We start from the raw sequence: 52899 nt of genomic DNA on the forward strand, positions 1-52899 counted from the left end.
GTTCTGCGAAAACGAAAACACCGTCTCGCGGATCGCATCCGCGGTCTCGCCGAGGTCGAAGTTGAGCAGCAGAGCCCGGTTCGAGGCCATCATTCCCTCCGCAATGTTCTTCTGGAATTAAACGATCATACGTTTTTTTACTATCCCTGCAAGTGGGACCGCAGAAAGGCTACGGCAGGCACCCAGACTATTGAATTTACTGCTGTTTCGTGCCAGAATTATACGATCACCCGCTCGTTTCACGACGGCGGCCGCCTTCCCTTTCCAGAGGCCCAATGGCGCGGACGATCGGCTCACACGGCCCCAAGACGATGGAGGCGATCCGCAAAGCCGGGCTGCGCCTGATCTTCGAACACGGCTACGCCGCCATGAGCCTGCGCCAGCTCGCGGCCGAGGTCGGAATCCAGTCGGGCTCGCTCTACAATCATATCAGCACCAAGCAGGAATTGCTGTTCGATCTGGTGCGCGACCACATCAACGAACTGCTGCGCCAGCTCGACCGTGCGCTCCAGGGCAAGCAGCGGCCGGCCGACAAGCTCCGCGCCTTCGTCGCCTTCCACGTCACCTACCACATGACCAAGAAGCGCGAGGTATTCATCGCCAATTCCGAGCTGCGCAGCCTGGAGCCGAAGAACTACGAGGAGATCGTGGCGCTGCGCGGTGCCTACGAGCAGCGGCTCGCCGCCATCCTCACCGAGGGCGTGGCGGAAGGCGAATTCGAGGTAGTCGACGTCCAGGTGGCGACCTTTGCGATCCTGGCCCTGTTGACTGGCCTCACCACCTGGTACCGCCCCGGCGGGCGGCTCACCAAGGAGGCGATCGTCGCCGCCCACGAGAAGCTGGTGCTGTCGAGCGTCGCCCCGACTGGAACGGCGGATCGGGCAAGCCAATGCGCCCCCTCCCCGCGTAGCGGGCTGGCGCGCCGCTGATGCCCATGACGGAACATCACGCCCTCGACGAAATCGACCTCAGGATACTGGCCGAGTTGCAAAAGGACGGGCGCATCCGCAACAATGAGCTGGCCGAGAGGGTCGGCCTTTCCGAGCCGCCATGCCGGCGACGGGTTCGCTCCTTGCGCGAGCGCGGCTACGTCAGTGCCATCAGAGCTACGCTCGACGAAAAACTGCTGGGATACGAGGTCATTTCCTACGTCCTGATCCAGTTGCAGAGCCAGGCGCAGGCAACGTTGCAGGCGTTCGAAAAATCGATCGCGGCACTACCGCTGGTGCAGCAGAGCTGGCGCATTTCGGGCGATGCCGACTATCTGCTCAAATGCGTGGCGCGGAACGTCGAGGGCATGCACCAACAGCTTCTGCAATTTTCCGCCATGCCCGAGGTCCGCCACATCAGGACCTTCCCGGTGCTCGGCGTCGCCAAGGATGCGCCGCTGCCATTGCCCCGCGCGCCCTCAGCATTTGGCCCGGCGCAATAGCCGTCGGCACCGAGCCTACTCGAAAGCGCCCGTCAGCCCTCTAGTGGGTCCAGGGCTCGACGCGCTTGAAGGCGAAATTATCGGCGTAGGCGGCCGCCCGGCGCACGGAATCCTTGGGCTCGATCACCTGGTAGGCAATGCCCTTGCGCTCGCAATAGGCGATCGCGTCTTCCTTGGTGTCGAAGTGCAAGGTGAGCTGCTGCTTCATGTCCACCGAAGAGGTCCACCCCATCAGGGGCTCGATCGCACGCGGCTGCTCGGGCTCGTAGTCGAGCTGCCATTCCCGGGTCTTGGCCCTGCCCGATTGCATCGCGTTCTTGGCAGGCTTGAAAATGCGTGCGGTCATGGATGGTTGAGTCCTCAGGCGATATGCGACACGGTAGCGGTTGGAGGAAACACCCGGGATAGTATAGAGACACCTTTCAGGAAACTTGTTCGGTGATTCCAGAACTCCGGATGTACCATTTCCGCACCGGTATAGTCATTATACCGTACTGTGACAATCTGGGGCCATCCGGCACCCGGGACCCCGTCTTGCGGCGCGATCTTCCCGAAAGCAGCAGTTCGAAACGGCACCCATGAAAATCAACGCCACCCTGCCAGAAAAAGGACGCGACCTCCGGCTCGACCTGTTTCGCGGGGTCGCAAACTGGGCGATCTTTCTGGACCACATTCCAGACAATGTCGTGAACTGGATCACCACCCGCAATTACGGGTTTAGCGACGCCGCCGACCTCTTCGTTTTCATTTCCGGCTACACCGCTTCCTTCGTCTATGCCCGGATGATGATCGAGCGCGGCTTCATCGTCGGCGCCACGCGGCTGACCAAGCGGGTCTGGCAGCTCTACGTCGCCCACATCATCCTGTTCGTGATCTATATCGCCTCGATCAGCTATCTGGCGCTGCGCTTCGGCGATTCCCAATTGGTCAACGACTTCAACGTCGCCGGCCTGATCGACAATGCCACCGAAACGCTGCGGCAGGGGCTGTTCCTGAAGTTCAAGCCGGTCAATCTCGACGTGCTGCCGCTCTATATCGTGCTGATGGGGCTGTTCCCGCCGGTGTTGTGGATCATGCTGCGCCAGCCGAACTGGACCATGCTGGCCGCGCTCGTGCTGTGGCTGGTGTCGCGGCAGACCGGCTGGAACCTGCCCGCCTACCCGGTCGGCACCTGGTACTTCAACCCCTTCGCCTGGCAGGTGCTGTTCGTGTTCGGCGCCTGGTGTGCGCTCGGCGGTGCCCGCAACAATATGGCCATCATCAACTCGCCGATCACGCTGTATCTGTGCATCGCCTACATGATCTGGGCGCTCATCATGACCATGGCCGGCCGCTTCCCGGCTTTTGGCGAGATGTTCCCGCACTGGCTCTATTCGATGTTCAACCCGAACGACAAGACCAACCTCGCGCCCTACCGCTTCCTGCACTTCGTGGTGATCGTGATCCTGACAATCCGCTTCGTGCCAAAGGATTGGCCGGGCCTGGAGTGGAAGATCTTCGATCCGCTGGTGGTTTGCGGCCAGCAGTCGCTCGCGGTGTTTTGCGTCGGCGTGTTCCTGTCCTTTGTTGGGCATTTCCAGTTGTCGCTGAGCTCGGGATCGCTGCTCGTGCAGATCCTCGTCAGCGTGACCGGCATCGCAATCATGACCGTCGTCGCCTACTACATTTCCTGGTCGAAGCGGCAGGACAAGCCGCTCAAGCCGCCGGCGCCGAAAGCCACCCCGGCGGCTTCCGGCTAAAGCGAGGCAGCCGGCGTCAGGCCGGCTGCGCCGTCGACGCCACCAGCGTGCGCACATCGGCGTAGACATTGAGTACCGGCGCCACCACCTTGTGCATCTTGTTCTTCGACACGATGGTGTCGTGGATCACGAGGTGATCGACACCGGTGGTCAGGAAGCAGTTCACGGCATCCTGCGGCGTTTCCACGATCGGCTCGCCCTTGATGTTGAATGAGGTGTTGATCAGCACGGGAACGCCGGTCAGCGCCTCGAACTCCTTCAGCAGACGGTAGAGCATCGGATTGGTTTGTTCACGCACGGTCTGGACGCGCGCGGTGCCGTCGACATGCACGATCGCCGGGATCCTGTCGCGCCACTCCGGGCGCACCGGCTTGGCTATCAGCATGAACGGCGAATCCTCGTCGCCCTCGAAGACTTCCTTCATGCGCTCGGCCAGCACGATCGGCGCGAACGGCCGGAACGCCTGCCGGTGCTTGACGCGGCTGTTGAGGATGTCCTTCATCTCTCCTTTGCGCGGATCGGCCAGCAGGCTGCGGTTGCCGAGCGCGCGCGGCCCGAATTCCGAGCGATCCTGAAACCAGCCGATCACCTTCTGGTCGGCCAGCAGCTTGGCGGTGTCGCGACAGACATTGTCACTGCGCACGGCGTCGGCCTGGATGCGCACCAGAAACTTCTGCAATTCCTTGGCGGCGTCCTGGTCGCTGTAGCGCCGGCCGACATAGGAATGATCCATCACGAAATCGCGGCGCTGCTTGAGGATTTCGAGCCAGCCGTAATAGGCGCAGCCGATCGCGATACCGTCGTCGCCGGCCGCGGGCTGGATCCAGACGTTCTCGAATCCGGCCTCGCGGGCCACCCGGCCGTTCGCCACGCAATTCAGTGCGACGCCGCCGGCCATGCAGAGGTTCTTGGCGCCGGTGGTTTCGCGCAGCCAGCGGGCGCGGGCCAGCAGCACGTTTTCGGTGTCGTCCTGCGTGCGCCAGGCCAGATCTTCCCAGTGCCGCATCGCGGGGTTCTTTTCCCAATTGCTGCCGGGTTCGAATACGTAAGGCTGCTTGAAGTCGACGGTCCAGTGCGGCACCTGCAGCTTGTCGCCGTTCATTTCGAGCAGATGCTTGACCTGCTCGCGGCGGCCATAGGGCGCCAGACCCATCAGCTCGCCGCATTTATTCCAGTCGCCAAAGATATAGGTCGAGGCGCGGCTGTAGAGCGCGCCGAGGCCGGGCATGTTGTAGAATTCATCGCTGAGGAAGCCGCGGTCCGGCTCCATCCAGACCTTCTTCAGGCATTCCAGCGTCTTGCCGCTGAACTTGTAGTAGCTCTCGGACTCCCGTGCCAATGGCGTTGCCACATCAGCGGGCGGATAGGATTCCATGACGTCGGACTGGTAGCTGCCGACGCCGTCGACGATCATCACCACGCCATCTTCGAACGGCGACACCGCAAACGCGCTGTAGGCGTGCGCCAGATGGTGGGAGATCGTGACCACCTTCTCCGAATGCTTCAGATAAAGCGGATGCTTGGCCGCATCGCCGCGCTCGAAGTCCGGCAGGAAGCCCGGTGCGTCGAAATAGACCAGCCGCTCCTCCATTTCCGGCACCGGCAGGATGTAGCAATTGCGCACCACGAGATCGACGTCGTCGAGCGTGATGCCTTCAGCCTCTAGGCAATAGTCGATCACTTCTTTGTAGAAGCCGGACGCGTGCTTGGCGCGGGNTGATCCGCTCCTTGGCGATCGCAAACGCAATGGCGCCGTCACGCAATAGGCANGGCGCTGACATCATGGTCATAAGTGTTCAGGCCGAGGACGTAAGTGTGTTTTTTGGGCATGGGTACTCGTCAGGAGAGGATCATCTTGCGCTGAAAAATGGAGATCGTGTCGACATCAAGTTGTTAGCGTGACCTTGCGGGATTTTTTCCAATTCCAGGTTCTGCGGTGCACAATCCCAAGTGTTCATCCAGTATTCAGATAGATGAACGGCGCAAGAAAGCCACGATAGATCGGCCATAACTTGACCTTATCTGCCCTTCTTAATAAAGTCCCAAAAACCCGAAAGAACCTTAGTGAAAAAGATTGTCTAGCGCATCTGAACCGACGGCTTTCTCAAGCGTCTAAGTGAGACAGTACCGAAGTCCAGATGTTCGGAAGTGACCGGGAGATTCCTAGTATGGCTAAACGCTATAATATCCTGACCCGCTGCCTTGCAGCGCTGGCCCTGTTGTTCGTCTATGTGGCCAGTACCTCTGCCATTCTGGTGGGTGGGACAACGACGTCCGCGCAGGCTCGTGGCGGCCGAGGCGGCGGCTTCCGTGGTGGTGGCTTTCGCGGCGGTGGCCGTGGCTTCTATCGCGGTGGCAGAGGCTTTTATGGCGGCCGGGGCTACTACGGCCGAGGTTACGGCTACTATGGCGGTGGTCCCCGCTGCTGGTGGAATGTCTACGGCGTCCGCGTTTGCAGGTGGTGACATAGATCGATCGCCGTCGGATCAGACGCGATCATGATGAGAACCAGGCGTGCCGACCGGCACGCCTTTTTCTTTTGGGTGATCTTCTTTTGCGTAATCGCTTCGGTGAGCGCCGGCCGTACCCGACCTAACTTGCCAGCCGCGGGATTAGCCTGAGCGCATTGCCGCGTTCGATCTCAGCGATCTGTTCGTCCGTGAACACGCCCGCCTCGCGCAGTCCCTTCACATGATCGATTCCGGTCCGGTACGGGAAATCCGTCCCGAACACGATCTGCGACGGCGGGATGATGGCCGCGAGCGCCGACATCGAACTACGATTGGACGTCTGGGCGGTGTCATAAAAGAAGCGCTTGAGCTCTGCGAGCGTGCCGTCGGGCACCGTATCCTTGGCCTTCGGCGCCAGCAGCGGATGACGGACGAAGCGCTCGATCAGGAACGGCATGGTCCCGCCCGCATGCGAGAAGATCCAGCGGATATCGGGAAACCGCCGGGCGTTGCCGGAGAAGACGATGTCGGCGATGGTCCGCGTCGTGTCGGTGCCGAACTCGATCATCACCGGCGGCTGCGTCGACACCAGGTTCACGCAGCAGTTCGCCGCCGTCGGATGGGTGTAGACCAGCGTCTTGCGCCGATTGAGCTCGTCCATGACCGGCAGGAACAGCGGATCGCCAAGCCATTTATCGCCATAGCTCGTCATCAAGGCGATGCCGTCGGCCTTGAGCGTATCGAGCGCATACGCCAGTTCGCGCAGGCTGCCTTCAGCATCGGTGAGCGGCAGCATGGCGAAATTGCCGAAGCGTCCGGGATAATCAGCAACCAGTTTCGCGGCATATTCGTTCGACTCGCGGCAGAGCTTTCGCGCGGCGTCACCCTTGGTGAAATTGACGGCGGGCGTGGTGACAGAGAGCATCGACGTAGCGATGCCGGCCTTGTCCATGTCAGCAAGCGACTTCTCTATCGTCCAGTTCTTCATCAGCGGATCGCCAAAGCCCGCATCGTTCGAGGCGGTCACGTAAGTCGGCGGCGACAGATGATGATGGACGTCAATCCGGAACGCCTTTGTGTCGGCGGTTTGTGCTGTTGCGCCGTCACTACCGATGGCGGCAGTCAGCGCCAGCGCGCCGGCGCCGAGCATGAAGCCGCGCCGGCTTTGCGCAGAGCGTGACGGACTCGATGGGCCACAGCAGAAGCAGCCCCGCAACGGGGGCGCGCGCAAATCCGTCATTCGTTCTCTCCCCAAGTTTTGTTTGTTGTCGCGTAGCGCTTCAGCCGTCGAGAATGGCGACTGCCCGGGTCCAGCCGGCCGAGGCGCGCTCGATCTTCACCGGGAAGCACGACACCATGAACCCCGTGGACGGCAGTTGCTCGAGATTGTGCAGCTTTTCGATGTGGCAATAGCCGATGTGGCGGCCGGCCTTGTGGCCTTCCCAGATCAGACTGGCATCCTTTGTCTCCGCATATTTCTTCGCGGTGTAAATGAACGGCGCATCCCAGCTCCAGCCGTCGATGCCGGTCAGCCGCACGCCGCGCTCCAATAGATACATCGTCGCCTCATAGCCCATGCCGCAGCCGGAGATGACGTAATCCTGCTGGCCATATTTGACGCCGGCGCTGGTGTTGACCACGACGATTTCGAGCGGCGACAGCGTATGTCCGATGCGCTTCAATTCCGCTTCCACATCCTTGGCGGTCACGACATAGCCGTCCGGAAAATGCCGAAAGTCGAGCTTCACGCCCGGCTGAAAGCACCATTCCAGCGGCACCTCGTCGATGGTCCATGCGCGCTCGCCGCGGTTCATGGTGGGATGGAAATGCCAGGGTGCATCGAGATGCGTGCCGTTGTGGGTGGAAAGCGATACCATCTCCACCGCCCAGCCCTGCCCGTCAGGCAGATCTTCGGCCTTCAGCCCGTCGAAGAACTGCAGCATGCGCGGCAGGCCCTGCTGATGATCGATGTACTGGATGGTCGGGTGATTGCCGGGCGGATCGGCCGGCACGTCGTTTTGCAGGGGGACGGAGATATCGATCAGCTTGCGCGCCATGGCGTTTCCTTCAGCCTGATGTTCTTTTGGGTAACGTTGCCGGAAGAGACTATTGCCGCTCGACCCGGTTCTTCAAAATACCGATCTTTTCGACCTCGAGCTCGATCGTATCGCCGTGTTCGAGATACCAGCCGAGTTCGAGGCCGCAGCCATTGCCGACGGTACCGGATCCGATGAATTCGCCGGGCATCAGGGTTTCGTCTTTGCTAACATGGGCGATGATCTCCTCGAACGAGAATAGCATGCCCTCGGTGACCCCTTGCGAGCGCATCTCGCCGTTGACGCGCGCTTCCATCTTCAATTTGTAGGGATCGCCGATCTCGTCCGGCGTGACGATCCACGGCCCCATCACGTTGCCGCCGTCGAAACTCTTGCCCTTCGCTGGCCCGAGCCGCCCCTCCATTTCGATGCGCTGGGCGTCGCGCGCGGAAAAGTCGTTGAAGATGGTATAGCCGAAGATGTGATCCTTGGCCTTGGCGGCGGAGATATTGGCGCCCTTGTTCCGGGTGATGATGCCGAATTCGAGCTCGTAATCCATCACCTGGCTGTAGCGCGGCCATTTCACGGTCGTGTTGGTGCCGCGCACGCTAAAGCGGTTGGTGATGTAGTAGATCGGCTGCTTGCGATAGACCTCCGGTAGCTCGCCCAGCGGCTCGGCCTCGATCCGCGCCAGCTCCGCCATGTCGCCCTTGGCGCGCGCGGCAAGTTTGAGCTGCCCGCGCGGAGCCTGCAGGATGTGCAGCGGGAACGACATGCCGTCGCGCATCTGCCGCGGCTCGGGGACCGGTGCGAGGATTTCCGCCGTCGCCACCGGTATCGAAAGGCTCTCGTCCTTGCCGTGCTTCTCGAACGCCGTTGCTGCCGCTTCGAGCGCGGCATCTCCGGTGTCGATCAATGCCAGCATCGAGGCGAACGCTGGATTGGCGCCGCCGTTACGGCTGGCGGCGGCCGCAAGATCAAAGATCTGCTTATCGCCCCCATGCACGATTCCGATCTTTTCCTGGCCGCCGGATTTGAATGTCGTGAGTTTCACTGGATCCACCCTTGTTTTCTCTCGAAATATATGATCAAAAAAAATATCGATAAACAAGACAGAAAAATGTGTCATGGGGAGAACGTTGTGAAGAAGGTCCTTGCCGCCCTTGCGGTCAGCCTGGCGCTGACCGGCACCGCCTTTGCGCAAGCCAAGATCCAGGTCGGCTGCACGGCAACCTCGGACTGCGCCTCCGCCATGGTGGCGATCGACGAGGGCATCTTCAAAAAGCACGGGCTCGAGGTCGAGATGACGCCGATCGGCATCAACTCGAACATCCCGGCGGCGATCCTGTCGAACTCGATTCAGATTGGCGGGCCGACCTCGACGGTATTCCTGCAGGCCGTCGACGGTGGGCTCGACCTCGTCGCCATCGCCGGCGCCACCGTCATGAGCCCGGTCTCGAACGGCAACATCACCGCCTTCGTGCGCAACGGCATCACCATCAAGGAGCCGAAGGACTTCGTCGGCAAGAAAGTCGGCGCGCCCGGTCTCAACGCCTTCCTGCACGTGCTGTTCGTGAAATGGCTGGTGGAGAAAGGCGTCGATCCCAAGGGGGTGAATTTCGTCGAGGTCACCTTCCCGACCATGGCCGACATCATCAAGTCGGGCGGCGTCGATGCCGTGCTCACGGCCGAACCGTTTGTGACCCGCATGACCAATGCCGGGTTGGGCTCGGTCGGCGCGCGCTATGCGGTCGAACTGGCGCGGACTGACCCGATCATCTTCTATGCGGCGTCGCGCGAATGGGCGGACAAGAACGCGATGGCGATCAAGAAATTCCGCGATGCGCTGGCCGAATCCGCCGTCATCGTCAATGACGATCGCGAAACGGCGTCGAACTCGATTGCAAAATTCACCAAGCAGCCGATCGAGCTGGTCAAGGCGACGCCGCCCAACCGCTCCGAACCGGCGCTCAAGCCCGAACAGCTCGCCTGGTGGATCGAGGTGATGTCGACGCAGAAGATGCTGCAGTCGAAACTCGACACCTCGAAGCTGGTGCTGAAATAACGGATTGCGAATGCCAGCCTCCGAGCGCCAAACGACCCGACCGGCAAGCGAGGCCACCACGCTGAGCGAGCGCGCGGCGCTGCTGGTCGAGCAGGACATCCTCGCCGGTCATCTGGCGCCGGGATCGCGGCTCGGCATCGTCGACCTCGTGCAGCGCTACGAGATTGGCGCAACGCCGCTTCGCGAAGGCCTGTCGCGGCTGATGTCGCGCGGACTGATCGTCGGCATCGGACAGCGCGGCTTTCGCGTCGCCGATATCAGCCGCGAGGATCTGGTCGACATCACCTGCATGCGCACGGCGGTCGAGGTCGAGGCCATCAGGCTCGCCATCGTCCATGGCGACGACGCCTGGGAGGCCGGCATCGTCAGCGCGCTGCACCAGATGCGTCGCCACATCGAGCGCACCGGCGATCAATTCCGCGAAGGCGCGGAGGATTTCGACCGGCTGCACAAGGGCTTTCATACCGCGCTGCTGGCGGCCTGCGGCTCCAAACGCCTGCTCGCGGCCCATTCCGACCTCTACGACCAGGCCTACCGCTACCGCCGCGTCATGATGCGTTCCTTCGACAGCGGCAAGAAGTTCGTCCGCGCCCATCAATTGCTCGCCGACCGGATCATCGCACGGGACGTTCAGGGTTCGCAGGCGATGCTGACGGCGCATCTGCGCTCGACCATGGACTTCGTCTATCCCTCAGGCAGCGAGAGCTGACATCATGGCAAGCGCCGCAAAACGCCTCGACGCCGTCCCCGGCACGCCTGCGCCGCAAATCAGCTTTGACGCGGTCACGCTGCAGCTCGGCGGCAAGGCCATCATCGAGAATCTGAGCCTTGGGGTCCGCGCCGGCGAATTCCTCTGCATCGTCGGCGCCTCCGGCTGCGGCAAGACCACGGCGCTGCGCCTCGCCGCCGGTCTCTATCAGCCGACCGGCGGCAAGGTGAATTTCGACGGCCAGCCGATGCGCGAGCCGCGCCGCGAGATCGCAATCGTATTCCAGGACTATGGCAAGGCGCTGCTGCCGTGGCGCACCGCGGCCGGCAATGTCTCGCTGGCGCTGGAAGCGGCCGGCATGACGTCGGCCGAACGCCCTGCCCGCATCGAAGAACTATTGCGCACCGTCGGCCTGCCCGGCCATGCCGGCAAATATCCCTCGGAAATGTCCGGCGGCATGCAGCAGCGCCTGCAGATCGCGCGCTGCCTGGCGCAGGAGCCGAAGACGCTGCTGATGGACGAGCCGTTCGGCGCGCTGGATGCCATGACGCGGCAGGGATTGCAGGACGAGGTGCTGTCGCTGGTGGCGGCGAGCGGCGCCACCGTGATCTTTGTGACCCACGACCTCGACGAAGCCATCTATCTCGGCGACCGTGTCATTGGCTTGCTGCCGCATCCGGGACGGATCGGCATCGAATTGGCGGTGAATCTGCCGCGACCAAGGGACCAGCTATCGACCCGCGAGCATCCGGAATTTTTGCGGCTGCGGCGGCAGTTGTTCGATTTCATCAAGGCGACCGAGCAATGACGGCGGGCTCCGCCAAGGCGCTGGCGCTGCCGCTTGCCGTGCTGGCAGCGTTCGAGCTCGGGGCGCGCGCCACGCATCTGCAGAGCGACAGCCTTGCGCCGCCGAGCGACATCGTGATGGCGCTGTTCGGTGCCTTCGCCGATCTCTCCATCCTGGCAGCGACGCGCGACACGCTGTTTTCGGCGTTCGCCGGGCTTGCGATCGGCACGATCATCGGTCTCGCCTTTGGCATCGCGTTCGGAATCTCCGACACGCTCAACCGCCTGATGGAAGTAACCGTCGAAGCGATCCGCCCCATTCCCTCGATTGCGCTGCTGCCGATTGCGCTGATCGCGCTCGGCTTCGGCTACCGCATGGAAATCGTCATCGTGGCGTTTGCCTGCGTCTGGCCGATCCTGATCCTCTCCCGCGCCGCTGTGCGCAGCATCGAGCCGCGGCTGATGGAAGTGGCGCGGGCGCTGCGGCTACCGCCGGCGCAGCGGGTCTGGAAGATCATCATCCCGGCGGCGCTGCCGCGGATCTTCGTCGCGTTCCGGTTGTCGGCCGGCATCGCGCTGATCGTCGCCGTCACGGTCGAAATCGCGATCAACCCGCTCGGCCTCGGCGCCGGTATCATGCTGGCGCAGCAGGCGCTGCGCCCTGACCTGATGCTGGCCTATCTGGTCTGGATCGGCGCCATCGGCTACGCGCTGAATGTCCTCCTGGTCGTCGCGCAAAACCGCCTGTTCGGCCGCGCCGCAGTGAGCGGAGACGGCAGATGAATCGCGGCGCAATCCTCTGGCGGGTGGCGAGTTTCGCGGTCGCGGCCGGATTCATCGGGCTGTGGCAATTGATCGCCAATCTGAAACTGGTCTCGCCGGTATTCCTGCCCGGACCGGACCGCGCATGGGCGTCGCTGGTGCGCGGATTTTCGTCCGGCGATCTCTGGAGCAAGCTTGCCGGCACGCTCGAACACATGGCCTATGGCTGGCTTCTCGCCTCCATCGCCGGCATCGCGATCGGCGCGATCATCGGATCGTCGCGAACGATGCGGACCTATGTCGCGCCCTCGCTGGAGTTTTTGCGGCCGCTGCCGGTCTCGGCGATCATTCCGGTTGCGATCGCTATGCTCGGGCTGACGCAGGCGATGGCACTGTTCGTGATCTCCTTCGGCGCGATCTGGCCGATCATGCTCGCGACCATCCATGGTTTTGCGGCGGTCGAGCCGCGGCTCTACGAGGTCGCGCGGTCGCTGCAGATGTCGCGGCTTGCCGTGATCCTCAAGATCGCGCTGCCCTCGGCCAGTCCCGACATCCTTGCCGGGATGCGTCTCAGCCTGACGGTCGCGCTGATCCTCTCGGTGGTCTGCGAAATCCTGGCCGGCCTCGACGGCCTCGGCCACTGGGTGCTGCTCTCGGCCCGCGCGTTCCGCTCGGCCGACCTGTTCGCCGGCGTCATCCTGTTAGGGGTAACGGGCTATGTGACGTCGGTTGCGATGTCGCTGGCGGAGCACAAATTGCTGGCGTGGCAGGCGGCGCAGCACTGATCGCCGATGGCCGCGCCATTGTGGCGACGTTGTCCGCGACAGGGCGAACCGAAACCTCCGGCTCCTTCGACGCGGTCATCAGGCGTCGGCAACCCCGTCCCATTGCGCGCCAGAACGCGCGAGGGCTGAAGGTGACGAGCACCTCATGGTGCCGCATCCCCTTGCCGCCCTTGACCAGCCCGAGATCGCGGATGATGCAATACGTCCCGCTGCTCATGCGGGCGAACTTCGCACCTTGAAAATGATTGCGCACACGCGACAACATGCACGCAGCATGCACCGCGGATCGATTCCGTCAACCTTGACCGACGGCGAATCGGCCCGTCGAAACGCAAAAGCGATCAAAGCGTTGCGTTATTGCTGCGCTCGCCGATGCGATAGATTTGCGCGGTCCGGACCGGCAAACGATTGAGCACTTCGCGCCGCTCGTTCAGGCGCGCACTCGGCGAATCCGGCTGCGCAAAGTATTCAAGGATCTGGATCCTGATTTCCTCCGCGAGTGGACCCTCGACCTGGCGCATCCGATTCCAGAGCCGGATGATTTCCCGTTGCTTCTCGACATTCATTGGTCACCTCCGAAGATGACCGATGAGAACATAGCAGGAACATCATTGCAAGCTGCAAAATCTCGGGCGGCGGCGCAGATCACGACTTTCGCGATTTCGGCTCTAGAAGCAGAGGCTGAGAATCTTCAGCCGGCAGTTCTCGGCAGCGCGCGATTTGGGCTTCGCAGCGCTTGCCTGCCTTGATTCCTTCGGCGAGTCTTTTGGCGAACTCTTCGGCGACCCCTTGGGCGCTTTGGGACGCTCATAATCGCCCGCGATCACCATGGCCCAGTACATGCGGCCGGTCTTCGCGCTTTTCACGCTGGCAACACCGACGCGCGTCGCGCCGGGCAACAGCAGGTTTTTCCGGTGCCCTGACGAATTGATCCACTGGTCGAGGGTTTTGGGAAAGCTGTCGTAGCCGTACGCAATGTTCTCTGCGGCCCGGCCAGCACCTGCGGGTCCGACGCGTGTATTGAACCGGCCAAGGACGTCGTGATCGAGTTGGTCCTTGGCGGCCATCGCCTGGGCCTGATCGTGCGCGATGCGCGTGAGCGTCGCATCCAGGGCAACGCGCTTCTCGCCGTGCTTGAGCCGAAAATCAGAAATCATCTGCGCGGGATTGGCCGCAGCCGTCCGGCTGCCGACTGTGGCGGCGAAACAAATCAAAAGCCCCAGCAGAAGGGCATGCCGCGCCAGGATGATCGTCTTCCTACCCGCCACAATTGTTCCCCTGCCCCTCCCGACGCGCCGGGAATCTTCAACCGAAAAGGACGCAGCAAGTCATTGATTTTGTTGGTCGGGGCAGCTGGATTCGAACCAACGACCTGCAGTACCCAAAACTGCCGCGCTACCAGGCTGCGCTATACCCCGATCCCCTGGAAATGCGTCGATACACGCTAAAACCGCTGCCAGCAAGGCGACGGAAGGCCGGGTCAGCGCTTGTTGAACAGCGGATGCGCCACCCGGTCGCCGGGCTGAATTCCATACTTTTGCGCCGTGCCGGCAATTACCTCCAGCACGCCCCTGGCCAGCCCGCCCGAGGAGATGATCTTGGTGGACATCGGCTCGGTATTTTCGGCGATCCGCAGGATGCGGCCGTCGGCGCGGATGAAGATCATGTCGAGCGGGATATAAGTGTTCTTCATCCACATCGAGATCTGCTGCTCCGGCGAGAAGTCGAACAGCATGCCTTTGCCGTCGGGCAGTTCCTTCCGGTGCATCAACCCCTGGGTCTTCTCCTCCTCCGTGGTCGCCATCTCGACCGAGAACACCTGCACGCCCGATTTGGTGACGATCTCGAGAGGCTGAATGCTGGCGGCCCTGGCGGCGGGACCGGCGCAGAGGGTGACGAGCACGGCGGCGGCCGCCGCCAGCGACGCCACCAGGCGGCCCGCGATACGAGGCCGCACCATCATCAAAGCGAAACTCATCAAAGCACCCGCCAGGAAATCTTAAGGGGAAATTGCCGGCGAACCCTAACCCAGGGATTGCGGCAAATGCCAGAGGCCGCCGCGCAGGTGCACGGCGGGCGGCTCACGTTTCCGTCAGTAGTCCGGCGGGACTGGAGCCATTTCCGTTCCGATGGAATCGGAAATGGCTCCAGATTTTTGATTTGACGCGTTTTCTTGACGCGAACCGGTGTCCACTTCGCGGGAAAACGCTCTAGTGCGAGGACAGCGCCGACGGTCCGGTCTCGGGATGGATCTCGGCCGCCATCATGCCCTTGGACCCGGGCCCGAAGCGCACCAGCACGTACTGGCCCGGCCGCAGTTCGGTCATGCCAAAACGGCGCAGCGTTTCCATGTGGACAAAAATGTCCGGCGTGCCCTCGCCGCAGGTCAGGAAGCCGAACCCGCGCAGCCGATTGAACCATTTGACCTGCGCCCGCTCCAGCCCGCTGGTCGGCGTGACGCTGACATGGGTTCTGGGCGGCAGCATTTGCGCCGGATGGATCGCGGTCGATTCGTCCATCGAGACGATTCGGAACGCCTGATAGCCCTTGGCGCGCTGCACGCATTCGACCACCAGCCGCGCGCCTTCATACGCTGTCTGGTAGCCGTCGCGCCTGAGCACGGTGACGTGCAACAGCACATCGGGCCAGCCATTGTCCGGCACGATGAAGCCGTAGCCCTTCGAAGCGTCGAACCATTTGATGACGCCCGATATTTCGACAAGGTTGGCCGCGGCATCGCCGAGCCCCGATAATGCATCCACCGCCGGGTCGCGTTGCGCTCCGGTTGTGTATTCAGCTGGTCCAATCCTATTTTGCCCTGTTCCGCCTGGTGGCGGGCCCCCGAGCTTCTTGGACCCAAATTCGTCCGACCCCATGACCCCGGACCTCACACTTCTCAAAAAGCGGCCCGCTTGTCGCCGAAGCGGACCGGAACACGCGCCCTACCATGACCATCATGCTAACGCAGCGCGAATCTCTCGAATCAAAGATAACACTACCGATTGCGGCGCATAGCTAAAAAACAATTCGGGCGAGAACTATAAACAGACTTGCAACGGCCACGAATCAATCACGAATCAGTTGGCGATCAATTGCCTACAAACGGTCCGAGCGTCTCTCCGATGTCGTGACGGATCACCAGGTCGGCGACGTCGTCCTGTTCCGTCGGCTCATTGTTGATGATCACCAGTTTAGCGCCGCAGTTCCTGGCCATCAGCGGAAANACCTGCGGCCGGCCAAACAACTAGCGAGGATCCGATCGCCAGGAACAGGTCGNCATTGCTGGGCCAGTTCAGTGGCGCGCCGCATCTCGTCTTCCGGCATCGCCTGTCCGAAAGAGATCGTCGCGGTCTTTATCGGCTCATCGCAAAGGGTGCAGTCGGGCGCGCTGCCATTTTCTTCGAAACGCGCCTTTACCCAAGGAAGATCATAGGCATGTCCGCAGCCGATGCAGCGGGCATAGGTGGTATTGCCATGCAGTTCGATCACGTCGTCGGCCTTGAAGCCGGACGCCTGATGCAAATTATCAATATTCTGGGTGATGATCGCCGGCGTCTTGCCGGCCTTGTAGAGCGAGGCCAGCGCGCGATGCCCGCGGCCGGGCCTGGCCGCCGCAAAAGTCTCTTCCATCGCAAAGCGCCGCCGCCAGGCCTCGGCCCGCGCGTCGGCGCTGGCGACGAATTCGTCGAAGGCGATCGGGCGGTTGCGGGTCCATAGGCCGCCGGGGGAACGGAAATCCGGAATGCCGCATTCGGTGGAAATGCCGGCACCGGTAAAGGGGACGATGCAACTAGCTTCGGCGATCATGTTGCCGAGCTGCTCGACGCCGCTACGCAAATCCTTGGCGATCACCGCTAATGTTTCCGAGTTGTTGGGCTGTGCGGACTATAGCACGGCCGTTCGGATTGCCAGATCGATGCGCCCTGCCCGACGGCGCCACACGTGCATGGCTATCAAGCCACCTTATGCCGCGCGAGCCCTCGTCATGCCGCCTTGGCAACAGGTTCTTTCGGCTCCGATTGCTTCGGCTCCGATTGCTTCCGCTCTTTGGCTTCTTCGGACTTCTTCGCCTTGGGTGCCGGTGCGCTTTCCGCTTTCTTCGCCGGCGGCTTGCTATATTGGGCGAGCTTTTCCAGTTCCGCTTCAAGCTCGGCGCGGCGTGTAGCGACTTTCTCGAACAGCTTGTCGGTGGCGCTCTCCCGAAGTGCTGCGAGTTCTTCGATACCAAGTGAATCCAGATCGATCTTTGCCAATGGAACCTCCCGTTTGGCTTTCGCTAACGGGAACCCGTGTGAGCGACAAGAATGCACCACACCTTATCCACCGCTTCGCTGCCAACGGCCGCGCGATGATAATGCTTCCCAATTCGTGCCCCATTCGCCCGGGCCAATGACGCGGGGCGCGAATCAATCAAGAAGACGGATGGGCGATGACGGAGAAGGAAGAAAGACTCGCGCGGGATCGCGCCGAAATCGCCGCGCGTGTGGCACGCTTCAGGGAAACCCAGCAGAAGTTTGAACGCGAGCGCGAGCAGTATTACGAGACGACGCTGGCGAAAGCGCTGAACGGATCCGGTCGGCCCTCGTTCTGGCGTTGAGGCGGAACCGGCAAGGAGCATTGCTCCGCCGTTGCGTTATCGCCGATGGAATATGACGCGAGGAACCAGCAGGAAAATTCCGCAACCGGGGCGGAACGAAGCAGACCCCTCGATGTTTTCCTCTCAAGTGCAGCAGCCTTGCGAGAGGTGAAAGCACGAATGACCCCGTCGGCATCTGCGGATGTGGCGGGGTTTTCGTTATCGCCAGACCGATACACCGCCACGGGATCGCAAGCCATGCGATCGCGCAGGGCTGACCATCGAATTGCGCGGGAACTATTTCGCTTCTTGTGGAGTTTACCCACACGGAGATGTGCGTCATGCCCGTGTGGATGGAAATTCTGATCAATGTGATCGGTTACGCCGGCTTCATCGCCATCGCGACCTATCACAGATCGTCAGGCGAAAAATTCCCGGATCGTTGAGCGCCGGACTTGTAAGTACCAGACTTGTAAGTTGCGGTCAGTTCGCCTTTTGCGGTTCACCCGCGGTGCGGACCAGCCTGTCGGCCTTGACCAGCACCTGACCGCTTTCAGCTTGCGGCCGCAATGAAAAGCTGATGACGACGAAGACGAGGCACAGCAGCAGGCCGACCACCATGACGCGCCGATGAGTTGGTTTGTCCGCGTTGTGAAACGAAGGGAACATGGCCCGCTTTCCTCAAAGCCATCCCTATCGCAACGCCGGATACGCACAATGCGATTTGGGTTTTAACCTAACCGAATAGGGTTATCTGCGTTTTCGCGGAAACCTTGAGGCGGCAGTCGCGAGGCTCCGAGCTCTCCGGCACGTCCTGCATCCACGCCCCGTCTTATCCACGCCGGCGCGATCCGCTCGATGGCCGGCCTGGTCCAGATGAAGCGAAAGCAATCAGGCATTCACCCGCGCAATCGAAAAAGACTCCTTTTGTTCTCCTGGAACGAACAGGGGGCGCATTTTCCGGCACGGCTGCCTTCTTAAGATACCGTTACCTCGCGATGCCGGGCGTCGAACCTTTTTGGCGCCATCCGTACTCATCTAAAAAGGTGTTGCGATGACCCAAGCCGACCATTACCGAGAGCAATCCACCAGGGCCCGACGGCTCGCCGAAGCCGTGAAGGATCCGGAAGCCTCGAAGAAGCTGATCGAGATGGCCGAGGAATTCCGTCTCTACGCGGAGCGGCTGGAGCAGACGCATTAGCGTTCTGGATCGGGCAATACGGGGACGAAAATTTTAAGCCGCTGTTTACCGCTTTGTGCGGCGGAGCCCCGCCGTTAACCGAACCTCTTTACAAGACGTAAACACGGGCCTGACAAGTTGTGACCAGGAGGGTTTATCCCATGGTCATTTATCCGATACCGGCAGAAGTGACACAGGCCAGAATACAACTCGTCGTCGATCAGACCGCCAAGGCGCCCGCACATACGATCAATCAGGATCTGCAGGCTGTCGACCATGCCAAGGCAGCCGCCGTAGAAGCGGCCCTTGCCAACCTGCAGACCGAAGAACCGCCGCGGGTGGACGTCAAGGTTTGATCTGACGGAAAATACTGACTTGCGCGCAAGAACCAGGCTGCGTCCGGTCCTCACGCTCGCCATGCGAGTTGCTGCGCATGCACGACGCTGAGCATCACCAGGCCGCCGATGCCGGCGAGCACAGCCAGCCCTGCGAACCACACCCACTGCGGCTTTTCCTTGTAAGCGAGGAAAGCGGAGCAAATCGTACACACGATCGTCGGCAGATTCGCGACCAGTAAAACCCACGCCAGCATCTTGAGCCTCCCAGGCGAAGCGGATGCGCAACAGCTAACGCTTCCGCTGATGAGGCGACTGTGCCCGGCATCACATCGACTGCGCCGCGACCGCGCTATCGTCGTCGCATGATGCTGTTTCGCACCGTCGTGATCTGGGCCGTACAAGCGCTGCTGTTTTGCGTCGGCATTGGTGTCGCGGGACTGTCCGCGCACCTGTTCGGCCCGATCATTGCCGAGACCTTCAGTATCCACGAACTGATACCGACTGCGCTGATCTTCTTCGCGGTGGCGGCAACGTTGGGCTGGATCGGAAGCAGGTTCTTGCCGGAGAGCTGGACGTACGACAATCCCCTGCTCTGAGCCCGCCGCTACGGCGCGTGGGTCTTATCGCGGTATCGTCTCGGTGCGATAGATGTTGGTCCCCGACGTCTCGACGATCCGGCCCTTGAGCGATTTCACGAACGCCTTCGAGCCTTCGACGGCGAAATGCGTGCGCAACGCCGCCTCGTCCTGCCAACGTTCGAAGAAGAACAGCCGCATCGGGTTCTGACAGTCGACATGTACGTCATGCGAAATGCAGCCGGGCTCCTTGCGGGAGCGCTCGACATGCTCGATGCACGAGCGAAGCACGTCGTCGAACGTCTCCTCGCGCGCCAGAATGCTGCCGGTTACGATAATCATGCCGATCCCCGTTCGCATCAGCCAACCGCCCGCCCTCGAAAGGCGCCGGTCGTTACGCGTCGAGGCGGGCGAATCCTTCGTTAATGCATCAGGCGCGGCACGACAACCAATACTGCCAGCAATACGCCGAGGCTGCTGACCACGGACAATTTCATCCGGGCCGTTCTGAAATCGGTGATCGGCAACACAAGAAAGAAGGCCATCGCGAGTATCAGCAGGCCATAGAACATGTACATCATCGATCCCTCCATCGGCGTGACAATGGAGGGCGGACCTGGTTGCATCTGTGTGAGGGGTCACGCTGGTAAATGTAGCGTTCTGGGCCGCGAAATGCTCAACAACAAGAGCGCGATAAAACAGGCTCCGACCGATCGCTATCAGCTGCTCTTATTGAAGTCACTCCGTCGGTTTCGGCTTCCCGACAAAATGCTGCAATTTTACGCTTTTGGTTGTCATGATGGCAACTTGGGCGTGCCACACCGTTTCTGATCAAAGTATCGAGAGAGAATGGGAATGCTTGGGAAGTTTCTGCGCGACGAGAACGGCGCCACCGCCATCGAATACAGCCTCATCGCCGGGTTTATCGCCCTGGCCATCATCGCCGCCGTCGGAATGACCGGGCAAAGGCTCGTGGCGCTGTTCGAGAGTCTTATTCCCGCACTGACGATTAAGTGACGGCCAGAAGTGTCGCCCTTTGGGGTTGCGGCATGACAAAAGCCCGCAGCCGCAGGCTACTCTTCACCGGCCGCGCCTGACAGCGCAGCCGTCAGGATTTCGATCGAACGGCGATACTTGTCATCGCCAGTGCGCTTCTCCGGTGGCAACCTCGATAGGCGGTCGGGATCGAGATTGTCCTGATTGTCCGCCCTCTTCACCGCAATTGCCATGCGATCGCCCGAGGCTGCGATAGCTTCGATGCAATCAAGATACGTCACTCCCTTCGGCTTGGTGAGGCGCTCCACCGACGCCACAACGCTCCTGGGATAGCCCAGGCGAAGAAGATCTTCGGCGGTGTACTCGGTGTCCTCGATAACGTCGTGAAGCAAGGCGACAAGCTTGGACTCGTCTGATGCGTCCGAGCCCAGCCGGTGCATGACCGATACCGGGTGCTTCCAGTATTCGACGCCGCCTTTGTCGACCTGACCGGCGTGGGCAGCCTTTATGAAATTGATGGTGTCTTCGATAGTCGGGGTCGTCATGATTGCATTTTACGCAGCTTGCTTCACCTGACAAGCACGCGCCTGCCGCATCAGTTTCCGATCGGAATGACCGGAGAACGGCTCGTGGCGCTGTTCGAGAGTCTTATTCCGGCGTTGACTCGGTAGGCTATCACCGAAACATCATCGCAAAGGCGAGGCTTGCGAGCCCGACCACGACCCAAAACGCAATCCCGGCAAGCATCATTTCAAGTTCACCTGGGTCTTCTCGGCCAAATTGTCGGAGTACCCACAGTCCGGTGCCGCCGATAACAATTTCGAGAAGCGCTTCGATCATCAGTTTTCACGTCGTGGCAGCGTGCCTACCGTTTCGCGCTGGTCCAGGTTTCGCGTAAAACGAGACAGAGTGAACCGCCAGCCCCTGCCCTACGCTGCAATTTGCTGCTACTTATTGCCCTCGGGAGCTGAAGAAACTCCAAATTTCGCAAGACCAGAGGACAACAAACATGCGCTATCTCCACACCATGCTGCGCGTCCGCAATCTCGATATCGCGATGAAGTTTTATCAGGATGCGCTGGGGCTGAAGGAAGTACGCCGGGTCGATAATGAGAAGGGCCGCTTCACGCTGGTGTTCCTGTGCGCGCCCGAGGATGAGGGCCTGTTCAAGGCCGCGCCCCAGAACCGCGGCGCGCCGCTGGTCGAGCTGACCTATAATTGGGACGAGGAGAAATACGGCGAAGACCGCCATTTCGGCCATCTCGCCTACGAGGTCGACGACATCTATGCGACCTGCGACCGCCTGATGAAGGCCGGCATCACCATCAACCGCCCGCCCCGCGACGGCAACATGGCGTTCGTGCGCTCACCGGATCTGCATTCGATCGAGCTGCTGCAGAAGGGCGAGCCGAAGCCGCCCGCCGAGCCGTGGACGTCGATGCCGAACACCGGCCACTGGTAGGCCCCGGTTTCCTGACCAGACCCAAAGCAAATGGCGGCTGACACGCAGCCGCCATTTGAGCGACGTCGACGCCGAAGTGCGCGAGGCGGCGGAGCGCGACGGCTGTTTCGGGTGGGATTGTCGCTCGCGGAAAATCCCAAATCATAAAACGTTCCTCGCCTTGCGTGGTTTTATCCGCAGGAACTGGCCACGGCATGACGCGTTTTCTCCTCGAATGCATTTTGAAGGAGGAAATGATGGGACGTGGGATTTTGCTTTGGTTGCTGGGCGTGCCTATTCCGGTGATCATTCTGCTGTGGCTGTTCCTCGGCCATTAACAGGCTGACGCAGCTACGCATAACGCAAGAAACGGGCTCTGTCGCATTGCGGCAGGGCCTGTTTTTGTTGGCGCTGGCCCTGAGTGAGCGCGCGCTTTTTCGTCGATCTTCGGCTAAGAACTGAGCACAAGCAGATCAGCGGGAGCGAGGCGCGTGGCCGACAACAAGAAACAACAACTCACCATCTGGGGCCGGGCCAACTCGGTCAACGTTCAAAAAGTGCTGTGGTGTCTCGCCGAGCTCGATCTTGCCTATGAGCGGATCGACGCCGGCATGCAGTTCGGCAAGAACAACGAGGCGCCCTATCTGGCAATGAATCCGAACGGCCGCGTGCCGACGCTGGTGGATGGCGACTACGTGCTGTGGGAATCCAATTCGGTGATGCGCTATCTCTGCATGGCCTATGGTGAGGGATCGCCGATCTACCCCTCGCAGCCGAAGGCGCGCGCCGGCGTCGACCGCTGGCTGGACTGGACGCTATCGACATTGCAGCCGGTCGACCGGCCGGTGTTCTGGGCGCTGGTGCGCACGCCCGTCGAAAAGCGCGATATGGTCGCGATCCAGAAGGATGCCGACGCGGAAGGCCAGGTGTGGCGCATCGTCGAGGCGCAGCTGGCGACACGGCGCTTCATCGAAGGCGATCAGTTCACCATCGCCGATATCGCGCTCGGCGCCTATGCCCGGCGCTGGCTCGGCGTCGAGGGCGTCACCAAACAGAGGCTGCCGAATCTCGAACGCTGGTTTTCGCAATTCGCAGCCCGCCCCGGCTTCACCAGGTTCATCGCACCGCCGATGACGTAAGGGCTGGTCAGCGCGAGCCGCTGGACACACCGGCGCCGACGCTTATCGCGCCGCCGATCTTCATGCAGGTGCTGGTGCCTTCGATCCTGACGAAGCCGGCGCCGTATTCCGCGCAGGCATTGGCCGAACCGGGGCGCTTCAGCGGAAGCGCCTTGCCCGATGGTGCGGCCTTGTCGGACTTCTGGAGACGGAGTTGCTCGGCGAGCACGGGAACCGAAGGCAGCAGCACCGCCATCATGACCAGGAGGGATTTTCGCATCCCGCCTTTTATCGCCGCTTGCCTATCAGTACCAGATTAGCGGACGAACTTGACGCCGACCGATTTGCCGCGGCGCCAGACCACTTCGCAGCGGCGTCCGGTCCTGGCATCGCGCGAAAACGCCAGCCGCAACTTGGCCGGCAGCGAGTTGGGATCGTCGATCGTGACCTTTGCCCCCGTCGTGGACAGATCCTGCACCACGCACTGGCGCGCAGCAAAACCGCCTTCGAGCGTGATCCACCCGGGCTGACTCAATGATTTGCGCGTCTCGCGCTTTTTGCTCGATCGCAAGGCCATGTCGGAGTTCCCCTCGAATACAGCCTAACGTCATGCGGCTTTAAAATCCGTTGCCCGGCGTGGCGAAATCGTCATCCGCCGGGGGCATCGATGGCGGCGCCAAAGAAGTCCGAAAAACGTCTTTTCGAGCGGCTTGCCCACCCGGCCAAACGCCACTATACGTTCGCCCGTCGCTGCCGCCATGCAACATGGACGGCCGGCGGCCAACACGGCCCATCAAGCACATAACACCTTGATTTTCCGGTTGTTTTGCTCCCTTCGTCTATCGGTTAGGACGCCACCCTTTCACGGTGGAGAGAGCGGTTCGATTCCGCTAGGGAGCGCCATGACCCCAAATCCGCGCCGTGCCTTGATTTGCTGCGTTCCGCACGCTCGCAGCTAAATTTGCTGCGTCCGCCCGGTTGCCGTGTGGACGCTCGATCGGCAAGCGGTGCGCGATATTGCAAAGGGCCGCTCGCACCGATGACCCAGCCCGATCTCGACCGTGCCTAGATCGGGAAGATTGCGCATTTATTTTTAGCGACCCTCATTTAATTATCGATTCACGCGCCTCCGAATTAAATGGAATGCGGGAGGCTACCGAAAATGCAGCAATGTCCAAGCTTGGCGGCCGGATGTGAGGAAGCGCGGCGCAACTTATAATGGTTGGAATTATTCCATTCACGGGTACCTCAGTAAGCCCGCCCCCCTTTACGGGTTTTTAATAAATGGTATAAGTCGGGAAAATCTGGCAATTCGGGCCAGCAAATAAAAGCAATTATGAATTTCAGTTATTGGCAGGAGTTGCGCATGGTCAAATCAAATACCTTGGGTGCAATTTGCATTCTCGCTCTGACTGCTGGTCTTTCGCTGCCGGCTCACGCAGATATCGTCATGGTGCCGGCGAGTTCGATCCAGGGCGATAATGTTCTTTTCAACGATGGCACTCAGACCGGCACGACCGTTCTAGGACATACACAGTCGGGCACGATCGTGGAGTTTTCAGGCACGACGTTCGGCGGCGGAACCACGATCACCGCGAACGGCGGACAGGCCCGGATCGAAGGCACAGCGGAGGCGCGCCTCACCAGCCTGAACTGGCACCTTGTAGGTGGCGGCACGTTCAACGACCTGGAGTTCAATATCAATACCGTGCTGAACGGCCGGAACGGCGGCGGCGCAACGTCGGTCAACTTCACGCTTTACGACGACAACCTGGATCCGTTCGCGTTCAACAGTTACTCCCTTGCAAACGGCTCGAACTTCTTTGGCTTTCAGGGCATCAACGGACAGAGCATTTCCTCCATCTATATGACGTTCATTGGAGGGAACGGCGTTCAGGACGTGAGGCAGATAAGGCTTGAGGAGGTGACTGCCGCCGTCCCCGAGCCATCCACATGGGCCATGATGATCCTGGGCTTCGCTGGTGTCGGGTTCATGGTCTACCGCCGCCGCGGGCAAGGCCAGGCACTGCGTCGGGCCTGACGGGCACCGTCCGTAGAAAGTCTGAAGGCCGCCACTTGTGGCGGCCTTTTTTGTGAATGACGGTCCACAAACGTTAAATCGCAGCGAGGCTGTGATGGACAAAGATCGAGATCCCCGCGCGACGGAACTGGCCAATCTGAAGGAGGCTCTCGCAAATTTCGGGCACAAGCTCGATGCCTACGAAGCCCGGATCGGACGCAAGTCAAAAGCGTCTCAGCCGCATTGTCCGACGTCGACCGATCCTCACATTGCGTTCGCCAATGAGGTCGTCGCGGCCATGAAAGACCGGACGGCCGAAGGTCACTGCATGGTCGGCATTCCGGGAAGCCACCCCTCCTAGCGCGATCCGCGCGACTTCCGTCAATCCCGACGGCCCAGCACCTCGGTTCGCTCAGCGGCGTTCGCCTTTCTTTGGCGCGACGCGCACCACGGTTTCGGCTTGCTTCGTTCTCACACCACGCGCTCCACCCGCCGCTAGAACTGCTCCTTTTCGGAAACCAAGTGAGTAAAGTCGTTTCAACGGCCGCAGGCCCTCACACGTTTTTGCGGAATGAATGCGCGACTACACGTTCAAGGAGAAAGCGAAGATCACCGCTGGCGCTGTGGCGGCGCTCGTCATCGTGGTGTGGCTTGTTGTCCTCGCGTTGACGCTGCTATCGACGGGATAGATAAGGCAACTGGCGATATCGCAGGAACTTTGTTCTACTACCAGAACGATCGCAGGAACTTTGTTCTATCCTAGAGAACCCGCTCAGGAACTTTGTTCTTCTCCGGAGAACTACGGGCCGACAGGTACGCAACTCAATGACAGCCAATCTCTCGCGCATCGACGGCGCGCGTGTCCTTGCCGATCTGCACGCACTGCGTGCAATTGGCACGTATAAGTCCGGTGTTCACAAGCCGACGTTCTCGGAGCCGCATCTGCGTTCGCTGGCGTGGCTGGTCGAGCGGCTGCCCGAGGCCGGCCTTGCGGGCGGGATCGACGGCATCGGCAATATCATCAGTACCAGCACGAAAGACGGACCGAAGCTATTGGCGGGCTCGCATCTGGAAAGTCAGAACCATGCGGGCTGGCTCGATGGACCGCTCGGCGTGGTGTACGCGCTCGAAGCCGCCCGCGTCATCAATCGCGATCCTGACATGAAGGGCGCCGTTGAAGTCGCGGCCTGGTGCGACGAGGAAGGGCATTTCGGACACTTCCTTGGCAGCCGGTCCTATGTCGGCGGCGTCACCGAAGCCGATATCGACACCGCGCGCGACCGCAACGAGGGAAAAAGCATGCGCGACGCCCTGCGCGACGCAGGTCTTGCCGGCCGCGCCCGCACGCGCTGCGAACCGGGGCGGCACGTCGGATATCTGGAAGCCCATATCGAACAGGGCGAGACGCTCGAAAGCAGCGGTCTCAATATCGGGATCGTCACGTCCATCGTCGGCATCTGGCAATACCGCATCGCCTTCACCGGCGAACAGAACCACGCCGGCACCACGCGGATGGCGGTTCGCCGCGATGCCGGGCTTGCGCTCGCCAGGTTCTGCGTCGCGATCGACGATCGCTTCCCCGCAGCCTGCGGTCCGCGCACGGTGTGGACCACCGGCCGCATTACGCTCGATCCCGGTGCGCCCAGCATCATCCCGGGAGCGGCGGAGATGCTGTTCCAGATTCGCGACGACGATCCCGCCGTGATCACGCGGCTGGAGGATCTCCTCCGCGGCATGGCTGCCGAGGTCAACGCGCAGGGCCGCTGCGCCGTCGCGGTGGAGCGCATCCGCACCGGCGCGCCCGCGTTGATGGACGCCGCATTCCAGCAGGCCATCGAACAAGCCGGCGCAGCCTTTGCCGGCGGCAAGGCACTCCGTATGCCGAGCGGCGCCGGCCACGACGCACAGGTCCTTGCCACCGTCATGCCGGCGGGCATGCTGTTCGTGCCCTCGATCGGCGGCATCTCGCACCACTGGACCGAGAACACCGCCGACGCCGACATCGTCACGGGCGCCGAGGTGTTTGTCGATGCCTGCCGGCGGCTGTTGGCGCGATGAGGCGGCACGAGAAACGACATGACCGCTGAGACCAAGCCGACCCGTCCGATCAGGGACATTCCACCGGGCGTATGGATTCTCGGATTCGTCTCGATGCTGATGGACGTCTCGTCGGAGATGATCCATGCGCTGCTGCCGATCTACCTGGTCTCGGTGCTCGGCGCATCGATGGTGACGGTCGGCGTCATCGAAGGCATCGCCGAGGCCACCGCCTCGATCACCAAGATATTCTCCGGCGCACTCTCGGACTGGCTCGGCAAGCGCAAATGGCTGGCCGCCATCGGCTATGGCCTCGCGGCCTTCACCAAGCCGGTGTTCCCGCTGGCGCCAACCGTCGGCTGGCTGGTGGCTGCGCGTTTCGTCGACCGGATCGGCAAGGGCATTCGCGGCGCGCCCCGTGACGCGCTGGTGGCGGATCTCTCGCCGCCCGACCTGCGCGGCGCGAGTTTTGGGCTGCGCCAATCGCTCGACACGATCGGCGCCTTCCTCGGCCCCCTGCTCGCCATCGCCCTGATGTGGTGGACGGCAGATAACTTCACGACGGTATTCTGGGTTGCCGTAATCCCCGCCTTCCTGGCGTTTGCGTTGATCGTTTTCGCCGTGCGTGAGCCGGAACGGCCAAAAGCGCTGCGCACCGTGCGCAATCCGATCGGCCTCGCCGAGATCAAGAACCTCGGAACGGCCTATTGGTGGGTGGTGGCGGTCGCGAGCGTGTTCACGCTGGCGCGATTCAGCGAAGCCTTCCTCGTCCTCCGCGCCCAGAATGTCGGGCTGCCGATCATGCTGGTGCCTGCCGTGCTGGTCACCATGAACGTCGTCTATGCCCTCGCCGCCTATCCCGCCGGCGTCATCTCGGACCGCATGAGCCGGACGGCCGTGCTCGCCGGCGGCATTGTGGTGCTGATCGTTGCGGATGTCGTGCTGGCCCTGATGCCCTCGATAGGCGGCGTCGCGCTCGGCGTCGTGCTCTGGGGCCTGCATATGGGACTGACGCAAGGCTTGCTGGCTGCGCTGGTGGCCGATACGGCACCGGCGGAGTTGCGCGGCACGGCTTTCGGATTCTTCAACCTGCTCGGCGGCGTGGCGATGCTCGCCGCCAGCGTCATTGCCGGCGCGCTCTGGGATATCGCTGGACCGCAAGGAACGTTTCTGGCCGGCGCCGCCTTCGCGCTGGTCGCGCTGGCCGGATTGCTGATGGTACGGGGCAAGATCGGCCAACGGACCTATGCCTGAGCGCTGCGCCGGTTTCCTCCGCCAGTTCTTCCTTGGTGACAAGGAGTCGCGTCTAGTTTTCTTGCAAACGGCTGCGTTTACGGCCATTTACGCTCACGTGAGGTAAAGTTCCACAAAATGCTGCTGCTTCAGGCCCTTCCCACATCGATCGGCGTTGCCGCGATCGCGCCGGCGTTGCTGGTGCTATGGCTCGTCATTGCCGCCGACGAGCGCCCCGGCCCGCCCGCGCGGGTATGGCTCGCGTTCGTGCTCGGGGCCGCCAGCATTTCGCTGTTGGGAGTGGCGCGCGCCCCGTTTGCCGCGATCCTTGCGGTGCCGGGAAATCCCTGGATGACGCAGGGCCTGCGTTCCGTTTTCGGCGTCGCCGCGCCGGAAGAAATCGTCAAGGTCCTCGTGATCATTGCCGTGTCGCTGCCGGTGCGCCGGCGGACGTTTGCGGATCCGATGGATACCGTGGTCTACGGCGCGGCCGCCGGCCTCGGCTTCGCGGCTTACGAAAACCTCGCTTACCTGGTGCAGCACGCCGACATGTGGCGTTCGCTGGCGGCCTTGCGGAGCGTGCTGACGGTGCCGTTCCACGGCGCGCTCGGCATCATCGCGGGCGCCTATATCGCGATTGCCCGTGCCGGCACCGCGCTTGGCGCCCATCGCCATCATCGCGACTGGGCGCGGATCTCGAGCTGGTGCCTGGCGCTGTTCGCGCCGGTGGCACTGCACGCCGCCTTCGACTTCCCGCTCCTGACATTGCAGAAACATCCCGATCTCGGCCCCGCCACGCGAATGCTGCTGGGGGCGGCGAGCCTTTTGATCGGCTTCAGCTCGATCGGATTTGCCATCCGCCTGGTTCGGCGCGTCGGCCGCCACCATGCGCCGCGCACCGAAGTTGCGCGTGAGCGGCTCAGCCAGTTGCGGCGGATGTGGGCGCTCTTGCTCGTGGGCAGCGGCGCGGGCTTCGCGGGCGCGGCTTTCGTGCTGACCTCGCTCCATCATTGGTTCGTCAATCCGGATCGCAACGCCTCGCTGCTTCTCATTCCGCTCGGCATGACCTCCATTCTGATAGGCTTGGCATTGTTGCTGGCGACGTCTGCGGTTTATGTGTTCGGCCGCAACCGCATCAGGACGTCCTCGGAAGGATTTTCGTCCGCGCCTGAGCCGGGCTGAATGTCGTCCTGCCGTCATTGATCTCGCGCAAAGATAACGGCGAACAAATTTTACCCGCAGTCGGCGCACGGGCTATATTGGACACTCGATCGGCGCGGCAGGCATCGGGAGTTTCCAGTGACCCTTCCCCAGGACGGCCCTCCAGATCTCGGCAAACGGCAGTCTGAAATGAATGCCGCGGTGAAGGCGCGCTGGATGGCGTTCCTGTTCGAAGGCATCCTGCTTGCCCTGCTCGGCCTGGCCGCGATGATCGTGCCGCCGCTGGCAAGCCTCGCCGTCACCATCTTCCTCGGTTGGATGTTTCTGATCGGCGGCGTTGCCGGACTGTTCGTCACCTACTTGTCGCGGCAGATGCCGGGCTTCTGGTGGTCGCTGTTCTCAGCGGCACTCGCCGTCCTTGCCGGCGGCGTCTTATTGGCGCGGCCCATGCAAGGCATCCTCACGCTCACCATCATAGTGGGCGCGTATTTCCTGGCCGAAGGCGTCGTCACCATCATGTACGCGCTGGAGCACCGCCGCGAATTGTCGGAGCGCTGGTCCTGGCTACTGATGTCGGGCGTAATGGACCTCGTGATCGCGTTCATCATCGTCGCCGGCCTGCCGGATTCGGCGCAATGGGCGATCGGGCTCCTGGTCGGGATCAACCTCGTGCTCGGCGGCGCCTCGATGGTCGGCATGGCGCTCGCGGCACGCAAGGCCTGACGCCGCCGATTATGGGGGTGACAAGCCCGAATGGCTGGGCTATAGAGCCCGCCATGATCACGTTCGCCGCCAGCAACTTTTGGTATTTTAGCTACGACAGCTCGCTGGCGGTGGGAGGATCGCGCTCAATCTGATGAATTGAAGCCAAAAGTCCAAACAGCCGCCAAACCTGGCGGCTTTTTTATTGGCCGGCAGGTTTCCTAACCAGGAGCCACAGCCGTGTTGAGCACCACCGACGACCTTCGAATTCGCGAACTGAAAGAGCTGAGTACGCCGCAGGAGGTGATGGGCGAGATACCCCGCACCTTGACCGCGACGCGCGTCGTGATGGCGGCACGCAACGCCATCCACGCCATCCTGAACGGCACCGATGACCGCCTGCTGGTCGTCGTCGGCCCCTGCTCGGTCCACGATCCCGCCGCGGCCGTCGATTACGCCGAGCGGCTCGCCGCCCTGCGCGAAGCGCTCGCCGACCGCCTCGAGATCGTGATGCGGGTCTATTTCGAGAAGCCGCGCACGACAGTCGGATGGAAGGGACTGATCAACGATCCAAATCTCGACGGCTCCTTCGACATCAACAAGGGCCTGCGCCTTGCCCGCAACGTGCTGTCCGCCGTGAATAATCTCGGTCTGCCGGCCGGGACCGAATTCCTCGACATGACGACGCCGCAGTACATCGCTGACCTGATGGCATGGGCGGCGATCGGCGCGCGCACCACCGAGAGCCAGATCCATCGCGAGCTGGCGTCTGGTCTCTCCTGCCCGGTCGGCTTCAAGAACGGCACCGACGGCAATGTCCGCATCGCGGCGGATGCCGTGAAGTCGGCCTCGCATCCGCACCATTTCATGGCGGTGACCAAGGGCGGACGCTCGGCGATCGCGGCAACGACCGGCAACGAGGACTGCCACATCATCCTGCGCGGCGGTAACAAGCCGAATTACGACCGCGAAAGCGTCGAGGCCGCGTGTCTCGAACTCACTCGTGCCGGCGTCGCGCCGCGGATCATGATCGACACCAGCCACGCCAACAGCTCCAAGAAGCCGGAGAACCAGCCGCTCGTCGTCACCGACATCGCGCAGCAGATCTCGAACGGCGAGCAACGCATCACCGGCGTGATGATCGAGAGCAATCTCGTCGCCGGCCGTCAGGACGTGGTCCCGGGCAAGCCTCTGGTCTACGGTCAGAGCATCACCGACGGCTGCATCGACTGGGAGACGACGGTTTCCGTGCTGAACGTGCTGGCCGATGCGGTAGCGACGCGCCGAAACGCGCAGCCGAGCACGTTTCGGGAAGAGCGTTCGGCTTAATTAGCCGATGATAGCAAAGCAGGGCACGCGATCGGCGTGCCCTGCTCCCGTTTCAATTCGCAGCAAACGACGCGACCGGCCCAACAACAGGCATCCCGCGAGCCCGTCCGCACGATGCCTCATGCGTGTCACGAGCCAAGGCTGGAACGAGGATGCGGGTTCCTGCTGTCGCCTTAGCGATTGTAGACTTAATGCGACCCTTGGGCGAGCGGAGACGACCGATGGAATGCACAATTCGGCCGGCGCGTGAGGATGACGCCGACGAAATAAGCGCGGTTATTTTACGTACATTGTGCGAAACTAATGCGAAGGACTATGCAAGAGAGATCATCGAGAGGATCGAGCACAGCTTTGGTCCGAGCGCAGTGCTGGAGCTAATCGGCAAGCGCACCGTCTTTGTTGCCGCGATTGGCAGTCGTGTCGTTGGAACAGCAAGCCTCGATGGAAGCGTAGTCCGTACGGTCTTTGTGTCTCCTGACGTTCAGGCCCGGGGTATAGGCAAGCTGCTGATGGCCGAGGTTGAGCGCACGGCACGCGAGAGAAACATCCCTAGGCTGGCTGTCCCTTCTTCACTCAGCGCCGAAACGTTCTACGTGCAGCTCGGGTTCAGGGCCGTGCGCGATAGCTACTATGGTGAAGAGCGCACGATCATCATGGAACGATCATTGGAGGACCGTCCGTAGGTCTGGTTAGAGTCATCTTCGACCGATTCAGCGGGGATTGTCGGCCCGTTGATGTCCGCTTTTCCCCGAAAGCGGCGCCAGCGGAGAGGCCGGATCGGGAGCATTGAGTTTGGTGGGATGCCAGTGGTTCAAACTCCCAAACTGGGGGATCGAATCGTACGCCTATGAACTCGCCGATTGCTGCAGTCTGATCCGGAAGCGTGGACGCCTAAATCCGACACCCCTCCCCTAAACGGCTGATTACGCCAACAAGCCCGCGGCATAGGCTTTGCAAGAATCAACGAGGCTGTGGGGTAGCTCACATGAAGAAATCACGCTTCGAAATATACGTTCCTGCAACGGTTCAGGCCCGTCGCCGGCCCCTTGGCAGTGCGGGCAATTCGAACAACTCTTTCATTATTTTTTGGAGTATTGCGATGATCAATTCGGCCGTTCGATTGTTGTTGGCGGTGGTTCTACTTGCTCCGGTTTCAGCATTTGCGGCCGATCAGGTCCGCGTTCAATTTTGTTGGGCGATGGGAACGTTCGACCACACGATCTACTTCGCCGAAGTCGAGAATCGCGAGGACCGGCAGGCGAGCTTCGACACGCTGCTCGAAATTTCAGGCATCGATCATCACGCCGTGAAATGCACCACGTCGGATTCCGGGACGCATCGTGTGGCGCGAGCGAAATTGATGAAGGATTGGCGGGAGTCCGAATTTGAGATCGTGAACACCACGTTCCTGTCCGATCTCGATTACTAAGAGCGTGGCCTCGTTAACAGCCGGCCGCGAAAGGCGCCCTTCAGAACATCGGCGCCGACATTGCCTCAACTTCTATGGTTTTTGTCGGACGAACGCTCGGCGTGGCCAATGGCCCCATGCGGACATACACCTCGTTCGGCACCCCGTAGTCCCGCAGCACTTGCGAGATCTTGTTGAGACCGCAGGCCTCGCGTTGCACGACGAAGAGCCAGAGCGCATATCCCGCCTGTTCGACGAGGTCATCGCGGATCTTTCGATCGGAATTTGCCGTCCGCGGGCACGCGGCAAGCGCCGCCAGCGCGGCCTCAAGCCGCCGTCCAAGCCGTCCGAACGCTGACGCCCTCTCCTGGGCGAATTCATATTCGAGAGTTGCGCATCCAGAACGAAGTAAATCCAACGTCATATTGGCGCGCTCCGAAACGTGACCTGCCAATTATCTCCATCTTATTGGTCCGCCGGAGGCTCTTCAAGGCAAAGCGCAATTGCGCGAAGGGCCGTAGGACGGATTTCGCTTCAGCGGCTTTTGGACCTAGTACTTCGCAATGATGGGGCCGCCGAAGCGGTAGTTAACCCGGACCGTCGCCATGTCGACCCCCTGCTTGATGTCGTCACTGCGAGTGACTGCGGCGATCGGCCGGAAGCTGATGCTTCTGGTGCCCAGGAACAGGTGATCATATTCGACGGCGACGGACCAATTCGGCGCAAAGCCGACCTCGACGCCAGTGCCAACGGCCCCGCCCCATCGCGTTTCGCTGGCCTGATAGATGACGGAGCCACTGGCGTTGAAATAAGAGGTGTATTTGTCGTCGGCGACCGCCGCGCCACCCTTCACGTACCACAGCACATTATTCCAGGCGTAGCCGACCTGGCCGGTGAAGAGGCCGATGGCGTCGATCTTGGTCTGGTTGGTGTAAGGAATGATAGCCGTCAGGCTCGAGTTGGAGCCCTTCAGATCAGCCCAATCGCCCTGGGCTTCGAGGCCGAACACCCAACTGCCCGCCTGCCAGCGATAGCCAAGCTGACCGCCGACCACGCCGCCGTTTGCGGTGTGACAGCCTTCAGAGTTCGGGTTGACCGGGACGCCCGCCACGTTCGTGATGGTGAAACATTCATGGCTCCAGCCACCACCGCCGTTGAGACCAGCGTAGAAGCCGCTCCAATCATACACCGGCGCGGCAATCGGAGGAGCCTTCGTGTAGGGTCTTGCTGCGAGGTCGGCAGCAGATGCCGGGCCGGCAGCCGAGAGGATCGAGAGAAACCCAAGTCCGGCAATCACCTGACGAAGCATGCTACCCCCAAGACAACGAATGCATCCCTTCTGTCACGAATCCCTTGCATGCGACAGCACGCCTCGTCTTCATGTCCAATATTTCGCTGGAATGTTACCTGATTGCATCAGCGCTGATTGGCCGAAGGCGTAATCCGCCCTGCGCTTCGGCGTGTCGCCGCGTTCGGATCAGAACACGTCGATCGTCGGGAAGCGAGGCTCCCCGGTGATGCAGTCCCAAAGGTAGATCGCAAGCCCGACATCGCCGGTCCAAAGCGTATATCGTCCGCGGCCGACGACGGCATGAGCGCCGCGATACTGGACGATGGCCGTCATCGCGAATTGGCGTGCGCGGTCGAGCCAAACCGGGTCGTTGGTGCGGCGGTGGAGCTTGAGGAATGCGTAGCCATTTCCGCCGGTGCCGTGGCAAAGGCCCGCGCCCTTGGTCAATGGTCCGGCGGCCCAGGCAAAGCGACCGCCATCGACCAGGAGTGCGTCGAATTCAGGGGCAGCAAACGGCGCATCGGCAAATGTCGTCACCATGCCGGGCGCGCCGTGGCAATGCTGACAATAGAGAGGCGGCCTCGCGCGCTTGCTTCTCGCCGCCCAGTTTGTCCCGATTTCCGACGGCCACGCGTTCGCTGCGAGTGTCTGCGGCACAAATTCGGCCACCTGTGCTTGCTGCGCCGGCGTCAACCAACCCCACCCGTGCAGCAACGGAATGACGTTGCCGGCAAAACCGTGAACGGGCCCCAGCCAACGGTCGTTCTCGCCATAGAGATCCTGGGTCCAAAGGTGACCTTGCGGCGTGTCCTCGAGCGCGCCCAACAGCCGCGCCGCCTGCACTTCGAACAGACCGCGCCATCTCGGCTCCTTTGTCATCGCAGCCATATGGATTGCCGCAAGCATGGAGCCGGGCATGCCCCACATGAGCTCCCGGATCGGCAGCTCCATATTTGCTTCTGCGCGCATATGCACGAGATCCGCCAGGCTCGATGTAGGGGCGAGACGGATGGCGAGCAGCGCCGCACCCATGTCGCCCTTGAGCAGCGAACCATGCTTCCCGTAATCGGCAGGCGAATTGTTTTCGAAGGCCAAGCGCGTCCGCTCCAGAAGCCGGGGCAGAACAGGGCGGAAGTCTCGGGCAACGCTAACAGCGCCGATCCGATGCAAATAGTCCAGCGCCCAAATGACACCGGCGGCGCCCGTGTAGAAACTGGGGTTACCGTCTCCCACGCCATCGTCGCTTGGATGACCCGGCCAGAACGTGTCGGAATCGAACTGCGTGATGGCATCGGCCGCAATTTCTTCGATCGCAGCCCGGACGACCAATTCACTCCAGGCGCCCGGTGCGAGCGGACGATGACGACCGAGGGCAATCATGCCTGAGGGTCTCCCGAGCGCGATCCATCTTGTTCAGACGAAAAAAGGATCGCACGAATATCGAAGGCGGCCCAAGGCCGCTCCCACTATCTTCCAATCGTCACGCCGGCGGTTGAGCGCATGGCGTCCCTGAGGCTGGTGGCTTTCATGTCATCGAGCACTTCTCTCGTCAACACGGTGGTTTGCCCGGGAATGTTGAGGATAGGCTCAGCCGCCCGCGGCGACGAAAGGCGATTGGCTTTATACGGCGCTACCGGATCAACATAGGAATTGCGATCGGCTGCCATCGCCCGCGCGGCTTTGTGCTTCAGTCCTGCCACACGCGGGCGTGCCTTGAGCGCGTCGGATCGATGGGAGGCAGTCGATCCCTGAACCGCCAACAGCGCATGGCGCGGCGCGCTGGACGCGACGGCAAATGCTCCGTCGCAGCAGCAGACAGCCGCAACAACCGCGATCGTTCGCAACATTTTGGCGGGCATGCGACCTCCCATCTCACCACAGCCCGGGATGATATATCGGCCGTTACCGGTAGACGACGGCAGATCGGCACACTTGGCGCAGTTGTGATGTGTGTCGGCTTGGGATCCGCGGCTGACGGTTCGCGCTATACCGGCTGCGATGCCAGCAGAGACCGGATGCGATCGGCATCGGAACGCGTGACCGGATTATAGACGATCATGCCGAGGTCGGGTCGGCCATCGACGGCAAATGCGGAATATTCCATCGTGATCGGGCCGAGGATCGGGTGCTTGAGGCGCTTGACGCCCTCGCCGTGCACATTGACGTTATTGTCACGCCAAAGCGCCGCGAATTCGGGGCTGCGCTTGCAAAGCTCCTCCACGAGTTCGCCGACTTCGGAAACGGCGCCGGCGCGCGCCGCATCCGCCCGGAATGCGCCGACCACGAAACGGGTGATGCTGTCCCAATCAACTTGCGCGGCCCTGACGCGCGGGTCGCAGAAGATCAGGCGAAGGATGTTGCGGTCACCCGGAGCGAGCGCGCCGTAATCGGTGAGAACTGCAGCGGCCGCGCGATTCCAGGCGACCACGTCCCAACTGGCGGTCTTGATCAGGGCAGGACTGACCTCGAAGGCATCGAGCAGTCGTTGCAAGCGCGGTGTGACGCCCTCGGTGGCCTTGTAGCGGACCTCCGGCGGACGGCCGAGCCCGAGCAGAAAAAGATGTTCGCGCTCGACGTCGGTCAGCATCAGCGCAGCAGCGATGCGGTTCAACACGTCCGCCGACGGAGCGCCGCCCCGGCCCTGCTCCAGCCATGTATACCAGGTCGGACTGATGCTGGCGCGCTGGGCGACTTCTTCCCGGCGTAAGCCCGGCGTGCGTCTGCGCCCAACTGCGAAACCGAACGCCGCTGGATCGAGCCTGACGCGGCGATCCTTCAAGTAGGTCCCGAGCAGATTGTCGGCCTCGACGGACATTTGCCGATCCTGTTAGCCATTATACCATGATAACATCACTACTTTAACATGATGAATGCTTGGTCGATACCGGTCTCCGAACAAAACATCGGAGACATCCATGCGCGTATTCGTCACCGGCGCGACCGGCTTCGTCGGCTCGGCCATTGTCCGCGAACTGATCAGTTCGGGCCATCACGTCGTGGGGCTCGCCCGCTCCGATACCGGAGCCGCCGCGCTTGCAGACGTGGGCGCCGAGGTTCATCGCGGCTCGCTGGAGGATCTGCAAAGTCTTCGCGACGGCGCGCGCAAGGCCGATGCCGTCATCCACACCGCGTTCAACCACGACTTCTCAAGATATGCAGAAAATTGCGCGGAAGACGGCCGCGCGATCGAGGCGATGGGCGCCGCGCTGGAAGGATCCGCGCGGCCGCTGCTCGTCACCTCAGGATTTGGCGCGCTGGCTCCGGGCCGGACCGCAACCGAGGCAGATCCCCCCGATCCGCATTCCCCGCGCGTCTCAGAGGTGGCGGCTGCTGCGGTAGCGGCACGCGGCGTGCGCGTATCCGCGGTGCGCCTGGCGCGGTCGACCCATGGCAGGGGCGATCATGGTTTCGTCCCGCGCCTGATCAGTATCGCGCGCGAGAACGGCGTCGCAGCCTATATCGGCGACGGGCAGAACCGCTGGCCCGCCGTACATCGGCTTGACGCCGCCCGGCTGTACCGGCTTGCGCTCGAACGGGGCGTCGGGAACGGCACCTATCACGCCGTCGCCGAGGGCGTTCCGTTCAAGGCGATCGCCGAGGTGATCGGCCGCCGGCTCGGCCTGCCGGTCGTCTCGAAAACTCCGGAAGAGGCAGCCGGCTATTTCGGCTGGCTCGCCATGTTCGCCGGCATGGACGTCCCAAGCTCGAGCGAGCGGACGAGGTCAGGGCTGGGATGGAAGCCGGCGCAGCCGGGGCTGATCGCCGACCTCGATCAGGCCCATTATTTCGATGCCTAAGCACAACCAAGTGTCTTGAGCGCCGAACCACGAGCGTGTATCGGCGCAAGCGAAATGCCGGATCGGCCGCCGCGCAGCGCCGAGCCGGTGACGTCCTGCCAGGTGATGAATTGAACTCCCAACCTTCGACGAAGCCCGTGGCTGCATCCAGCTCGTTCGCAGCCATGAAGTCGCGGCCCTACCGTGCGCAGTTCGTGGCTTACGTGCTGGCGATGATGGCCGACAACATCGAGCATGTGATCAGCTACTGGGTGGTGTTCCAGAAATTCCATTCGCCGGCGCTGGCGGGCTTTGCGGTGCTGTCGCACTGGCTGCCCTTCCTGTTCTTCTCCGTCGCCGTGGGCGGGCTGGCCGATCGCTTTGACCCGCGCCGCATCATCCAGTGCGGGATGCTGCTGTTCATCGTGGCGTCCTCCGGATGGGGTGTTTTCTTCATTACCGATACGCTTGAGATGTGGCACGCGATGCTGCTTTTGGTGATCCACGGCTGCGCCGGCGTGCTGTGGCAGACGCCGAACCAGTTGCTGCTCTACGACATCGTAGGCCAAACCGATCTGCCGAGCGCGGTACGGATGAACGCGACGGCGCGCTATCTGGGCATCCTGGTCGGCCCGGCCGTGGGCGGCGTCATCATGCTGACGCTGGGCCCATCGCACGGCATCATTTTCAACACGCTGTTCTATTTGCCGATGCTGCTGTGGCTGTTCTGGGCGCCGGTCCGCGACAAGAGCCTGGCGGTGCGCCGCCTCGCCGTTCGCGGCCTTGCCGACATCGTGCAGACCATCCGCGACATCGGCACGCACCGGGTCCTGACCTTGATGACGCTGCTCGCCGGGTTGACCTCCTTCATGATCGGCAACGCCTACCACGCCCAGATGCCGGGCTTCGCCGGCGAACTTGGGCATGGCGACCCCGGCGTCGCCTACAGCGTGCTGCTGGCCGCCGACGCCGCCGGCGCGCTGCTTGCGGGTATCGTTCTGGAAGCGTGGGGTCGGCTCAAGATTTCCCCGCGGACCGCCATCGTGCTTGCCATTCTCTGGAGCCTGTCCCTGCTCGCGTTCGCTTCCGTCGGGATTTACGCGCTTGCGATCGTATTGCTGTTCGCCGCGGGGTTCTTCGAGCTGTCGTTCAATACGATGGCGCAGGCCCTGGTCCAGATAAATGCCCCGACCGAGATCCGCGGCCGCGTCGTCGGCCTGTTCAACATGGCCGGGCTCGGCATGCGCGCCTTCAGCGGGATCACCGTGGGCCTGCTCGGTGCCGCAATCGGGATACACTGGTCGCTCGGCCTGTCGGCCGCCGTGCTATTGGCTTTCCTGCTCGTCCTGCATCGCCGTGCGGCGAAATACGGCTGAGATCGCGAACGGAGGTCGGCTGCAAGACCAAAGGGGGTTCGCAGCAACCATTGCTTCCGGTTCTCAGGGAGTCTGGCCCTAGCAGCCGCGGCAGATGCTCTTGATCTTGCGGTCGAGCGCTGCGTTTTCCTTGCTCAGGGGATCGTTCGGGTCGCTCAGGTTCTTTTCGCTGGGCACTTCGCCGCGGCGGGGCTGACGGTGCCCGATCGGCGCCTCCGGGATTCCTCCGGCACTCGGGCTGCTGCTCTTTGGCATGGTCGACGTTCCGCCCTGCGCGAACGCCATAGGCATGCCAAGCAGGACCATCAGCGCGACCGACAAGATTGTTCTTTGCATCCTGATTCTCCCGCCTTTTAGATTCATTTATCGTGTCCGCTCCGGCACGTCGATCGTTGCGCAGTTGCGGCGTCCCTGGGCGGCGCAGTCCTGCGCCTTTCGTACGTCGGCCATGGTGCCGAGCAGCCAGATTCCGGCGGCCACCAGCACCACGAAGAAGCCGAGCAGCACCGCATTTTCGATAGCGCGATGGCCGCCCTCCTCTTCCGGCGGCTCCCGCTTCTCCTCGCCGTTCTCCGTCATCGCGAGATCACGGCTTTGGCGGATAGAGATGAACGTCGCCGCAATAGTCGACGATACGATACCGCGTTTCCGAGGATAGTTCAGATTCACTGGAACTTGCATGCGACAAATAATTCGGTCCAATCGGCGCCTTTCCATGGCCGCCGGGAATATCGAGCACATATTCCGGCTGGCACAGGCCTGAGACGCGGCCGCGCAAATGGCGCATCAGTTCCTGGCCTTCGGCGACGGTGGTGCGCAGATGCGCGGTCCCCGGCGCCAGATCGCCGTGATGCAGGTAATAGGGTTTGATCCGATTTTCGACAAAAGCACGCATCAGCGCTTCCAGCGTCGCCGTATCGTCGTTGACACCGCGGAGCAGCACCGTCTGACTCACTAACGGAATTCCGGCGTCGGCAAGCCGGGCGCAGGCGGCGCGGGCCTCGCCCGACAATTCGCGCGGATGATTGGCGTGAACGGCGATCCAGGTCGTGACGCCATCAACTCGTAACGCCCTGATCATGTCGCCATCGACGCGCGCGGGCGCGGCCACCGGCACGCGGGTGTGGATGCGGACAATCTTGACGTGATCGATGGCGGCGAGGTCAGTCATGATCTCGGCCAGCCGCCGCGGCGACAGCATCAAGGGGTCGCCGCCGGTCAGGATGACTTCCCAGATTTCGGTGTGCTGACGAATATAGTCCAATGCGTCGCGATAGGCCGCATCCGACAGCGCCGTTGCCTTGCCTGGCCCGACCATCTCGCGGCGGAAGCAGAAGCGGCAATACACCGCGCAGACGTGCACCAGCTTGAACAGGACGCGATCGGGATAGCGATGAACGATGCCGTTAACCGGAGAATGCGCGTCGTCGCCGATCGGATCGGCATTTTCGCCCGGCGCGGTCACGAGTTCGAGCGCGCTCGGGATGAACTGCCGCGCGATCGGATCGTCCGGATTTTCCGTGTCGATCAGGTTGGCGAGTTCAGGCGTCACGGCAATCGCGTAGCGCGTGGCGACCCGCTCGAGGTCGGCCAGATCAGCCGCCTGCGCCAGCCCGCGCTCGATGAGATCGGCGGGCTGCCGCAGCGTTGCCGACAATTTCGGATCGATCCTGTTCATGTCTCTCCTGAAGGTGGCGTCCACACCACCTGGTCCACCCGCAGCGCGCCGCTCGCCAGCATCACCAAGCGGTCGAAGCCGAGCGCGACGCCGCAGGACGGTGGCATCTCGGCGACGGCGGCGAGAAAATCCTCGTCCAGCGGATAGCGCTCGCCGTAGCGCCGCTGCTTCTCGTCCATCGCTGCGGCGAAACGGCGGCGCTGTTCGTCGGCATCGGTCAGTTCGCCAAACCCATTGGCGAGTTCGACGCCACAGGCATAGACCTCGAAACGTTCGGCGACGCGCGGATCGGCCGCCTTCGTCCGCGCCAGGGCCGCTTCCGGCGCCGGATATTCGAACAACACGGTCAAACGCCCCTGCCCCAGATTGGGTTCGACATGCTCGACCAGCACCTTGCTGAAAATGTCTGACCAGGTGTCGTCATCCGTGATCCGCACCCGCGATTTGGCCGCCGCCGCAAGCGCCGCTCGATCGCCCTCGCCATGGCTGATGGTAGCGAGCAGATCTATTCCGGCAAAGCGTTCGAACGCTGCTGTGACCGTCAGCAGTTCCGGCTCGGCAAACGGATCTGCCGTTCTGCCGCGGAACGAAAACCGGCCGATCCCCGTCGCCTGCGCCGCATGGGCGATCACGACGACGGTGTCGGCCATGATCGCGTCATAGCTTGCGTCGGCGCGGTACCATTCCAGCATGGTGAATTCAGGCAGATGCAGATCGCCGCGCTCGCGATCGCGGAACACGCGCGCGAATTCGAATATCTTGGTCTCACCGGCGGCGAGCAGTTTCTTCGCGGCGAACTCCGGCGACGTCCGCAGATAGCGCGTCGCCCGGGTGCCATCGTTACCGATTATCTCAGTACGAGGCGCATGCAGGTGCGTCTCGTTGCCCGGCGAGACCTGCAGGATGCCGGTCTCCACCTCGCAAAATCCCTGCTCGTCGAACCAGCCGCGCACCGCCCGCGTGATCGCGCTTCGCGCCATCAGGAACGGCTTCCGGTCGGCGTGCCGCGCGGCCGACCACCACGGCGATGGCTGATCGGTCCCAGCCATCAGCAATGAACCCTGTCCAGCCGCCACGCAGCGTTCTCCGCCGGGCCTAAAAAGTCGCTCAAGGAATCGGCAAATACCATTGAAATTGTTCGACTTTCTCTCCGATTCCGCCACGCGGCGGCAACCTCCGGCACTTAATCCATCTTGTCATGGCGAAACCCGCTCGCCTTGTCCATTCACGCGATAAGCCTCGGGCCGAGTGCTGAACCTTGTGGCCCGCTCCGCAGTCCAATGGCCAGAATTTGCAACAGGATACGCGCATGTCTGGCGGCTGGCTGGGAAGAACTGCAATCCTCTTGTTAATGGCACTGGTCACGGTGGCGCCGGCCAGCGCCGACAGCCCCGGCAGCGAATTGAAACGGCTGGAGGATGCGGACGAAACGTTCACTTCGCCGGACGGCCAGGTAACCGTTGAGCAATATCAGGGGAAGAAGGGCGAGGACGATCTTGTCTACCAGTTCTGGACCTTCGACGATAAGCATGAGCACGGCGCTCTGCTGAATCCCGGCGAAGATATCGACCTTGCCGGGTACCGCGCCGGATTTCGATTTAGCCGCAACAGCCAATGGCTGGTGAGGATGCAGAAACTCGGCGCCGGCTATCACACGCTGTTTCTGTACCGGCGGACCGGTTATCAATTTTCACCGGCGACGCCGAAGCCGCTTGGCGAGATGGCCTGGGATTATTTCTTCAGCCAGCCGGTGTCCTGGAAGATGCACAGGAAATCCAGGGATCGCGATTCGCTCAACCACAAGCAGGTACATCTGCTCCAGGGGATGGACGACAATTACGCCTCGATGGGAAAGCGTTGGCCTGACAGCCGCTATGTCGTGCTCTCCCTTTCGTTCGATTCACAGGGTGAGCAGCCGAAGAAGCCCTGGATCGAAGGCTGGCGCTGCGTCTTCGATACGAAAACCGGGCAATTCTCGATTCCCTCCGATTTCGTCGACCACAACGCGCAGGCGGTCGAATTCCCCCAGCGGCGCCGGCGATAAGCACGGCAAAATAGGGCCGTTACGGCCCCAGCCATTCCCCTGGGAACGGCGGCAAAACGCTGGCATCGACGGGCAAAATCAGTATGTTGCAGCCCGAAACCGCCTGATCGGCCCTGCGGACGCCCATGTCCGAATGGGCCGAAGGCCAGAAATTCAGGAAAACAGCTTTGAAAGTCATCGCCAGTTCTATCCGCAAGGGCAACGTCATCGAGCAAGACGGCAAGCTCTACGTCGTCCTTTCGGCCGAAAACATCCATCCCGGCAAGGGAACTCCCGTCAGCCAGATCGAAATGCGCCGCATCGGCGACGGCGTGAAGGTGTCGGAGCGCTACAAGACCACCGACCAGGTCGAGAAGGCCACCGTCGAGGACCGCAATTTCAACTACCTCTATGAGGATGGCGACGGCTTCCACTTCATGAATGCCGAAACTTATGACCAGGTTCAGGTGTCGAAGGAGATCGTGGGATCGTCCGCGCCCTATCTGCAGGAAAACATGACGGTGAAGCTGTCGATGCACGACCTCAATCCGGTCGCCATCCAGTTGCCACAGCGCGCGACCCTCGAAGTTGTGGAGACCGAGCCGGTCACCAAGGGTCAGACCGCGTCTTCCTCCTACAAGCCTGCTATCCTCTCCAACGGCGTGCGTACCTCGGTGCCGCCGCATATTGGAACGGGAACACGGATTGTGGTCATGACCGAGGACGGCTCCTACGTCGAGCGCGCAAAGGATTAACGCCGCGCCTTAGGCTACGGAGCATACGCCGGGGGGGCGATGCATTGGGTACGAAGGCTGTCAGCTTGCTCTCGCGGTGGCTGGCAGCCTTTTGTTTGCCCTTTGCCGGGGTTACCGGCATTTCCGCCAACGAGTTCCGGACGCCGTCGATTTCGGCCATTCGCGTCGAATGGCGCGCCGCTCTCGATCAGCTTCGCACCGAGATCAGTTCCCAGCCGGCGATCACCTCGCGCTTCACCTTCGCAGGCCGGGCGCGGCTGCCGACAGGAGATCCGCGCGCACCGCCCGCGCTGGTGCAACTGAACGCGATCAATTCGCCGATGTTCACCGGCATCGGAAACAGTCCGGTACCGGTGCTGTTGCCGTTCGACACTGCGGCCTATCTCGACGCCGAGGCCCGTGGCACACGCCATCCGGCGGTGTCGCGCTATCAGGCCGACTTCCGCCCGGTCGATGTGTTTCACGCCGGCCCCTCCGGCTACGATGCGGTGTTTTCGCTGGAGCCCGACGACGGCCCGTCGCGAACCTTCGCCCGGCCGGTCGAGGTGCAGATCACGGGCTCGGTGCTGGTCTACGATCTCGCCGATCCGCTCGGCGGCAAGGGCCAGCCGGTCAGGACGCTGGCGGCGCAATTCCCTGACATCCGCCGCTTCATCCGCGAAGGCTATGTGCGCTACGCCTTCACCCGCTTCGGCGTGCCCTATGTGGTGTCGATCCAGTGCCTCGATTCAGCGCCGCGCCCGCGCAGGCTCGCTTGCCGCGAGGCCTATCCGGTCGCCGAGCGCTTCCTGAAGGCGCTGCGCATCGCCGGAGGCCAGCCGGCGCGCCCGCGCTTCGATATTCCTTCCGGCATCGCCGAGCGGCCGGCGGCGGCTTCTGCAGACTTCACCTATCGTCCGAGCGGCGACATCATCGCCCGCAGCGGCGCGCGCAGGCGCGGCGGCCACGCCGATCTCGCGGTCTATTCGCAGATCCGCTTTCCGCTGGAGAGAGCCCCGGTTCTGGTCAGCTCGCAGCAGTTCGGCACGCGCAAATCCGGCGACCGCATCGGCGTCTACCCGTGGCGGGACAATTTTTGCGAGGCGCGCAGCTTCCAGGTCGGACAATGCGCGGCCGGCTTCGGCCACCAGGGCCAGGACATCCGCCCTGCGCCCTGCCCGCCGAACAGCGGTGCTGAGAGCGCCTGCCATCCGCGGAAACAGGCCGTCGTCGCCGTCCGCGACGGCGTCGTCATCCGTTCCCTCAAGCAGCAGGCGGCGACGCTGCAGATCAACACAGGCAACGAGCACATCCGTTTCCGCTATATGCACATGAACCCGTCAGCCATGGATGCCGATGGCGTCCTCAACGGCCGACGCCTCGCCGAGGGCGAGAAGTTCGGCGTAGTCTCCAACTATCTCGATTTCCCCAACGGCACGTCGTACCACCTGCACTTCGACGTGCAGGTGTTCACGCGCGACGGCTGGATCTGGGTCAATCCCTACACCACCCTGATCGCGTCCTACGAACGGCTGATCCGCGGCCGCGGCCGCGAGATCGGCACACAACCACCGGCCGTCGCCGCCGTGGCACACGCGCTGCCCCAGAATATCCTCCGTCAAGTCGCGCGGTAAGACGGCGCGAACCAGGGCGTGACCTCGCAAGCTTCGGCGACGCGCTTTGCACCCAATGCGTTGCGAATGCGGCCCACGGGCTTGACGTAAATCGGGCCGGAGCGAAGCGTCGGGATGCCGCCTTCATTTTGGAAGGCATTCGACGTTGTAAGCGATAATGACTTGCGCCGGGTCAGCCTTGCGAAGGCTCTTCAAGTCCTCCAAACCGCTTCTGAGTTTGGCTCCTGCCTCTTGCAGGCTGCCCTCGAGTGCCGACTTGGCGGCCTTGCATCGTTCTTCATTGGAGAACTCCTGAAACACCACGGTAGGCAGAAGCCTCCATTCGGCTCTGTCGTCGGTCGCAGCCGGACTGACTGAGTAGGAGAAGACGTACATCAGGACCCACATCGGTATGCTCCACATGCGACGGAAGCAGTAGGGCTGCGCCAATAAAGCAGCCCTGCCTCGCTGGCTCAGAGACTGTCGTGATGTCGTTCCGTGGCTCGTCAGCAAGCCATGATCTAGATCAACGGGTGATGGAGTTGCCGCGGTCTTTTCGACCCGGCATTCTGCCGTTTCGCACGATCCAGGTTAAGCAACCGGGCGCGAAGGTCCTTTGGCGCAAGACCCGCGCGTCATCAACGGCAGTTTCCGTCGCTTACGAAGCCGCAGCGCCGACGGCCGGTTTCCGCTCCGGTGGCGTCCAGCGAAACGCCGCGCCGAACCTGTTCCAAACATTGATCGACGCCACTGCCGAGGTGAGATAGGCGAGTTCTTTCTCGGAGAACTCCGCGCTCGCCTGCGCATAGACCTCGTCGCTGACGCCTTCGCTGAGCAAGGTCAGCGCCTCCGTCCATGCCAGCGCCGCACGCTCGCGCGCAGTAAATTGCGGCGCCTCGCGCCACACCACCACGAGATTGAGCTTGTCGGTGGGCACGCCGAGCTTCTCCCCTTCCAGAATGTGGTACTGCACGCAGAAGGCGCAGCCGTTGATCTGCGAGGCGCGCAGCTTGATCAATTCGAGCAATTGCTTGTCCATGCCGGCCTTGCCCGCGACCTGGCCGAGCGCTCGCACAACCTCGTAGGCATCCGGCGTCAGCGCCATGAAATCCTTGTACTCTTTGCGGGCGTGTGACATCGGCCGTTCCTCATGTTATCAGTGCTCTGATTTATTATAAGAGCACTGATATGCAGCGCAAGGCATCACTGAGCACGGCGGCGCGATCGCGAAATCCGTCGGCGAAAACTCGGCAAGCGACGCACAAGCCGGCGGCCGGAAAACCCGGGCGACAGTCGCAGCAAGAAAGTCGCACACCTTTGACGCTGCGCCCGCCGCCGCCTGGCGAAGGCAAACGCGGCGAGCAAGGCTACCTCGCCTATCTCCTGCGCCAGGCGCAAGGAGCGACCCGGTTGGCGATGGAGCGCTCGCTGGCCGAGCTCGGCGTCACCTCGCCGCAATTCGTGGTGCTGACGATGCTCAAGGCCTACCCCGGCCTGTCCGGCGCCGAGCTCGCGCGGGTGGCGATGCTGACGCCGCAGACCGTCGGCGTCATCATCCGCAACCTCGAGCGCGACGGCGCCATCCGCAAAACCCCGCATCCGGTCCATGGCAGGATGCTGCAATGGACGGTGACGCCGCGCGGCGCGGCCCTGCTGGGTCGGTGCCGCCGGCACGCCGAGACGGTCGAACGGCGGCTGGCGGCCGGCCTCTCCGCCGAGGCGGAGCGCACGATCCGGCGTTGGCTTGCTCGAATTGCTACGGATTTGTAAGAAAATCGCCGGTTCCCGCGGCGTCATGGCTTTTGGCCCGGACGTCCCGCCCCGCTAGAATGGGGGGCATGAAACATCCCGATTCTCCGATCTCCCCGACCCGTCGCACCCTGCTGAAAGCCGGTCTCGGCGGCGGCATCCTGCTGGCGGCGCCATCCGCGGTGTTTGCCGCGCCGGCCGGCTTCGACCAGTGGCGCGACAATTTTCGCGCACGCGCACTGGCCAAAGGCATTTCGGACGCGACCTGGACGCGGGTGATGGGGCGCATCGAGCCCGACATGACCGTGTTCCGGCAGATGCAGAAGCAGCCGGAATTCCACGAGCAGATCTGGCAATACATCAACCGCCGCGTCTCCGACTGGCGTATCATCAACGGCCGCGAGGCGCTGAAGAAACACGAGGCGCTGTTCGCCCGGATCGAACAGGACTTTGGCGTCGAGCGCGGCACGCTGCTGGCGCTGTGGGGCGTTGAATCAGCCTATGGCGATCCCCTGGTGCAGCAGAACCATATGCGCCCGATCTTTCCTGCGCTCGCCGCACTCGCATGGAACGAGCCGCGCCGCCGCGCGTATTGGGAAACCGAGTTGATCAACGCGCTAAAGATCGTCGACCGCGGCTGGGGCACGCCGGAGGAAATGCGGGGATCCTGGGCCGGCGCGATGGGTCATACGCAATGGATGCCGGAAGTCTGGCTCAATGTCGGCATGGACTACGACAAGGACGGCCGCGTCTCGCCGTTCGGCAAGCCCGATGACGCGCTCGGCTCCAGCGCGCGCTTCCTGCTCAACCGCGGCAAGTATCACCGCGGCGAGCATTGGGGCTATGAGGTCCAGACATCAGGCGGGGCTGCGAGCGGCAGCCGCACCTACGCGGCATGGGCCAGCGCCGGCGTCACGCGCGCCGACGGCAAGCCGTTCCCGCAGCCGAACGCGTCGGCGCAGATGTGGGTGCCGGTCTCAGGCGGACCTGCGTTCCTGCTCGGCCCCAACTTCTATTCGGTGAAGAGCTATAACCCGTCGATGAACTACGCGCTGGCGATCTGCCATCTCGGCGACCGCATCCTCGGCGCGCCGCCGTTCATCAACCCCTTCCCCGGCTCCGAACGCGCGCTCACGTTGGCTGAAGTGCAGGAAGTACAGACACGGCTGACAAAAGCCGGCTTCGACACCGGCGGCACCGACGGCCGCGTCGGCAACGACACCATGAAGGCGGTCCGGGACTATCAGACCAAGATGGGTCTATTGCCGGCGGATGGCTATGGTGGGTTGAAGGTGCTGGCGCGGTTGAGGCAGGGCGGTTAGTTCCGCGTAGCAGCCAGCCACACCGTCATTGCGAGCGAAGCGAAGCAATCCATATCGCGGCAGAACGGATAGATGGATTGCTTCGTCGCTTTATTCCTCGCAATGACGAGCTAGTTACGCCCTCCGTGCAATCCCACCCGCAAACATCCCGCCATCGATGACGAGTTCGGTGCCGGTCACGTAGCGCGAAGCATCCGAGGCCAGATACAGCACGCCCTGCGCGATCTCTTCCGCATGACCGGCGCGGCCAAGCGGCGTTACCACCTTCGCGCGCTCTTCGGGATCGATCGGCGCGTTCTGCCCGCTGCTCGCAGCCTCCGTCGGAATCTTGCCCCAGATCGGCGTGTCGATGATGCCGGGATGCACCGAGTTGACGCGGATGCCGTCGCCGAAGGTGGCGCATTCCATCGCGATCGCCTTGGCGAACAGCCGCACCCCGCCCTTTGTCGCGGAATAGCCGGAAAGATTGGCCGCGCCACGCAGACCCGCGAGGGATGACATCATGATCACGGAGCCGCCGCCGGTCCTGCGCATCGGCGGCAGGCAGTGCTTCACCGAAAGAAACACGCCGTCGAGATTGATCGCGGTCTGCCGCCGCCAATCGCTGAGCGACATCTCGGTGATCGACGGCACCGAAATGCCGATGCCGGCATTCGAAACCAGCACGTCGAGTCGGCCGTAGCGCTTCATTACGTCAGTCACGACCTCGATCCAGCGCTCCTCGCTGGTGACGTCGTGGTGCCAGAAGGCAGCCTCGCCGCCGACCTTCTTGATCCGCGCGACCACCTCGGGGCCTTTCAAATCGTCGACATCGGTCACGGCGATCGATGCGCCCTCGCGCGCCAGCAATTCGCAGACCGCCTCGCCAATGCCGGATGCGCCGCCCGTCACCAGTGCGACCTTGCCCTGAACCTGTCCTGCCATTTCTTCTCCCGTTTGTTGTTCTTGGTTGTTGACTATCGGATCACCGCCGGCCCCGGATCGGGCACCGCGACGTCGAGCACGCGCATCTGCACGCGCTCGGCCCCCTGGAAGCGATCGACCGCGAGCGATCCCGCGACGTGCAAGAGCTGGCCGCGGTTCTGCGTCAGCGCCTGGCCGAGCTTCTGTCCGACCGCGCGGAACGCGATGCCGTTGACGATGGCGCCGTCACCCGCCTTGAAGCGCACGCGCAAGTGCGCCTGCCCCACTTCATCGGCATAGACGAGCTGATGCGCCGGCAGCGCGATCACCGGCTCCGGATTGGCGGCGCCGAACGGCCCGGCGCGGTTCAGCGTGTTGGCGAATTCCACGGTCACGCCGCGCGCGCTGATCGCGCCATCGATGAACAGCTCGTTCTCGTGGCGCGAATTGGCGACATCCTCCGCCAGCGCGCTTTCCATGAAGGCGCGAAATTCCGCGAGCTTCTCCTTGCGCAGCGTCACGCCTGCCGCCATGGCGTGGCCTCCGCCCTTCATCAGGATCCGTTCCTTCACCGCCTGCCGCACGGCCTTGCCGAGATCGACGCCCGAGATCGAGCGGCCCGATCCGGTGCCGATGCCTCCCGGCTCCAGCGCAATGGCAAAGGCCGGACGCGCAAATTTCTCCTTCAGCCGCGAGGCGACGAGGCCGACGATGCCGGGATGCCAGCCTTCGGCGGCGGTGACGATGACAGCCCCCTTGTCCTCGAGCCCGAGGGAAGCCAGCGCCTCGGCCTCGGCTTGCGCTTCGGCTGCCTGCTCGATGACGCGGCGCTCGCTGTTGAGCCGGTCGAGTTCGGCTGCGATCCGCGCGGCTTCCGAAACATCGCCCTCCAGCAGGAGCCTCACCCCGAGATCGGCGCGCCCGATGCGGCCGCCTGCATTGATGCGCGGCCCCAGCATGAAGCCGAGATGCCAGGCTTCGGGCGGGCCGTTCAACCGCGCCACATCCATCAGCGCGGTATGGCCGACATGGTCTCGGCGGCGCATCGCGATCAGTCCCTTGGCGACGAAGGCGCGGTTCAGCCCCATCAGCGGCGCAACATCAGCGACGGTGCCGAGCGCGACGTGATGCAGCATGCCGAGCAGATCCGGCTCCGGCCGCTCGGCATTCCAGAAGCCACGGCCGCGCAGTTCCCGGTTCACCGCCACCAGCGTGATCAGCACGAGACCAACGGCGGCGAGATGGCCGAGGCCGGAGAGATCATCCGGCCGGTTCGGATTCACCAGCGCATCGACCTCGGGCAGTTCGTCACCGGTCTGGTGATGATCGATGACGACGACGGACATACCGAGCTTCTTCGCTTCCGCCAGCGGCTCGATGCTGGTGGTGCCGCAATCGACCGTCACCAGCAGCGTCGCCCCTCTGCCGGCAAGCGCCCGAACCGCCTCCACATTGGGCCCGTAGCCCTCGAAGATGCGGTCGGGGATATGAATCAGCGGATCGAGCCCGCAATGGCGCAAGTGCCAGGCCAGCAGTGCTGCCGAGGTCGCGCCGTCGACGTCGTAATCGCCAAAGATCGCGACCTTCTCGCCACGCTGGGCTGCGTCGGCAATGCGCTTGGCGGCCACCTCCATCTGCGTCACGGTGTGAGGATCCGGCATCATTTTGCGGATGGTCGGATCGAGAAAATCCTCGACCTCGTCGATCCCGACATCGCGGCCCGCCAGCACGCGCGCCAGCATTTCCGGCAACTGGTAGCGCTGCGTGATCGCCAGCGCCCGCGCCGCCCCCCTGGCGTCGAGCCGGTCCCTCCATAATTTGCCGGTCGCCGAACGCGCCACGCCGAGAAAGGCTGGCGGAGCTTCAACGGGCAGTGCGGATGCGGGGAGGATCATGATGCCTGCGAGAAACTAGGGGCAAAGCGGGCTGTCGGCAAACGCAAACGGGGCCGTTGCGGGCTCCTTCCCCCGCCGAATCGCGGCCGGCATGTCCCGCGCCACCCTCAGCCCGGGCCTTGCCGACAAAAGCGACTTGCACAAAGAAGATGCAATTCATCCCCGGTAAAACTACCCGCAACGCGGCAAAACTTAAACCAATCGTTAGCCATGTTCCCCGACAAAGGAAGCAGCACGTTCTCGCTTGAGTCCCGCCGATCCGCAGAAGATCGACATCCGCACAAAGACTGAGGAATTCCCGCCAATGTCCGTCGCGCTTCGCTCCCAGACCGCAACGATCGCCAAGCAGCCCGCCAAAGCGGCCGGCGCCGAGGACGAAGCCGACGTTTCCGCGCTGATCGCGCGGCTGACCGCCGAGGTCAACCAGGTTGCCTGCGAGAAGACCAAGTCGATCCAGAAGATCACCAACCAGATGAAGATGCTGGCGCTGAACGCGCTGATCGAAAGCTCGCGCGCCGGCGCCCAGGGCGCCGGTTTTGCCGTGGTCGCGCAGGAAGTCCGCAACGTCGGCCAGCAGGTCGAGACGATTGCCCGCGAGCTCGAAAGCCAGCTCACCAACCGCACCGGCAATCTGATGAATTCGATCGCGCAGATGGCCGATCGTTCGCGCGGCGAGCGCATGGTCGACCTGTCGCTGAACGCGATCGAGCTGATTGACCGCAACCTTTATGAGCGCACCTGCGACGTGCGCTGGTGGGCGACCGATTCCGCCGTGGTCGATTGCGCGGCATCGCCGCAAGCTGCCGCCGTCAGCCACGTCTCGGAACGGATGGCGGTGATCCTCGGCGCCTACACCGTCTATCTCGATCTCTGGCTCTGCGACCTCGACGGCAGAGTGCTGGCCAACGGCCGCGCCGATCGCTTTGGCGTCGTCGGCCAGAATGTGGCTGCGACCAAGTGGTTCCGTGCCGCGCGCGCCTTGCGCACCGGCGACGATTACGCCGTCGGCGATGTCGAATGCCAGCCCCTGCTCGGCAACGCCCAGGTCGTGACCTATTGCGCCAGCGTGCGCGAAGGCGGCAAGGCCAACGGCAAGCCGACCGGCGTGCTGGCGATCCATTTCGACTGGGAGCCCCAGGCCCGCGCCATCGTCCAGGGCGTGCGCGTCGGCGCCGCCGACAAGGCCCGCGTGCTGCTGGTCGATTCGAATTTCCGGGTGATCGCGGCGTCCGACGGCCAGGGCCTGCTCACCGAACGCATCTCGCTCCCGTTGGAAGGGCGACGCTCCGGCTTCCATCAGGACCGCTCCGGCGCCATGGTCGCCTTCCACGCCACGCCCGGCTACGAGACGTATAAGGGGCTCGGCTGGTTCGGCGTGATTCAGGCCTCCGCAACGTAAGCTGCTAGCACCCCAGCCGATCGGCGATGCCGCCAAAATCCTTGGCGACGATGTCCCAGTCGCCCTTGGCCTCGAAATCGTATTTCTGGTGCGGGCCGTATTCGGTGGGACGCGCGACGAAGGCGGTCTTGAGGCCGTTCTTCTGCGCCGCTTTAAGGTCGTTGTTGTGGGCGGCGACCATCATCACCTGCTCCGGCGGCAGGCAAAGCAGCTTTGCCGCGCCGAGATAGGTTTCGGGATCGGGCTTGTAGTGCTCGAACAA

The 52899-nt window shown here is 62.6% G+C and carries 65 protein-coding genes, 2 tRNA genes and 2 pseudogenes (1 of these 69 only partly in view); 35 read left to right on the forward strand and 34 right to left on the reverse strand.

Features of this window, described 5'->3' with window-relative positions; all coding sequences use genetic code 11:
- Window positions 1-275: 275 nt before the first annotated feature.
- Together CQ14_RS41100 and CQ14_RS41105 are read left to right on the forward strand one after the other, a co-directional pair.
- Window positions 276-929 carry a TetR/AcrR family transcriptional regulator gene (locus tag CQ14_RS41100; RefSeq protein ID WP_057863456.1) on the forward strand — a complete coding sequence of 218 codons (654 nt, stop codon included), beginning with the start codon at window positions 276-278 and terminating at the stop codon, window positions 927-929.
- 5 nt (window positions 930-934) lie between these two features.
- Window positions 935-1432 carry an Lrp/AsnC family transcriptional regulator gene (locus tag CQ14_RS41105; RefSeq protein ID WP_057863525.1) on the forward strand — a complete coding sequence of 166 codons (498 nt, stop codon included), beginning with the start codon at window positions 935-937 and terminating at the stop codon, window positions 1430-1432.
- A gap of 40 nt (window positions 1433-1472) precedes the next feature.
- Here the strand turns inward: CQ14_RS41105 and CQ14_RS41110 are convergent, their stop codons facing one another.
- The gene (locus CQ14_RS41110) at window positions 1473-1778 is read right to left on the reverse strand and encodes an ETC complex I subunit (protein WP_057863457.1); all 306 of its coding nucleotides are present in this window, start codon (window positions 1776-1778) and stop codon (window positions 1473-1475) included.
- Window positions 1779-2010: 232 nt separating this feature from the next.
- Between CQ14_RS41110 and CQ14_RS41115 the strand changes: the two genes are divergently transcribed.
- A complete protein-coding gene (locus CQ14_RS41115; RefSeq protein ID WP_057863458.1) occupies window positions 2011-3171 on the forward strand; it encodes an OpgC domain-containing protein in 1161 nt (386 codons plus the stop codon).
- A gap of 16 nt (window positions 3172-3187) precedes the next feature.
- Here the strand turns inward: CQ14_RS41115 and CQ14_RS41120 are convergent.
- Window positions 3188-4887, reverse strand: a 1700-nt coding sequence (locus tag CQ14_RS41120; RefSeq protein WP_245320926.1) for a carbamoyltransferase family protein, incomplete at its 5' end; no start/stop codon positions are given.
- Between the two features lie 452 nt (window positions 4888-5339).
- Here CQ14_RS41120 and CQ14_RS43045 point away from each other — a divergent pair.
- Window positions 5340-5636: a hypothetical protein gene (locus CQ14_RS43045; RefSeq protein WP_082650261.1), complete on the forward strand. Its 297-nt coding sequence runs from the start codon at window positions 5340-5342 to the stop codon at window positions 5634-5636.
- Window positions 5637-5763: 127 nt separating this feature from the next.
- Here CQ14_RS43045 and CQ14_RS41130 read toward each other — a convergent pair whose 3' ends face one another.
- The 3 genes from CQ14_RS41130 to CQ14_RS41140 are packed head-to-tail and all read right to left on the reverse strand — an operon-like array spanning window position 5764 to window position 8711.
- A complete protein-coding gene (locus tag CQ14_RS41130) occupies window positions 5764-6861 on the reverse strand; it encodes an amidohydrolase family protein (RefSeq protein ID WP_063800503.1) in 1098 nt (365 codons plus the stop codon).
- 40 nt (window positions 6862-6901) lie between these two features.
- Window positions 6902-7678, reverse strand: coding sequence for a cyclase family protein (locus CQ14_RS41135; protein WP_057863461.1), 777 nt, complete (start codon window positions 7676-7678; stop codon window positions 6902-6904).
- Between the two features lie 49 nt (window positions 7679-7727).
- Window positions 7728-8711: a fumarylacetoacetate hydrolase family protein gene (locus CQ14_RS41140; protein WP_057863462.1), complete on the reverse strand. Its 984-nt coding sequence runs from the start codon at window positions 8709-8711 to the stop codon at window positions 7728-7730.
- 87 nt (window positions 8712-8798) lie between these two features.
- Here CQ14_RS41140 and CQ14_RS41145 point away from each other — a divergent pair, with 87 nt between their 5' ends.
- Genes CQ14_RS41145 through CQ14_RS41165 form a run of 5 tightly spaced genes read left to right on the forward strand, consistent with a single transcriptional unit; the run spans window position 8799 to window position 12764 of the window.
- Window positions 8799-9722 carry an ABC transporter substrate-binding protein gene (locus tag CQ14_RS41145; RefSeq protein WP_245320927.1) on the forward strand — a complete coding sequence of 308 codons (924 nt, stop codon included), beginning with the start codon at window positions 8799-8801 and terminating at the stop codon, window positions 9720-9722.
- 10 nt (window positions 9723-9732) lie between these two features.
- The gene (locus CQ14_RS41150) at window positions 9733-10431 is read left to right on the forward strand and encodes a GntR family transcriptional regulator (RefSeq protein WP_057863463.1); all 699 of its coding nucleotides are present in this window, start codon (window positions 9733-9735) and stop codon (window positions 10429-10431) included.
- Between the two features lie 4 nt (window positions 10432-10435).
- Window positions 10436-11239: an ABC transporter ATP-binding protein gene (locus CQ14_RS41155; protein ID WP_057863464.1), complete on the forward strand. Its 804-nt coding sequence runs from the start codon at window positions 10436-10438 to the stop codon at window positions 11237-11239.
- On the forward strand, window positions 11236-12000 hold the full coding sequence (locus CQ14_RS41160; RefSeq protein WP_057863465.1) for an ABC transporter permease: 765 nt from the start codon (window positions 11236-11238) through the stop codon (window positions 11998-12000). The genes CQ14_RS41155 and CQ14_RS41160 overlap by 4 nt, the downstream gene beginning before the upstream one ends.
- Window positions 11997-12764, forward strand: a complete 768-nt coding sequence (locus tag CQ14_RS41165) for an ABC transporter permease (protein WP_057863466.1) — start codon at window positions 11997-11999, stop codon at window positions 12762-12764. Before CQ14_RS41160 ends, CQ14_RS41165 begins: the two co-directional genes overlap by 4 nt.
- Window positions 12765-13105: 341 nt before the next feature.
- On the opposite strand, the gene CQ14_RS41170 is transcribed toward CQ14_RS41165, so the two are convergent.
- The 8 genes and pseudogenes from CQ14_RS41170 to CQ14_RS41200 all read right to left on the reverse strand — a co-directional run bounded on the left by CQ14_RS41170 (window position 13106) and on the right by CQ14_RS41200 (window position 17017).
- Window positions 13106-13330 (reverse strand): hypothetical protein, encoded by a 225-nt coding sequence (locus tag CQ14_RS41170; RefSeq protein ID WP_057863467.1) that lies wholly within the window; start codon window positions 13328-13330, stop codon window positions 13106-13108.
- A gap of 102 nt (window positions 13331-13432) precedes the next feature.
- A complete protein-coding gene (locus CQ14_RS41175; RefSeq protein WP_057863468.1) occupies window positions 13433-14032 on the reverse strand; it encodes a CAP domain-containing protein in 600 nt (199 codons plus the stop codon).
- A gap of 73 nt (window positions 14033-14105) precedes the next feature.
- A tRNA-Pro gene (locus CQ14_RS41180) sits at window positions 14106-14182 on the reverse strand.
- A 62-nt stretch (window positions 14183-14244) separates the two neighbouring features.
- Window positions 14245-14742, reverse strand: coding sequence for a DUF192 domain-containing protein (locus CQ14_RS41185; protein WP_245320928.1), 498 nt, complete (start codon window positions 14740-14742; stop codon window positions 14245-14247).
- A 232-nt stretch (window positions 14743-14974) separates the two neighbouring features.
- Window positions 14975-15640, reverse strand: a complete 666-nt coding sequence (locus tag CQ14_RS41190) for a cold-shock protein (protein WP_057863469.1) — start codon at window positions 15638-15640, stop codon at window positions 14975-14977.
- A gap of 212 nt (window positions 15641-15852) precedes the next feature.
- A pseudogene (locus CQ14_RS47465) lies at window positions 15853-15987 on the reverse strand (NAD-dependent deacetylase); the annotation flags it as partial.
- A 54-nt stretch (window positions 15988-16041) separates the two neighbouring features.
- Window positions 16042-16616, reverse strand: a pseudogene (locus CQ14_RS41195) (SIR2 family NAD-dependent protein deacylase); the annotation flags it as partial.
- Between the two features lie 131 nt (window positions 16617-16747).
- Window positions 16748-17017 carry a hypothetical protein gene (locus CQ14_RS41200; protein ID WP_057863470.1) on the reverse strand — a complete coding sequence of 90 codons (270 nt, stop codon included), beginning with the start codon at window positions 17015-17017 and terminating at the stop codon, window positions 16748-16750.
- A 176-nt stretch (window positions 17018-17193) separates the two neighbouring features.
- Between CQ14_RS41200 and CQ14_RS45105 the strand changes: the two genes are divergently transcribed.
- A complete protein-coding gene (locus CQ14_RS45105) occupies window positions 17194-17361 on the forward strand; it encodes a hypothetical protein (RefSeq protein ID WP_199805745.1) in 168 nt (55 codons plus the stop codon).
- A 462-nt stretch (window positions 17362-17823) separates the two neighbouring features.
- Here the strand turns inward: CQ14_RS45105 and CQ14_RS44330 are convergent, their stop codons facing one another.
- Window positions 17824-18009 carry a hypothetical protein gene (locus tag CQ14_RS44330; RefSeq protein ID WP_057863471.1) on the reverse strand — a complete coding sequence of 62 codons (186 nt, stop codon included), beginning with the start codon at window positions 18007-18009 and terminating at the stop codon, window positions 17824-17826.
- A 385-nt stretch (window positions 18010-18394) separates the two neighbouring features.
- On the opposite strand from CQ14_RS44330, the gene CQ14_RS45110 reads away from it, so the two are divergent.
- The gene (locus CQ14_RS45110; RefSeq protein WP_187399382.1) at window positions 18395-18541 is read left to right on the forward strand and encodes a hypothetical protein; all 147 of its coding nucleotides are present in this window, start codon (window positions 18395-18397) and stop codon (window positions 18539-18541) included.
- A 140-nt stretch (window positions 18542-18681) separates the two neighbouring features.
- Complete coding sequence (locus CQ14_RS41210; protein WP_057863472.1) at window positions 18682-18876, forward strand: hypothetical protein; 195 nt, start codon at window positions 18682-18684, stop codon at window positions 18874-18876.
- A gap of 50 nt (window positions 18877-18926) precedes the next feature.
- Here the strand turns inward: CQ14_RS41210 and CQ14_RS41215 are convergent, their stop codons facing one another.
- Window positions 18927-19112: a hypothetical protein gene (locus CQ14_RS41215; RefSeq protein WP_057863473.1), complete on the reverse strand. Its 186-nt coding sequence runs from the start codon at window positions 19110-19112 to the stop codon at window positions 18927-18929.
- 60 nt (window positions 19113-19172) lie between these two features.
- Between CQ14_RS41215 and CQ14_RS41220 the strand changes: the two genes are divergently transcribed.
- Window positions 19173-19454 (forward strand): hypothetical protein, encoded by a 282-nt coding sequence (locus CQ14_RS41220; protein ID WP_156435878.1) that lies wholly within the window; start codon window positions 19173-19175, stop codon window positions 19452-19454.
- 24 nt (window positions 19455-19478) lie between these two features.
- On the opposite strand, the gene CQ14_RS41225 is transcribed toward CQ14_RS41220, so the two are convergent.
- Window positions 19479-19775 (reverse strand): putative quinol monooxygenase, encoded by a 297-nt coding sequence (locus tag CQ14_RS41225; RefSeq protein WP_057863475.1) that lies wholly within the window; start codon window positions 19773-19775, stop codon window positions 19479-19481.
- 80 nt (window positions 19776-19855) lie between these two features.
- Entirely contained in the window at window positions 19856-20014 is a 159-nt protein-coding gene (locus CQ14_RS44335; RefSeq protein WP_156435879.1) for a hypothetical protein, read from the reverse strand.
- Window positions 20015-20288: 274 nt separating this feature from the next.
- On the opposite strand from CQ14_RS44335, the gene CQ14_RS43055 reads away from it, so the two are divergent.
- Complete coding sequence (locus CQ14_RS43055) at window positions 20289-20450, forward strand: Flp family type IVb pilin (protein ID WP_082650263.1); 162 nt, start codon at window positions 20289-20291, stop codon at window positions 20448-20450.
- A 56-nt stretch (window positions 20451-20506) separates the two neighbouring features.
- On the opposite strand, the gene CQ14_RS41230 is transcribed toward CQ14_RS43055, so the two are convergent.
- Together CQ14_RS41230 and CQ14_RS44340 are read right to left on the reverse strand one after the other, a co-directional pair.
- A complete protein-coding gene (locus tag CQ14_RS41230) occupies window positions 20507-20974 on the reverse strand; it encodes an HD domain-containing protein (protein ID WP_057863476.1) in 468 nt (155 codons plus the stop codon).
- Window positions 20975-21104: 130 nt separating this feature from the next.
- Window positions 21105-21269: a hypothetical protein gene (locus CQ14_RS44340; RefSeq protein WP_156435880.1), complete on the reverse strand. Its 165-nt coding sequence runs from the start codon at window positions 21267-21269 to the stop codon at window positions 21105-21107.
- Between the two features lie 169 nt (window positions 21270-21438).
- On the opposite strand from CQ14_RS44340, the gene CQ14_RS41235 reads away from it, so the two are divergent.
- From CQ14_RS41235 to CQ14_RS41240, 3 genes are all read left to right on the forward strand, one after another.
- Window positions 21439-21891: a VOC family protein gene (locus tag CQ14_RS41235; protein WP_057863477.1), complete on the forward strand. Its 453-nt coding sequence runs from the start codon at window positions 21439-21441 to the stop codon at window positions 21889-21891.
- Window positions 21892-22085: 194 nt separating this feature from the next.
- A complete protein-coding gene (locus tag CQ14_RS47745) occupies window positions 22086-22208 on the forward strand; it encodes a hypothetical protein (RefSeq protein ID WP_283807337.1) in 123 nt (40 codons plus the stop codon).
- 153 nt (window positions 22209-22361) lie between these two features.
- The gene (locus CQ14_RS41240) at window positions 22362-23009 is read left to right on the forward strand and encodes a glutathione S-transferase family protein (RefSeq protein ID WP_057863478.1); all 648 of its coding nucleotides are present in this window, start codon (window positions 22362-22364) and stop codon (window positions 23007-23009) included.
- A 7-nt stretch (window positions 23010-23016) separates the two neighbouring features.
- Here CQ14_RS41240 and CQ14_RS41245 read toward each other — a convergent pair whose 3' ends face one another.
- Together CQ14_RS41245 and CQ14_RS41250 are read right to left on the reverse strand one after the other, a co-directional pair.
- On the reverse strand, window positions 23017-23268 hold the full coding sequence (locus CQ14_RS41245) for a porin (protein ID WP_057863479.1): 252 nt from the start codon (window positions 23266-23268) through the stop codon (window positions 23017-23019).
- A 36-nt stretch (window positions 23269-23304) separates the two neighbouring features.
- The gene (locus tag CQ14_RS41250; protein WP_156435883.1) at window positions 23305-23559 is read right to left on the reverse strand and encodes a PilZ domain-containing protein; all 255 of its coding nucleotides are present in this window, start codon (window positions 23557-23559) and stop codon (window positions 23305-23307) included.
- A gap of 257 nt (window positions 23560-23816) precedes the next feature.
- On the opposite strand from CQ14_RS41250, the gene CQ14_RS41255 reads away from it, so the two are divergent.
- The 10 genes from CQ14_RS41255 (at window position 23817) to CQ14_RS41300 (ending at window position 32899) form a co-directional block, all read left to right on the forward strand.
- Window positions 23817-23891: transfer RNA gene (locus CQ14_RS41255), tRNA-Glu, on the forward strand.
- Window positions 23892-24354: 463 nt separating this feature from the next.
- The gene (locus CQ14_RS41260; RefSeq protein ID WP_199805747.1) at window positions 24355-25029 is read left to right on the forward strand and encodes a PEPxxWA-CTERM sorting domain-containing protein; all 675 of its coding nucleotides are present in this window, start codon (window positions 24355-24357) and stop codon (window positions 25027-25029) included.
- 94 nt (window positions 25030-25123) lie between these two features.
- Entirely contained in the window at window positions 25124-25369 is a 246-nt protein-coding gene (locus tag CQ14_RS41265; RefSeq protein ID WP_057863482.1) for a hypothetical protein, read from the forward strand.
- A gap of 464 nt (window positions 25370-25833) precedes the next feature.
- On the forward strand, window positions 25834-27066 hold the full coding sequence (locus CQ14_RS41270; RefSeq protein ID WP_057863483.1) for a Zn-dependent hydrolase: 1233 nt from the start codon (window positions 25834-25836) through the stop codon (window positions 27064-27066).
- Window positions 27067-27084: 18 nt separating this feature from the next.
- Window positions 27085-28299, forward strand: a complete 1215-nt coding sequence (locus CQ14_RS41275; protein WP_057863484.1) for an MFS transporter — start codon at window positions 27085-27087, stop codon at window positions 28297-28299.
- 117 nt (window positions 28300-28416) lie between these two features.
- Complete coding sequence (locus tag CQ14_RS41280) at window positions 28417-29460, forward strand: PrsW family glutamic-type intramembrane protease (RefSeq protein ID WP_057863485.1); 1044 nt, start codon at window positions 28417-28419, stop codon at window positions 29458-29460.
- 117 nt (window positions 29461-29577) lie between these two features.
- A complete protein-coding gene (locus CQ14_RS41285; protein ID WP_063800504.1) occupies window positions 29578-30162 on the forward strand; it encodes an HdeD family acid-resistance protein in 585 nt (194 codons plus the stop codon).
- A gap of 219 nt (window positions 30163-30381) precedes the next feature.
- A complete protein-coding gene (locus CQ14_RS41290; protein WP_057863487.1) occupies window positions 30382-31470 on the forward strand; it encodes a 3-deoxy-7-phosphoheptulonate synthase in 1089 nt (362 codons plus the stop codon).
- Window positions 31471-31691: 221 nt separating this feature from the next.
- The gene (locus tag CQ14_RS41295) at window positions 31692-32153 is read left to right on the forward strand and encodes a GNAT family N-acetyltransferase (protein WP_057863528.1); all 462 of its coding nucleotides are present in this window, start codon (window positions 31692-31694) and stop codon (window positions 32151-32153) included.
- Window positions 32154-32455: 302 nt separating this feature from the next.
- Window positions 32456-32899 (forward strand): hypothetical protein, encoded by a 444-nt coding sequence (locus CQ14_RS41300; RefSeq protein ID WP_057863488.1) that lies wholly within the window; start codon window positions 32456-32458, stop codon window positions 32897-32899.
- A 40-nt stretch (window positions 32900-32939) separates the two neighbouring features.
- Here CQ14_RS41300 and CQ14_RS41305 read toward each other — a convergent pair whose 3' ends face one another.
- From CQ14_RS41305 to CQ14_RS41325, 4 genes are all read right to left on the reverse strand, one after another.
- Window positions 32940-33302 carry a DUF6665 family protein gene (locus tag CQ14_RS41305; RefSeq protein ID WP_057863489.1) on the reverse strand — a complete coding sequence of 121 codons (363 nt, stop codon included), beginning with the start codon at window positions 33300-33302 and terminating at the stop codon, window positions 32940-32942.
- Window positions 33303-33428: 126 nt separating this feature from the next.
- Window positions 33429-34187, reverse strand: coding sequence for an outer membrane protein (locus CQ14_RS41310; RefSeq protein WP_057863490.1), 759 nt, complete (start codon window positions 34185-34187; stop codon window positions 33429-33431).
- Between the two features lie 168 nt (window positions 34188-34355).
- Window positions 34356-35549, reverse strand: coding sequence for a lanthionine synthetase C family protein (locus tag CQ14_RS41315; protein WP_057863491.1), 1194 nt, complete (start codon window positions 35547-35549; stop codon window positions 34356-34358).
- A gap of 604 nt (window positions 35550-36153) precedes the next feature.
- Window positions 36154-36984, reverse strand: coding sequence for a helix-turn-helix transcriptional regulator (locus CQ14_RS41325; RefSeq protein WP_057863493.1), 831 nt, complete (start codon window positions 36982-36984; stop codon window positions 36154-36156).
- A 100-nt stretch (window positions 36985-37084) separates the two neighbouring features.
- Between CQ14_RS41325 and CQ14_RS41330 the strand changes: the two genes are divergently transcribed.
- Both CQ14_RS41330 and CQ14_RS41335 read left to right on the forward strand, forming a co-directional pair.
- Entirely contained in the window at window positions 37085-37966 is an 882-nt protein-coding gene (locus tag CQ14_RS41330; RefSeq protein ID WP_057863494.1) for an SDR family oxidoreductase, read from the forward strand.
- A 137-nt stretch (window positions 37967-38103) separates the two neighbouring features.
- Complete coding sequence (locus tag CQ14_RS41335) at window positions 38104-39321, forward strand: MFS transporter (RefSeq protein WP_156435881.1); 1218 nt, start codon at window positions 38104-38106, stop codon at window positions 39319-39321.
- Between the two features lie 78 nt (window positions 39322-39399).
- Here CQ14_RS41335 and CQ14_RS41340 read toward each other — a convergent pair whose 3' ends face one another.
- From CQ14_RS41340 to epmA, 4 genes are read right to left on the reverse strand one after another with little or no spacing between them, the layout of a single operon-like run.
- On the reverse strand, window positions 39400-39657 hold the full coding sequence (locus CQ14_RS41340; protein ID WP_057863496.1) for a hypothetical protein: 258 nt from the start codon (window positions 39655-39657) through the stop codon (window positions 39400-39402).
- 27 nt (window positions 39658-39684) lie between these two features.
- Window positions 39685-39900 (reverse strand): hypothetical protein, encoded by a 216-nt coding sequence (locus tag CQ14_RS41345; RefSeq protein ID WP_057863497.1) that lies wholly within the window; start codon window positions 39898-39900, stop codon window positions 39685-39687.
- A 7-nt stretch (window positions 39901-39907) separates the two neighbouring features.
- Window positions 39908-40999 carry a lysine-2,3-aminomutase-like protein gene (locus CQ14_RS41350; protein ID WP_057863498.1) on the reverse strand — a complete coding sequence of 364 codons (1092 nt, stop codon included), beginning with the start codon at window positions 40997-40999 and terminating at the stop codon, window positions 39908-39910.
- Entirely contained in the window at window positions 40996-42048 is a 1053-nt protein-coding gene (gene epmA / locus CQ14_RS41355; protein ID WP_057863499.1) for an EF-P lysine aminoacylase EpmA, read from the reverse strand. Before epmA ends, CQ14_RS41350 begins: the two co-directional genes overlap by 4 nt.
- A 260-nt stretch (window positions 42049-42308) precedes the next feature.
- Here epmA and CQ14_RS41360 point away from each other — a divergent pair, with 260 nt between their 5' ends.
- The 3 genes from CQ14_RS41360 (at window position 42309) to CQ14_RS41370 (ending at window position 45390) form a co-directional block, all read left to right on the forward strand.
- The gene (locus CQ14_RS41360) at window positions 42309-43043 is read left to right on the forward strand and encodes a hypothetical protein (RefSeq protein WP_156435882.1); all 735 of its coding nucleotides are present in this window, start codon (window positions 42309-42311) and stop codon (window positions 43041-43043) included.
- 167 nt (window positions 43044-43210) lie between these two features.
- Entirely contained in the window at window positions 43211-43777 is a 567-nt protein-coding gene (gene efp, locus CQ14_RS41365) for an elongation factor P (protein ID WP_057863529.1), read from the forward strand.
- A 44-nt stretch (window positions 43778-43821) separates the two neighbouring features.
- Complete coding sequence (locus tag CQ14_RS41370; RefSeq protein WP_430650262.1) at window positions 43822-45390, forward strand: M23 family metallopeptidase; 1569 nt, start codon at window positions 43822-43824, stop codon at window positions 45388-45390.
- 123 nt (window positions 45391-45513) lie between these two features.
- Here CQ14_RS41370 and CQ14_RS41375 read toward each other — a convergent pair whose 3' ends face one another.
- Window positions 45514-45777: a hypothetical protein gene (locus tag CQ14_RS41375; RefSeq protein WP_057863502.1), complete on the reverse strand. Its 264-nt coding sequence runs from the start codon at window positions 45775-45777 to the stop codon at window positions 45514-45516.
- A 250-nt stretch (window positions 45778-46027) separates the two neighbouring features.
- A complete protein-coding gene (locus CQ14_RS41380; RefSeq protein ID WP_057863503.1) occupies window positions 46028-46507 on the reverse strand; it encodes a carboxymuconolactone decarboxylase family protein in 480 nt (159 codons plus the stop codon).
- A gap of 50 nt (window positions 46508-46557) precedes the next feature.
- Here CQ14_RS41380 and CQ14_RS41385 point away from each other — a divergent pair, with 50 nt between their 5' ends.
- Window positions 46558-47139 carry a MarR family winged helix-turn-helix transcriptional regulator gene (locus CQ14_RS41385; RefSeq protein ID WP_082650264.1) on the forward strand — a complete coding sequence of 194 codons (582 nt, stop codon included), beginning with the start codon at window positions 46558-46560 and terminating at the stop codon, window positions 47137-47139.
- 68 nt (window positions 47140-47207) lie between these two features.
- Window positions 47208-48440 (forward strand): lytic murein transglycosylase, encoded by a 1233-nt coding sequence (locus CQ14_RS41390; RefSeq protein WP_057863505.1) that lies wholly within the window; start codon window positions 47208-47210, stop codon window positions 48438-48440.
- Between the two features lie 114 nt (window positions 48441-48554).
- Here CQ14_RS41390 and CQ14_RS41395 read toward each other — a convergent pair whose 3' ends face one another.
- Window positions 48555-49364, reverse strand: coding sequence for a glucose 1-dehydrogenase (locus CQ14_RS41395; RefSeq protein WP_057863506.1), 810 nt, complete (start codon window positions 49362-49364; stop codon window positions 48555-48557).
- Between the two features lie 32 nt (window positions 49365-49396).
- Window positions 49397-51238 carry a single-stranded-DNA-specific exonuclease RecJ gene (gene recJ, locus CQ14_RS41400; protein WP_057863507.1) on the reverse strand — a complete coding sequence of 614 codons (1842 nt, stop codon included), beginning with the start codon at window positions 51236-51238 and terminating at the stop codon, window positions 49397-49399.
- A gap of 304 nt (window positions 51239-51542) precedes the next feature.
- On the opposite strand from recJ, the gene CQ14_RS41405 reads away from it, so the two are divergent.
- Entirely contained in the window at window positions 51543-52637 is a 1095-nt protein-coding gene (locus tag CQ14_RS41405; RefSeq protein WP_057863530.1) for a methyl-accepting chemotaxis protein, read from the forward strand.
- 4 nt (window positions 52638-52641) lie between these two features.
- Here CQ14_RS41405 and CQ14_RS41410 read toward each other — a convergent pair whose 3' ends face one another.
- Window positions 52642-52899, reverse strand: the final stretch of a protein-coding gene (locus CQ14_RS41410; protein WP_057863508.1) for a haloacid dehalogenase type II. It continues 462 nt past the right edge of the window; only the last 258 of its 720 coding nucleotides appear in the window; its start codon lies beyond the right edge, outside the window; it ends in the stop codon at window positions 52642-52644.

Origin of the sequence: Bradyrhizobium lablabi, assembly GCF_001440475.1 — a bacterium.
Lineage (GTDB): Bacteria > Pseudomonadota > Alphaproteobacteria > Rhizobiales > Xanthobacteraceae > Bradyrhizobium > Bradyrhizobium lablabi.

What these genes read in the sequence shown, in the direction of transcription:
- CQ14_RS41395 (WP_057863506.1), bottom strand. Translation starts at nt 49,364, where the DNA reads ATGGCAGGACAGGTTCAGGGCAAGGTCGCACTGGTGACGGGCGGCGCA.
- CQ14_RS41375 (WP_057863502.1), bottom strand. Translation starts at nt 45,777, where the DNA reads ATGTGGGTCCTGATGTACGTCTTCTCCTACTCAGTCAGTCCGGCTGCG.
- CQ14_RS41230 (WP_057863476.1), bottom strand. Translation starts at nt 20,974, where the DNA reads ATGACGACCCCGACTATCGAAGACACCATCAATTTCATAAAGGCTGCC.
- CQ14_RS41345 (WP_057863497.1), bottom strand. Translation starts at nt 39,900, where the DNA reads ATGACGGAGAACGGCGAGGAGAAGCGGGAGCCGCCGGAAGAGGAGGGC.
- CQ14_RS41315 (WP_057863491.1), bottom strand. Translation starts at nt 35,549, where the DNA reads ATGATTGCCCTCGGTCGTCATCGTCCGCTCGCACCGGGCGCCTGGAGT.
- CQ14_RS41185 (WP_245320928.1), bottom strand. Translation starts at nt 14,742, where the DNA reads ATGAGTTTCGCTTTGATGATGGTGCGGCCTCGTATCGCGGGCCGCCTG.
- CQ14_RS44340 (WP_156435880.1), bottom strand. Translation starts at nt 21,269, where the DNA reads ATGATCGAAGCGCTTCTCGAAATTGTTATCGGCGGCACCGGACTGTGG.
- CQ14_RS41225 (WP_057863475.1), bottom strand. Translation starts at nt 19,775, where the DNA reads ATGATTATCGTAACCGGCAGCATTCTGGCGCGCGAGGAGACGTTCGAC.
- CQ14_RS43055 (WP_082650263.1), top strand. Translation starts at nt 20,289, where the DNA reads ATGCTTGGGAAGTTTCTGCGCGACGAGAACGGCGCCACCGCCATCGAA.
- CQ14_RS41305 (WP_057863489.1), bottom strand. Translation starts at nt 33,302, where the DNA reads ATGACGTTGGATTTACTTCGTTCTGGATGCGCAACTCTCGAATATGAA.
- CQ14_RS41340 (WP_057863496.1), bottom strand. Translation starts at nt 39,657, where the DNA reads ATGCAAAGAACAATCTTGTCGGTCGCGCTGATGGTCCTGCTTGGCATG.
- CQ14_RS41405 (WP_057863530.1), top strand. Translation starts at nt 51,543, where the DNA reads ATGTCCGTCGCGCTTCGCTCCCAGACCGCAACGATCGCCAAGCAGCCC.
- CQ14_RS41275 (WP_057863484.1), top strand. Translation starts at nt 27,085, where the DNA reads ATGACCGCTGAGACCAAGCCGACCCGTCCGATCAGGGACATTCCACCG.
- CQ14_RS41245 (WP_057863479.1), bottom strand. Translation starts at nt 23,268, where the DNA reads ATGCGAAAATCCCTCCTGGTCATGATGGCGGTGCTGCTGCCTTCGGTT.
- CQ14_RS41260 (WP_199805747.1), top strand. Translation starts at nt 24,355, where the DNA reads ATGGTCAAATCAAATACCTTGGGTGCAATTTGCATTCTCGCTCTGACT.
- CQ14_RS41280 (WP_057863485.1), top strand. Translation starts at nt 28,417, where the DNA reads ATGCTGCTGCTTCAGGCCCTTCCCACATCGATCGGCGTTGCCGCGATC.
- CQ14_RS41325 (WP_057863493.1), bottom strand. Translation starts at nt 36,984, where the DNA reads ATGTCCGTCGAGGCCGACAATCTGCTCGGGACCTACTTGAAGGATCGC.
- CQ14_RS41265 (WP_057863482.1), top strand. Translation starts at nt 25,124, where the DNA reads ATGGACAAAGATCGAGATCCCCGCGCGACGGAACTGGCCAATCTGAAG.
- CQ14_RS41360 (WP_156435882.1), top strand. Translation starts at nt 42,309, where the DNA reads ATGTCTGGCGGCTGGCTGGGAAGAACTGCAATCCTCTTGTTAATGGCA.
- CQ14_RS41135 (WP_057863461.1), bottom strand. Translation starts at nt 7,678, where the DNA reads ATGGCGCGCAAGCTGATCGATATCTCCGTCCCCCTGCAAAACGACGTG.
- CQ14_RS41110 (WP_057863457.1), bottom strand. Translation starts at nt 1,778, where the DNA reads ATGACCGCACGCATTTTCAAGCCTGCCAAGAACGCGATGCAATCGGGC.
- CQ14_RS41310 (WP_057863490.1), bottom strand. Translation starts at nt 34,187, where the DNA reads ATGCTTCGTCAGGTGATTGCCGGACTTGGGTTTCTCTCGATCCTCTCG.
- CQ14_RS41295 (WP_057863528.1), top strand. Translation starts at nt 31,692, where the DNA reads ATGGAATGCACAATTCGGCCGGCGCGTGAGGATGACGCCGACGAAATA.
- CQ14_RS41155 (WP_057863464.1), top strand. Translation starts at nt 10,436, where the DNA reads ATGGCAAGCGCCGCAAAACGCCTCGACGCCGTCCCCGGCACGCCTGCG.
- CQ14_RS41170 (WP_057863467.1), bottom strand. Translation starts at nt 13,330, where the DNA reads ATGAATGTCGAGAAGCAACGGGAAATCATCCGGCTCTGGAATCGGATG.
- CQ14_RS41210 (WP_057863472.1), top strand. Translation starts at nt 18,682, where the DNA reads ATGGTCATTTATCCGATACCGGCAGAAGTGACACAGGCCAGAATACAA.
- CQ14_RS43045 (WP_082650261.1), top strand. Translation starts at nt 5,340, where the DNA reads ATGGCTAAACGCTATAATATCCTGACCCGCTGCCTTGCAGCGCTGGCC.
- CQ14_RS41130 (WP_063800503.1), bottom strand. Translation starts at nt 6,861, where the DNA reads ATGACGGATTTGCGCGCGCCCCCGTTGCGGGGCTGCTTCTGCTGTGGC.
- CQ14_RS41160 (WP_057863465.1), top strand. Translation starts at nt 11,236, where the DNA reads ATGACGGCGGGCTCCGCCAAGGCGCTGGCGCTGCCGCTTGCCGTGCTG.
- CQ14_RS44335 (WP_156435879.1), bottom strand. Translation starts at nt 20,014, where the DNA reads ATGATGTACATGTTCTATGGCCTGCTGATACTCGCGATGGCCTTCTTT.
- CQ14_RS45110 (WP_187399382.1), top strand. Translation starts at nt 18,395, where the DNA reads ATGACCCAAGCCGACCATTACCGAGAGCAATCCACCAGGGCCCGACGG.
- CQ14_RS41380 (WP_057863503.1), bottom strand. Translation starts at nt 46,507, where the DNA reads ATGTCACACGCCCGCAAAGAGTACAAGGATTTCATGGCGCTGACGCCG.
- CQ14_RS41190 (WP_057863469.1), bottom strand. Translation starts at nt 15,640, where the DNA reads ATGGGGTCGGACGAATTTGGGTCCAAGAAGCTCGGGGGCCCGCCACCA.
- CQ14_RS41350 (WP_057863498.1), bottom strand. Translation starts at nt 40,999, where the DNA reads ATGAACAGGATCGATCCGAAATTGTCGGCAACGCTGCGGCAGCCCGCC.
- epmA (WP_057863499.1), bottom strand. Translation starts at nt 42,048, where the DNA reads ATGGCTGGGACCGATCAGCCATCGCCGTGGTGGTCGGCCGCGCGGCAC.
- CQ14_RS41115 (WP_057863458.1), top strand. Translation starts at nt 2,011, where the DNA reads ATGAAAATCAACGCCACCCTGCCAGAAAAAGGACGCGACCTCCGGCTC.
- CQ14_RS41150 (WP_057863463.1), top strand. Translation starts at nt 9,733, where the DNA reads ATGCCAGCCTCCGAGCGCCAAACGACCCGACCGGCAAGCGAGGCCACC.
- CQ14_RS41385 (WP_082650264.1), top strand. Translation starts at nt 46,558, where the DNA reads ATGCAGCGCAAGGCATCACTGAGCACGGCGGCGCGATCGCGAAATCCG.
- recJ (WP_057863507.1), bottom strand. Translation starts at nt 51,238, where the DNA reads ATGATCCTCCCCGCATCCGCACTGCCCGTTGAAGCTCCGCCAGCCTTT.
- CQ14_RS41235 (WP_057863477.1), top strand. Translation starts at nt 21,439, where the DNA reads ATGCGCTATCTCCACACCATGCTGCGCGTCCGCAATCTCGATATCGCG.
- CQ14_RS47745 (WP_283807337.1), top strand. Translation starts at nt 22,086, where the DNA reads ATGACGCGTTTTCTCCTCGAATGCATTTTGAAGGAGGAAATGATGGGA.
- CQ14_RS41300 (WP_057863488.1), top strand. Translation starts at nt 32,456, where the DNA reads ATGAAGAAATCACGCTTCGAAATATACGTTCCTGCAACGGTTCAGGCC.
- CQ14_RS41165 (WP_057863466.1), top strand. Translation starts at nt 11,997, where the DNA reads ATGAATCGCGGCGCAATCCTCTGGCGGGTGGCGAGTTTCGCGGTCGCG.
- CQ14_RS41270 (WP_057863483.1), top strand. Translation starts at nt 25,834, where the DNA reads ATGACAGCCAATCTCTCGCGCATCGACGGCGCGCGTGTCCTTGCCGAT.
- CQ14_RS41105 (WP_057863525.1), top strand. Translation starts at nt 935, where the DNA reads ATGACGGAACATCACGCCCTCGACGAAATCGACCTCAGGATACTGGCC.
- CQ14_RS41330 (WP_057863494.1), top strand. Translation starts at nt 37,085, where the DNA reads ATGCGCGTATTCGTCACCGGCGCGACCGGCTTCGTCGGCTCGGCCATT.
- CQ14_RS41390 (WP_057863505.1), top strand. Translation starts at nt 47,208, where the DNA reads ATGAAACATCCCGATTCTCCGATCTCCCCGACCCGTCGCACCCTGCTG.
- CQ14_RS45105 (WP_199805745.1), top strand. Translation starts at nt 17,194, where the DNA reads ATGACGGAGAAGGAAGAAAGACTCGCGCGGGATCGCGCCGAAATCGCC.
- CQ14_RS41100 (WP_057863456.1), top strand. Translation starts at nt 276, where the DNA reads ATGGCGCGGACGATCGGCTCACACGGCCCCAAGACGATGGAGGCGATC.
- CQ14_RS44330 (WP_057863471.1), bottom strand. Translation starts at nt 18,009, where the DNA reads ATGTTCCCTTCGTTTCACAACGCGGACAAACCAACTCATCGGCGCGTC.
- CQ14_RS41215 (WP_057863473.1), bottom strand. Translation starts at nt 19,112, where the DNA reads ATGCTGGCGTGGGTTTTACTGGTCGCGAATCTGCCGACGATCGTGTGT.